Raw genomic sequence first — 57671 nt, forward strand, 5'->3', positions numbered from 1 at the left:
AGGCTGCAGCACCTGCCTACCGCGGCCGGTCAGGCACCGCGCGAGATCCTGCACAGGACGGATTGCTGGATCGACAGCGGCGAGGACCTCACCCCGACAGAGGCCTCTCATCAGGCGGCCCGGCCGAACGTGGAGCTGTGCCCGCTGTGCCGCCCCAACCCACCGACGGGGCCGTTACTGTACCGACCTGCGCATCGGCTGGCACGGCCGCGTGCGGCCACCCCCGGGCGCTGGCGGCCGCACCCACGCAGGTGCCGCTCAGAAGCAGGTATTCGGTTTCGATGTATCTGAATTCTGGGAGTTCCGCTGGATTCGCGAATCGGCGCATGTTCCCGGGCGTCGATGCAGGGCTGTTTCAAAGTCGGGTTGCGGTGTGATCGTGCAGGTCAGGCGATGCCGAGCAGGTCCAGTGGCCTGGTGAAGGGGTTGTAGGAGGTGTGGCGGAGGCCGGCGGCGATGTTGGTGTGGCCGCCCTGTCGGAGCACCTCGATCGCGAGGTTGCGCAGAGTGGCCATGTTTTCTGGCCCTCGGCCGGTGCGGATTTTGGAGGCGTCCTCGCGGAAGGCGGTGTCACGCACGAAGTGCAGCCGGTTCTCGATGGTCCACTGTGATCGTGCGAGTTGCCCGATGACCTGGGGTGACGCCTGTCGTGCGGTCAGGTCGGTGAGGGCGTAGACGGTCTGGCGGGTGCGTTTGCCGGTCTGACGGGTGATGCGAGCGGCCTGGACCGCGTGCGGGAAGTCCAGCGCCAGGCCGATGACGGTCAGGACCCGGGTCACGCGGGTCTCCTTGCGGCCGTGGCCGCGCTCGCGGTCGTAGCGCCGGGCGGTGACGTCCTTCCAGGGCAGGCGACGTAACTGCTGGTGCAGTCCGGGCTGGTTCGCCTTGACGATCAACAGGTAGTGGGCCTGCATGTCCTCGACAAGGAACCGCGCGTGCTCACGCTGGGTGTGCAGCGCGTCGGCTGTGACAGTGACACCGGTCAGGTCGAACGGATCCAGCAACACGGCGAAGCAGGTGATCTCGTTCTTCTTGTGCGGCACCCGCAGCTGGGTGACGGTCCGGCCGTCTGCGGTCATCGCCGCCAGCAGATGGGCTGCCGGAACCTCGCCGCTGCGTGATCCCCGGGCGCTCTTGCCGTCCACGGCGAGCGTGGTGGTGCCGGCCGGATCGGCACCGGTCAGGTCCGCGAGTCCGCCCGGGCAGGTCAGGGCGATGATCCGGCGGATTGTGGCCGTACTCGGTGGGACACGGACCTGGAGTACGCCGGCAAAGCGGGCACCGAGGCGGGCCAGCGCGTCCTGCGGCGCACTGCGTGCCCACTGCCCGATCGCCGCGTAGGAGCGGGCACCGGCCAGGACGGCAGATGCGGCAACCAGCAGCACACTCACCAACGAGTGACGCCGGCCACGGCGACGACGCGGATCAGCCAGGCCCGCCAGGCGCCCCGCCAGCGTCCCGGCGGATACGTACTCGCGCAGCGGCGACTTGACCAGACAAACAGTGGCAGACTGACGGCACATCGAAGCTCCGGTTGAACAGGGCGACTTGGGAAGGTCACCCCCTCAACGGGAGCTTCGATGCGTTCGTAGCGGCCAACAGCACATCGTCACACCGCTGTGACCAGCACACCTACATGATCAACCCGACTTTGAAACGGCCCTGGGCGTCGATGGGGGCGGGAACGTGGCGTCAGATTGCTGCGACCTCGTTACAGGGGCGCGCGGCGAGGTCCGGTTCGGACCGACAAGTGAGAGACAGCGGCCGTAGTTGGGCGGATGATCGAGGGACAGCGGCGCTCGGACCGCATGCCGCGGAGAGGAGCACGCTTGCTCCGTGCCCATGAGGAACACAGTGGCCGCGACTCCACCTACAGCACATTGAGCTGTTGACGGCAACGGGTCCGTCGCTCTGGGTGACATATCTGCGCTGAGAATTCCCTCAAGCACCGGCTCGGCGTCGGATATGCGTGAAGCCCCGGGTAGGACTGGTCTGCCAAGATCAAGTCCGCGCCGAAGGGCTCCACGTGACCACCAGCATCACCTACACCGCCACGCTCGACATACCCCGCGAGACAGTCCTGCACCTCGCTGCATTCCTCCGCACCGAACGCCGCCGCCTGCGCACTCGACGCTCCACCCGCTCGCTGGGCTGCTTCAAGCAGGCCGTGATGGTCATCCGCGGGTTCTTCGACGGCGCCCGGGTCCGCCAACTCGCCCACGACAACGGCCTGTCGACGCGCACCGCCTACCGCTACCCCCACGAAGGCTCGGCGTACTCGGCGAAGGAAGCGTGGGCCACTCCACACACCCTGTCCGACCAGCGGCCATGTCGGACCTCCCGCCGCACCGCGCCCGACCGGTCCACCGCCCCCGCAGTGCACGCCGGCGAACACGGCCACGTCCCCCGCCGGGGACACCGTCACCAAGCCGAACCCGAGCGGCCACGGCGCGCCGGAATGCGTACCTCCAGCCGACCCTCGTCCAGACCGCGGACCACCACCTCGGTGTCACCCCGCTGCCCCAGCAGCCTGCGCCCAGGCCAGGACAGCACCTGCAGATCCTCCGCCTGACCGGGGTCGAGCGGTGTGGCGACGGCGACCAGGAGACGGGCGGCGATAGACACGGGACGGGCCCCCAGCGGATGGTGCAGATGAGGCGTATGGGATCGTTCCACAGTTCTCGATAAGGTGCTCACTGAGCGGAGTTCACGACATGGCGGAGCAGAACGGCTCGGGCGGGTACACCCCTCACTGGCTGCGTCTTGGCCAGTGGGGCGAAGAGGGCGTACGCAACCTGCCCGCCCTTGACGCCCTCGAGGTGGAAGCCTGGCCCGCCCCGGTACGGGAGGCTCTCGGGGTGGCCCAAACCCACGGGCTGCCGGTCGACGACTCGATGTGCTGGCCGGGGACCGCCGAGCAGCCCTTCTCACGGCTGGGGGACCGCTTCTGGAGGCTCGCGGTCGACGTGGAGTCACACTCCCCCGAATTCGTCCTCGACGAGCACGGGCGCGTGTGGGCGCTCGCGGAGGGTGTCGACCCTGCCGAGCGCTTCGTCAACTCCTCCCTGATCGCCTTCCTCGACGCCCTCGCCGCCTGGGAGTACCGCTGCGAGCACGTAGACGACTTCGACGACCTGGAGCCAGACGACCCCGACTCGGACGACGATCCCGCCGGGGAGGCCCGGGTCGCCTTTGGCCTGGAGATCCGGGACCGCCTGCGCGAGCTCGACCCCCCCGCCTTCGAGATGGACACCTGGTGGGATCGGGTCTACGAAGAGGTGGAGTACGACGCGATCTGACAGGCAGTTCTCGTGAGCGAGGTCGAGTCTCTGGTACGCGAACTTGATCTTGGCTGACTCGTTCCTACCAGAGGCTTCGCTGCTGTCCGCACACGGACTTCCCCGCCCCGCTCACGCGCCGTCGCAGCCCTGTGCTGGCAACGGCTCATTGGACTGCCGCCGACGTTCACCGGGCCGCTAATGAGTTGGCGGTGCACCGCCCCGTACGTCGCGGTACGGGGTTACACCCAAGGGAACGGCACGCTGCCCGTCCGGCCCCCGCAGCATTCCACCTCGTCACCGCCCGGCGACGCGCCGCCCGCCTGAGCCCTACCGCAGCCCGGGAGTGGGGCATCGCCGTCTCCGGCTACCTGATGCGCATCCTGGAAAACCCTGCCGAACACCCCGAAGACGACTTGGGGGAGCTGGACACCGCCCTGGCCGCCCTCCAGGCCATCCGCGAACGTCTGGGTAGCGCCTGACGCCGCGCTCTACCCCGCGCAGTCCAGTCATCACGGGTCAGGCATCAGCCTGACCCCCACTCCCCCCGGCCGCGCCGTCGGCTTGCTCTGCATCGCCGCGGGCACCTTCGACAGCAGGTTGTCCTGAGCGTGCCCGAATCATGTCAGCGCGTGCATAAAGAAGCTGGGCCCACGCCTTGATCACTGTGGCAATCCCCGTCAGCCCGGCACCAGGGTCTTTGATGAGTCTCGAGGTGGGCGGTTCGCCTGCTGAGTACTGAATGTGACGGGTTGTCGGCTTCCGTCGGCAGCGGCCCTGGACGCAGAACAGGCATGGCCGCTGGTGATCATGTGGGTGTCGAGTCCGTATGAGCACCGAGCGAGTCCATGCCTGCGCGTCCATCTTCCCGTATGCCGTCATGCCTGCAGCAACTGGGCACCCCCTCCGGCCCCATCGCGCCGGAAACGGTCGCTGACCTGCGGACCTACCTGGTCGAGGTGCCTGATCCACGGGCCCGTCGCGGCGTCCGCCACTCGTGGACGGCCCTGCTGACCGCGGCGGCGGCCGCCGTTCTGTCCGGCGCCGCCTCGATCACGGCAATCGGCGAGTGGGTTGCCGACGCGCCGCAGCGCGTCCTGGCGCTGCTCGGGTTCCCGCCCGGACCCGCTGACCGGCCTGATCCGGCCGCCGCACTCCACGACCATCCGTCTCGTCCTGGCCGCCGCGGACGGCGACGCCCTGGACCGGGCCGTCGGACGCTTCCTCCAGGAACGTCAGGACCCGGTGTCCGGCCGGCGGGCCATCGCCGTCGACGGCAAGACACTCCGCGGGTCCCGCACCAAGGACCGGCCGGCCACCACGCTGATCGCCGCGATGACCCACAGCGGCCAAGTCCTCGCCCAAAGGCAAGTCGACCGTAAGAGCAACGAGATCCCAGCCTTCGCCCCGCTCCTGGACGGCATCGACCTGACCGGCACGGTGATCACCGCAGACGCCCTGCACACCCAGCACGACCACGCCTCCTACCTGCACGAACGCAGAGCCCACTACCTGGCCGTCGTCAAGAGGAACCACCCCGGGCTGCACGACAAGGTCCGCCGCCTGCCCTGGCACGACATCCGCCTGGACCACTACGAACGTGCACGGGCCCACCACCGCGACGAGATCCGCCGACTGAAGACCACCGCGTTCGCCCACCTCGACTACCCCCACGCCCGCCAAGCCCTCCAAGTCGTGCGCTGGAGACGTGACCTGGCCACCGGCAAGCTGACGATCGAGCGGATCTACCTGGTCACGAGCCTGCCGCCCGGCGCAGCCACCGGCAGCGAACTCGCGGCCTGGATCCGCGGACACTGGCGCATCGAGAACCAACTCCACCACGTCCGGGACCGCACCTTCCGTGAGGACGCCTCGAAGATTCGCACCCGGCACCTGCCCCGCGTCATGGCCGGTCTGCGCAACCTCGCTATCGGCGTCCACCGCCAGGACGGCCACACCAACATGGCCGCCGCACTCCGCCGCACCAGCCGAGACCACCAGCGACCCCTCACCGCCCTCGGACTGACCTGACGAACCCGGACACAAGATCACTTCTCAAAGACCCTGACCACCCAGGCGAGCCATTCTCGCGCGAACCCGGCTACACCGCCCAGGAAGCCGCAGCGGTGGTCGTCGCCCACATGCCAGAGATCTGGGGGCCGGCGGTCGCAGGGACCCAGCACGACCTGCATGACCGTGAGAGGCAGTGACCGCACGTCGTCGCCACGGGACGCTGCAGACTGGGGAATCAGGGCCTTGTGTGGGCCGGGCCCGAGGCCTCTTATCACCCGCAGGGATGATGGCGCTGCAGGTGTTGCACGCGATAACGTCCGTTACACCGGTGCTGAGCTGCACAGATTCGGCACGTCACTCGCCGGAACAGCCCGTACCCCCAGAGAACCAGAATCCGCGGCGTGGACCTGGTGCAGCGTCACACCTTGCTCCTCTACCGAGGAGTGGACGGTGACGCTGATCGACACGAGGCCGAAGGTGATCGCGAGCCTGGCGATGGACGGCATGGATTCATCGCACCCGCCGTGACACTGCCCTGCATTCCGAGCAGACCCACATGGGGGCCGCCGGCCGTAGCGCCAGGGCCGGAAACGTGAAGTGGGGTCGACCTCCACCTGGAGGTCGACCCCACTCGAGACGGTGCAAGCACCCGCCGCCCGACGGATCAGCCGCGGACGATGTTCTCCGCTTGCGGGCCCTTCTGCCCCGGCGTCACGTCGAAGGTGACGTGCTCGCCTTCCTGCAGCTCGCGGTAGCCGTTGCTGGCGATGTTGGAGTAGTGGGCGAAGACGTCCGGGCCGCCCCCGTCCTGCTCGATGAAGCCGAAGCCCTTTTCCGCGTTGAACCACTTCACGACGCCAGATGCCACTGTGTTCGTCCCTCACATACTGCTGATGCGGCGCTCCTGTGGGATGCGCCGGCGGGCCCCGTTCCGGGCCGCGGCTCATGCATACCCGATGGTGCGGCACCTTAGCCAGCGGATACGCCCGCGTCGGTGCAGACGGCCCGTTCGGGTGGTCCGTCCCCGTACCGGTCCCATTCAGGCCGCGGAACGCAGATCAGTGCGCAGGCTTCACCCGGCTCTGGCACGCCGCGATCCGCGGATAGCGCGGGGCCAGACGTCGGGCCCTGCGCAGTGCCCGGACCGCGCCCCGGCCGTCACCGGCCGCAGCCAGGGCCGTCGCCAGGGTGCACAGCGCATCGGCCCGCTTCAGCGGCTGCGACCACTGGTGCGTGACTGCCTGCCGGGCATACCCGAGCGCACGGGCGGCGTCGCCGCGCAGCCCGTGGTACAGACCCTGGTACTCCGCGACCCATGGACCCTCCCAGGGCTTGGTTACGGTGGCGAACTCCTGCTCCGCACGGGCCAGGCCCTCCCCAGGAGCGAGCTGCCCCGCCTCGACTGCTCTGAGTAGCCCCAGGGCCAGCAGCAGTCTCAGATACGCCCGGATCTCCTCGTCGAGCGGAGCCGCCGGCTGGTCCTCCAGTAGATCGACCAATCGCAGGTGCTCCGCCTCAGCCGCGAGCAGCCCGGCCCGCACGAGTGTGGTGAGCTCAGGTGGGCAGCCGTCCCGTTCGGCTTCCGCGAGGACTGCCCGTACCGACACCAGATTGCCACGGGCAGCCGCCTCCATCCCCAACGCGGCTCTGACTTGCCAGAATTGGGCGGCCTCCGGGCGCGGTGCCGGGTGCACCAGCCGCCACAACCGGGCGCGGCCGAATGCGGGGTCCACATACGCCAGCTCGGCGATCCCGTAGCCGAGCGTGGCAGTGATCAGTTCCGGCCACCACTGCCCCGGCAGCACCACAAGCCCGGCCAGCCCGACGGGTATCGGCAAAAGCACGTACTCCAGCAGCACCCGTCGTGGCCGTGAGGTGAGATCCCCGGACTCAGGCAACCAGATCTCGGCCTGTACCGATAGCGGATACGCGCAGAAGGCGATGGTGGTCCACCGCCTGAGCACCGCACCCAGCCGCGGGCCGACTCCGAGCTTGAGCAGCGGAACCCGGTCTCCGCGCAGCACATGCCACAGCGGCACCAGCACCTGCACGGGCAGCGAAACCAGATACCAGACCCCCACCCCGGCCAGGCCGTTCACCCACCCCGACCGGAACGTCCCCCAGTGCACCCCCTCCACGGCCAGTACCACCGTCACCCCCGACACCAATCCGTGCACCAGCAGCCCGCCGGGCAACTCGGGTCCGGCTTCCTCGCCATGTACTGCCGCCATACCCACTCCCTCGTCCCACTTGCGGTCGTATGCTGGTCTGCTGCGTTACCGAACCTGTGCGCGAGACAGTCACACGAGGAGGCGTACGGACTGGACCCGACTGGTAGATCCGCGTACAACTGCGACATCAGGGCTTCCTGTGTACCTCGTTGCTTCAACAACTCCGAGATACGCAAGGGGCCCTGTCCGCATGCGCCGACCCGGCCGAGTTCACCCGTCCCAGCCCCCACTTTCGATCAGACCGTACTCACGATCGAAAGAAACACAGCTTCTTAAACGTCAGGCTAAGGCTCTGGTTACTTGGTGTTCCGGCACACCGGGCCGGTCATCTGGGCTGGTAGGTAAAGGGACCGTTCCTGTTCGGTGATGTCTCGGCCAACCGCCCTGCAGATGTTGCGGATGATGCGGGCTGGGCCAGGCAGCGCTGCCTTCCAGAGCCGTACGGTGCCGTCGCCGCTGCCGCTGGCCAGTGTGCGGCCGTTGGGACTGAATGCCAGGGATCGCACGTACCCGGTGTGGCCGATGAACGTGGTTCGCGCATACCCGGTGACGGCGTCCCAGAGCTGTACGGTGCCGTCGTCGTTGCCGGTGGCGAGGGTGGTGCCGTCTGGGCTGAAGGCCACGGTACTCCCTGCCTTCGTGAGGGTTTCCTTGAGTTGCCCGGTGGCTGGGTCCCATAGCCGTACGGTGTCGTCGTTGCTGCCGGTGGCGAGGATGGTGTTGTCGGGGCTGAAAGCGACCGATTCCACGGTGTGTTTTGGCCATCGAGCGGTGGTACCGCTTTTCGGCATGTTCAAGATTGCTGTGGTTCGTCCGGTGGTTGCGTCCAACAGTCGCACCCGTTTGAAATCGGTGGCGGCGAGAGTTGTGCCCCTGGGGCTGAAGACCAACGACATTTCCCCCTTGCGGTTGTTTGGGAAGACCTTCTTCTTCCGTCCGGTGGCGGCATCCCGCAGGATCACGGTGCCGTCGTTGCGGCCGGTGGCGAGAGTGTTGCCGTCCGGGCTGAAAGCCACTACTTGCCCTGCCTTGGCCAACGTCTCCTTCTTCTGCCCGGTGGCCGTATCCCACAGCCGTAGGGTTCCTGCGAAGTCGCTGGTCGCCAGGATGCCGCCGTCAGGGCTGAAGGCCATCGATGCCGGACCAATCTTGTGGCCCGGAAGCACGAAATCGATTTCCCCGGTCACCACATTCCACAGCCGTACAGTGCCGTCACTGCGTGGGTCAGACATGGCGCCGGCGGCGAGGGTGGTGCCGTCGGGGCTGAAAGCCACCAGTTGCTGCTGCATGCCATCCCTGGGCCCGGTGCGGGCGATCTTGGACTGGCGGCTGGCGGCGTCCCAGAGCCGTACGGTGCCGTCGCCGCTGCCAGAGGCGAGGATGCTGCCGTCCGGGCTGAACGCGACCGACGCCACGGCATGGGTGTGGCTGGTGAGGGTGATCTCGGGCTGGCGGCTGGCGGTGTCCCAGAGCCGTACGGTGCCGTCGTCGCTGCCAGAGACCAGAGTGCTGCCGTCCGGGCTGAAGGCCACGGCCCGTACAGGGCGGCTGTGGCCGTTGAGGCTTGCCTCAGCGCGCCCGGTGGCCGCATCCCACAGGCGCACGGCCCCTGAATTGCTGCCTGTTGCAACTATGCGCCCGTCGGGGCTGAACGCCACTGACTGCAGGGAGTCCGTGGAGTCGGTGGTGAGCGTGGTCCGGACTCGGCCGGTGACCAGGTTCGACAGGAAGATCTTGTGGTTGTGCTGGCCAGTGGCCACGGTACGGCCGTCCGGGCTGAAAGCCACCAGCATTTCGTTGCTTGAGGGAGCAGCAAGAGTGGTCGTGACGCGACTGGTAGCTACGTCCCACACATGTCCTGTGCTGCTGACAGCCATGGCCCGCCCGTGAACGAAGCCCACGGCCTCCAAGCGGCCGTCTGATATGGAGGGTCTCCCCTCAGCACGGCTGGCTGCGACGTCCCATACCCGTACACCTTTATGCCCTGCGGTTACCAGACGATTTCCGTTGCGGCTGAAAGCCATCGACCACACCGCATTGTTGACGCTGGTCAAGGTGGCCTGCTTCCGGCCAGTAGTGGTGTCCCACAGCCGTACGGTGTCCTTGCCGAAGGAGTCATCGCTGCCGGCGGTGGCGATGGTTTTGCCGTCGGGACTGAAGACAACCGAGTGACCTGTCTCGGAGTGGGCGGCGATGCGCTGCTTGAGCGGCACACCAGCGGCGGCGTAGAGGCTGATGGCTGCCTCGCGAGTGGGGCTGGTGCGGTAGGCCTGCACGGCCAGCAGCGAGGCGAGATCTGAGTCGCTGCCGAGCAGGGCGGTGGACTGCGCGGCAAGTTGGCGGGAGAGCCCCTCGCGCTGGGCCGTGACGGCCGACTGTCGCTGGTCGTACGCGAGCCCGGCAGCGGTGAGGGCCATGACCAGCAGGCCGGCCAGGGAAACGACCAGGGTGCGTAGACGGCGGGTTCTGCGGGTGGCAACGGCGCGCTCTTCGTCCCGGGCGTTGATGCTGGCGGTGAGGAACGCGTGCTCCAGTGGGGTGAGGTGGTCCTGCTGTTCGCCGGCGAAGGCGTCTTCGGCGGTGGCGAGGCGGGTGCCTCGGTAGAGGGCTCCGGGGTCGCGATCGAGTTCGTCCCAGCCCCTGGCGGCTTCGGATAAGCGGCGGTGACTGCGCAGGAGTTCGCGGCTGGCGTCGATCCAGTCGCGCAGGCGTGGCCAGGCGGTGATGAGGGCTTCATGGGCGAGGTCGACCGTGTCGTTGTCGAGGGTGATCAGGCGGGCGCGGGCCAGTTGCTCGAGGACGAGATCGGTGTCTTCGATACCAGTGGGGTTGAGTTCGGTGTGCGGTGCGGGGCGGCGGGTGTCCTGGGCTCCTTCACCGGGGGTGATCAGCCGAAGCAGCAGGCGGCGGGCCTGGGCGGCCTGCTCGGGGCCGAGGCGGGTGTAGACCTGCTCGGCGGTGCCGGCGATGGCGCCGTGGATGCCGCCGACGGCTTCGTAGCCTTTGAGGGTCAAGGTCTTGCCGCGGCGGCGGCGCCAGGTCTCCAGCAGAGCGTGGGACATCAACGGCAGACCGCCGGGCTCGTCCGCCACCTCGTCGATGATCCTCGAGGTGAGCGTCCGCTCGAGGATCAGGCCCTGGGCGGCGGCCGGTTTGACGATCGCCTCACGCAGCTCTTCCCGGCTCATCGGCGTGACAAGCAAGTTGGCGTCCTGCAGCGCATGGGCGAGGCCGCGGTGTTCACCGCAGCGGCCGTAGAAATCCGCCCGGACCGCGACCACTACCCGCAAACGGCTGTTGCTGCCCAGTGCGGTGAGCAACTGGTCGATGAACCTGACGCGCTCCCCGGCGTTGTGGCAGAGAGTGAAGACTTCTTCGAACTGATCGACCAGTACCCAGGTCTCCCTGTCTCCCTCCGCGGGAGCGAGAGCGAGGGCGTGGGTGGTGGCGGGCCGTTCACCGGGGGTGAGGATCCGGATGGTCGCCGGACGCGCCGTCGTTGAAGCCTCCTGCTGCAGTGCGGGGATGAGCCCGGCCCGCAGCAGGGAGGACTTCCCGCTGCCGGACGTGCCGACCAAGCCTGTGAAACGGTGCGCCCCGGCTAACTGGGCCAGGTCGGCGATCAGGCGGTCCCGGCCGAAGAATTGGTCGCGGTCACCGGGCTCGAAGCGAGCCAGACCCAGATACGGGGCCCGCGACCCGTCATCAACGGGTGGCTGCTCCTGCTCTTCCTGCGCTGCCAGGCGCCAGCGCCGCTCCCACTCCTCAGCGTCCCCGCCGCAGGCGACCACATACGCCAGTACCACGGGCAGCGAGGGCAGCCGCTCGCCGGCGGCGGCCTCGGACAAGGTGGGGGCCGTGTATCCGGCCCGCTTGGCCATGGCCCGGTAGGTCGGCCTGCCGGCCTCCTGGCGCAGCACGCGCAGCTGATGGGCGAAACGCTGGATGGGTCCGCCCCCGGGATCCAGCGGACTCTCAGGACGGCCCACTTGTCTCACCTCTCCTGTACCGATGATGACGTCGCCTTGATGGCGGACGAAAATGCCGACACACTCCCGGCACCGGTCAGCCGATGTGTCCGCAGCCCCCGCCGTTCACCCGCTGCGCCTCCCTGCTCCCATCGCTGTGACCGTTCCGCTTGCCTCCCCTGTGAAGGGGACCACCGTGCAGTATCCCGGCGCGCTGCACTAGACAACGGCCAGCCGAACCAGATCTCACTCCAGCCATGGTGCGGGTGCCTCACGTTCCCTCCCCCGTGGGGAATGTGAGGCACCCGCCCTCGGACGGCAACAACATGCCGCTGGCGCCCACCGAGCCGCGCTGCTGGCCCGGCCGACTGGGTGTGTGCCACCGATTCCACCGTGCCCAAAGTTGATTGGCAGCCACTTTCAACGCGTCCATCAATGGCGAACCCGCGGGTGGGACGGCCCATGTTGCTCTGGACGAGATCTGACGGGCTGGATCGACGGTCGGCAACGAGGGAGAGGAGGCCCGTCTTCCCAGGTCACCGGCGAATCGGTTGATGGTCGTGGAAGAGCGGGCTGTCAATCAATCGCGCAGCCCTTGGAATTGTCGGCAGGCACCCAACAGTCACGGATTGAGATCGCGCCGTAGGCATCGGGTGGCCTGGCCGTGTGTTCCCCGTCCATGGCTACGGCAAGACCGTGGCTAACCCATGACAGCAACAAATTTAGAAAAGGTTGGTGAGAATGAGTGTCAAGCGTGTACTTCAGTGCATGGCTGGTGTGCTAGTCGGCTTGCTGTTCGCCGTCTGCGCTACGACGTCCGCCCAAGCTGCTGCACTGGCTCCCAAGGCAGGTGCTGGCCACACGGCGGAGGCGGGCTCCATCCTGAGGGCGCCGGCCGCCCCCAGCTTTGCGTCGCGCATGGCCGCCGCCACAACCGCCGTTTCTCCAACGATCGAGCCGGCCGTCGGATATGCTCATGTGCAGCCGGGTGGTCTCTTCCGCTGCTCCTCTGGAGACTTCTGCCCTCTCGTCTGGGATCCCACGACGTCCAGCTGGAAACTCTTCTATATGTACCAGTGCCTCTGGTATGACGTGCACAACTGGCTCGGCGGGGGCAATTACGTCAACAACCAGACCGGTGGCTCCAAAACGGTCACGACGTTCTATGGCTCCTTGGGCTTCGTCCAAAAGCAGTTTACGGCCGAAAATGCCGGTAACACTCTGTACTACCAGGACTGGGACCCGGTCTACAGCATCACGCCCTGCTAGCCTCGATCTTGCATGAGGGTCCGTCAGCGATGTGCTTGAGAGCTGCGCCCTGAGCTCGGTCGTAGTGCAAGGGGAAGACGGAGGGGGCTGACCGGCGAGCGCCGGTCAGCCCCCTCCGTGCTGTTGCGGTCAGTCCTGGGTCTTCCAGCCCCGGATCTCCAGGTGAGTCAGCTGGGAGCCGGGCTTGAGGCGACCGGTCTCCACCAGCCAGCCGACGATGGCGGCCGTGACGTCACCGCCGGCGCGGTCGACTCGGCTCTTGAACTCCTGGGCGTCGAATCCTCCTGGGCCCTGGCCGGCGCCCAGGCTTTTGCCGTAGGCGCGTTCCTCGCTGCCGTCGCGGCGTTGGACGACATTGCGGCGCAGGCCGGGTGAGTCGTCGCGGCGGCCGGCGTCCATGGTGAAGGCGCCCTTGCGGGCCCGGACGGTGAAGGCGAGGTTCCCTCCGACGGCTGCGGTGTGGGCGATCACCTTGGCCAGGCGGGATCCGCCGGAAGCCAGGTGCTGCTTTCCGGCCCGGGCCATGGCGGAGTGTCCCGGGGTCTCGGTGATGTCCTTGGTTCGCACGCGCGCTTTGCCGCCGACGCGTTCGCCGGGCAGCGGGCGGGCGGTACGACGGGTGATGTCGCGACCGGCAATCGCCTTGAGCTGCTGGACGTCCGTGACGCCGTCGGCCTGCACGGACTGGACGACGTGCCGCAACGCGGTCTCGAAGGAGGCGCCCTTGCCCTTGGTGAAGAACTGACTCACCAGCGAGCTATCCCGGCCGATGATGTCGGCAACGTCCTTTTTGCTGAGGCCCGGCGTCCATCAGCTCCTGGGTGAGGCGTGCGGCCTCGTTCTGCTGGGGCGCGCCCCGGCGACCGCCACCGCGGCCGCCGGTTCCCCTGCGCCTGCGAGGTGTCACCGGGTCCCCTCAGCCTGCGCCTTGACCAGGTACTCACGGCCGGTGTCCCTCAGCGACATCAGCTCGGTGAGGTTGGTCGGCGCCGCAACTGGGCCGGGCAGGTGGCCCTTGAGGAGGTAGTCGCCGGGCTGCTCGTGGTACGGCCAGTCGACCTCGGCGGTGGTGTAGATGGCGTCGGTCCGGAAGGCCACGATGCTGCCGGGCGGCAGGTGCAGGGCACCGACCGAGACGTTGTCCTCACGCATCTTCGTGGACAGCAACGCCGCGCGCGCACCGGACCACACCCCGGCCGCCCACTCCGGGTGGGCGTAGGGGTCGGAGGAGTACGTCGCACGTCGCCAGGTGATGGTCTCCCCGTCAGTGGCGATGATCTCCGCGCCGGTCGGAACCTTCTGCGGTTCATGGACCGAGACGGTGCCGGTGGTGGTGCGAGGGCGCTGAGCGAACGCGCCGACACCGTAAAGCAGGATCGCCCGCACGCCGCGCGAGGCGAGATGGCAGGCCAGGCGCTGGTGGTCGTCTCCGTGAAGCGAAGCAATGGCGCGCAGCCGCTGCCAGGCCGTCTTGAGCTTGTCGGCCCAGTCCCGCAGCGGGGACCCGGACTCCCACACCAGGCCGTCGAGGATCTCGATCCGCCACGGCGCAAGGTGGTTGCGCAACGCGAGGTTCACCTCCGCTCCCCCGGCCCAGGTCACGAAACTCCTTCCGGGCTCGTTCGGGTAGGCCCATGCCGCGTCGCCGGTAACGGGCGCCGGCACCAGACCGATATGGCGCCAGCCTTCGGGCACGGTCACCCGGATCTGCCAGTGCGACGGCTTGTACAGGGCGCTGATCTGTTCCTTCTCCGACCACGAGCGGAAGGTGGCGGCGCTGACCCGCTGCGGGGCGCCCACTCCCCCGGTCCAGGTGTGCTTCGCGTAGGCGAAGGTGCGGTCCAGCTCCACCAGGCGGGGCAGCTGCTCTGGTACGCGGGGCGGGGTGATGAGTTCGGTGCGGCCCTGCCCGGCGGTGGCGTGGAGCAGTGCACGGATTTCGGTCGACATCACCGGATAGCCGTCAGCCCACCTGGCGCCGGTCTTCGTGGGGATGGTCCGCGACCACAGGTCACGTCCGGTACGGGCCGGGTTTCCGAGCAGCACCACGTCCGGCCACTGCTCGTGCAGGGCTTTCCACAGCTGCACGAACGCGTCGCGGACGACGGCCGGATCGGCGCCTTCGGCATCGAACCAGGTCCCGATCGGGCAGATCTCCAGATGCCGCCCGCCCTGCTGCCACCGGCCGACCGGCAGCCGCTCGTGCACGTAGTGACCGGCGAGCTTGTCTTTCGCCTTCGCCTGTCCCCCACCGGACGCCTCGCTCCATCCGGGCGTGGGCGCGGTCAGCCAGGCCACGACCGCGTCCGTCAGGTGCGGGTAGCGGTCCGCGTCCCGGTGCCACGGGTCGCCCGCGGTGATGTAGACCCGTTCCACCGACTCCGGCAGCACCGAAGAGAGCGCGGCCAGGAGGTCAGCGGCGCTCCGTGAGCCGAGGTCGATCCGAGTGGAGTTGGACTTGTGGACCAGCATGCCGCTCTTGGCGTCCAAGAAGGCGGTGTCCCAGGAGTTCTGGGTGAACTTCGGGCGCTGCGAGACCACGCGCGGCTGGACGGCTGCCCAGGCGTCGCCTCGCTCGCCGGGCGGGATGGACGGCAGTTCCCGGTCCGTACCCGGCGCTTGAGCTGGGAACGTGCCCTGTTCGGCAGGCGCGGGCTCCGGTGCGGGCGCCGACGCTGCCGGCACGTCCTCGGCCACTGCGGGTGCGGCCGCTGCGAGGGCATCGCCTTCCTCGGCAGGCTGGAGGGCAGGGGCGACCGCGCCAGGCGACTGCTCGGCGGGCTGTACCGGCGCGGGCTGCTCAGCCGGTGCGGCCGGTGAGCCGGCCGGAGCGAGGGCGGGCACCAGGAACACGATGTCGCTGATCGTCAAGCCTGCTGCCGGGGCCATCCGATCGGCCTTGGCCTTGTCGTGGCCGCCCAGCGCGACGATCTGCGCGTCCCGCTTCTTCTGCAGCTTCTCCAGCTCACGCAGGAGCGGTGCGAGCTCCCGCTCCACATCGCGGAGCTCGTCGCGTGTCGCGCGCAGCTCCAGTGAGGCCCCTCTTGTAGGCCTCGCCACCCATCTTTACGCTCACTCTCGCCCCTCCCCCGCATGCGTGGACTCCCACGGGCTTTCCGCGTCCGGCAAATGCTGGCTGATGTACTTCCGGACGGCCGGTCCGGGAGTACCCAGCACCCGGCTGATCGCGTCGGGGAGGCGTCCGGGGCGGGCGGGGCGACCTGCCGGGTCGCCGTCGGAACGGCCGGCGGGGCGACCGCGGCCTGCGGCGCGCGGGAGTGCGGGAGCGCAGCCACGACGGTGTCGTCGGGCGGCGGTGCGACGTCGCACGCGGCTGCACCCAAAGCAGCCAGGAGGAGGAACAGGAGAGCGGGGATGCCCCGGGCATGTGTCACCGCTCGCACGATAGGCAGCCGATCGTCTCCGCACGAGGCCCCGGGGAATCCGGTCGGGCGTTCTTCATCGGGCGTTCGCCGCTCCCGGGACCAGGCCTATTGCCCCGTCGGGGCGGTCTCGGCCGAGCGCCGGCTCGCGGATCATCGCGTGCCGAAGAAGTCCAGATACGCGTCCGCCAGGCGCGCGGGTTGCTCCAAGGCGATGTTGTGGCCGGTGTCGCTGATCACCACGCTGCGCACGTCCGTCGCGACCTGACCCATATGCCGTCCAACTTCGTCGCCGAAATAGGCCTGCGCGCCGACGGCGAGCACCGGGCAGGTGATCGGGTCGTCGTAGTGGGGCTGGTTCTGCTGCGCGTCGAGCTGCGTGGACCGGTACAGCGCGAGGATCGCGTGGGTGGCGCCCGGCTGCGTGACCCAGCCGATCAGCTCTTCCAGGCAGGCATCGGACAAGGCCGCGGGGTTCCACATCGTGTGCTTCATGAAGTAGGTCCAGAAGACGCGTTCTTTCCCCGCGAGCAGGAACTCCGGGTAGTGCGGCAGACCGAAGAAGGCCCGGTGCCAGTTGTTCCGGGGGTCGTCGGGTTGTTCCGGCAGGTCGGACGCCGCGACCGGGCGGCCCGGGAGGCGGGTCTCCTGGAAGACCAGCTGCCTGACCCGTGCGCGGTGGAACGCGGCCGTCGCGTAGGCGATGTTGGCTCCCCAGTCCTCGCCCACCACGCGGAACGAGTCGAAGCCGAGGTCGATCGCGAGCTCGGCGACGTCGGCGGCCATCGTCCGGGTGTCGTATCCCCCGACGGGCCGGTCGGAATCGCCGAAGCCGCGGATGTCGACGGCCACCACCGTGTGATGGGGTGTCAGGAACGGGATGAGGCTGCGCCAGTAGAACATCGTCTTGGGGACGCCGTGCAGGAGGATCACCGGTTCACCAGCCCCGCCGATCGCATGGTGCAGGGTGACGCCGTTGACCGACGTGCGGCCGTGTATCAGCGCTTCACCTCGGTGGTCCGTCAGGGCGGAGCCGGTGGGCAGCATGGTCTGGTCTCCTCATCGGGGTGGGGCGGGACTTGGTCCGGTTGCCGGTCGCGTGATGGCGGGCACGAAGGGTCGGCTGCCGGCTTGCCCGTTCCGCGCGAAGCCGCAGTCCGGCGGGCGGCGGATGGCCGGCGCCGGGTGCCGCGCACGGGGCATCGCCCTCTCCTCGCTCCGGGCACGCCCGGAGGGGACTTCACCACGAAGCAACCCGGCTTCGCACCGGGGCCGATCCCCAGCCGTGCCGATCGACCGGGCCGTTCCGGGACAGGGGTCTTTCCCCGATGCGAACGGACCGGGCCCGGTGGTGTCCTGCAGGTCGTGCCCGTGATCGCGGGGAAGTCCGCTGATATCGATGTCCATGACCGCGCCCCAGGCCCGGCCGGAGAGACGCCCGCCGCGATCGCCCGATCTTGAAAGGCCGGTCATGAAGAGCACATTCTGGGATGCCGCCGCGAACCGCCGGTCCCTGCTGCGCACGGCCGCCGCGCTGCCCGCAGCCGCCGCCCTGGCCGGCGGGGCCTTGGGCGGCACGGCGGCCGCCGCGGCCGAAGCACCCGGGCTTCCTGATTTCGCGCCCGTCCCGCCCGCCGCGACCGGGCCGAAACTCAACGACGCGGGTTACTTCGTGGGCCGGATCGACGGCCACCTCTACTGGGTGACCGACGGCTTCTACCAGGCGATGTTCCTCAGTACCCGGGAAGGCGTCGTCCTGGTCGACGCCCCGCCGACCATCGGCCACAACCTGCTGCGGGCGATCGCGGAGGTGACGCGGGCCAACGGCCGTCCAGCAACGGTGACCCACCTCGTCCACTCGCACTCGCACGCCGACCACGTGGGTGCCTCGTCGATCTTCGGCAAGGACGTCGTGCGCATCGGACACGCCGAGTGCCGGCGCCTGCTGCTGCGCGCCGCCGACCCGAACCGCCCGGCGCCGACCGTCACCTTCGAGGACCGCTACACGCTGCACGTCGGCGGTGAGCGTCTGGAATTGGCCTACCACGGCCCCAACCACTCCCCGGACAACATCTTCATCCACGCGCCTGAGCACGGGACGCTGATGGTCGTCGACATCCTGTACCCGGGCTGGGTGCCGTTCAAGAACCTGGCGGTCTCCCAGGACATCCCGGCCTGGCTGCGGGCGCAGGACATCGCCATGGGGTACCCGTGGCGGACCCTGGTCGGCGGCCACCTCGGCCGGCTCGGTGTGCGCGCGGACGGCGACCTCCAGCGCGCCTACATGGCCGACCTCGAAGCCTCCACCCGGGCTGCCATGAACCTGGACCCCACGCCCTACTTCGACAAGTACGGTCCGCAGGGCAACTCGTGGGCGATCTTCAAGACCTATCTCGACGCGGTGGCGGCGCAGGCCGCCGCACCGGTCACCGCGAAGTACACCGGGCTCCTCGCGGCCGCGGACGTGTTCACGCTCGACAACGCGGCGGCCCTGGTCGAGTCCTTCCGCATCGACGCCGGGACGCTGGGCCCGTTCGGCACCCGCCCCTGACGCCAGCTCCTGACCTCCTCTCCTGATCCTCCGCCCGGTCCCCACCGGACCCGCTCACCCATCGATTCCGCTCGCGAGAAAGGCCCGACGGCCATGACCAGCCCGACACCCGTCCTCTTCATCCACGGCCTGTGGCTGCACAGCACGTCCTGGCAGCCGTGGATCGGCCTGTTCGGCGACGAGGGCTACGCCCCGTCCGCGCCCGGCTGGCCCGGCGACCCCGACACCGTGGAGGAGGCGCGGCAGAACCCCGAGAGCATTGCCGACCACGGCATCGACGACGTCGTCGAGCACTACGCGTCGATCATCCGCGGTATGGACACGCTGCCCATCCTCATCGGCCACTCCTTCGGCGGCATGATCGCGCAGAAGCTGCTCGGCCAGGACCTGGCCGCGGCCGCGGTGGCGATCGACGCGGCGCAGATCAAGGGGGTCCTACCGCTGCCGCTGTCGGCGCTGCGGTCGACGCTGCCGGTGTTCAAGAACCCTGCGAACAAGCACCGCGCGGTGTCCCTGACCGCGGAGCAGTTCCGCTTCGCGTTCGGCAACGCCGTGAGCGAGGAGGAGTCGGACGCCCTGTTCACGCAGTGGACCATTCCCGCGCCGGGCAAGCCGCTGTTCGAGGCCGCCGCGGCGAACTTCAACCCGCATTCGCCGGCCAAGGTCGACACCGAGAACTCCGGGCGCGGCCCGCTGCTGCTGATGTCCGGCGGCAAGGACCACACCGTCCCGGAGGCCGTCACCCGCGCGACGCTCAAGCAGTACCGGCACTCCGAGGCGGTCACCGACTTCATGACCTTCCCCGACCGCGGGCACTCGTTGACCATCGACAGCGGCTGGCGCGAGGTCGCGGACGAGGCGCTGGCCTGGCTGCGGCGGCAGGGCTTGGCGGCGTCGCGGTGACCGCTGCTTCGCACGACCTCGGCCTCGAGGGGCAGCGCGCGGTGGTCACGGGCGCCGGCCGGGGCATCGGCCTGGCGATCACGCAGGGCCTGCTCCGGGCCGGGGCCCGGGTCGTCGCCGGGACCAGGAAACGCACGGAGGAACTCGACGACCTGATCGAGCAGGGGGCGGAGCTCACCGTCTTCGAGGTCGACCTCGCCACTGCCGACGGCCCGGGAGCGCTGGTGGCCGCCGCCGTGGAACGGCACGACGGACTCGATGTCCTGGTGAACAACGTCGGCGCGGTGCGGCCGCGGGTCGAGGGCTTCCTGGCCATGACCGACGCCGACTGGGACTGGACGTTCACGGTCAACCTCATGGCCGCGGTGCGCACCACCCGCAGCGCGCTGCCGCATCTCCTCGACACCGGGGACGGCCGGATCGTCACCGTCTCCTCGGTCAACGCCCGGCTTCCCGATCCGCTGGTCATCGACTACAGCGCCGCCAAGGCCGCCCTGTCCAACTTCTGCAAGGCGCTGTCGAAGCAGGTGGGTCCGCAGGGCGTGCGGGTCAACTCGGTGAGCCCGGGGCCAGTCGAGACCGCGCTGTGGCGGGGCGCGGACGGGGTGGCCGCGACCGTCGGCGCGAGCCTGGGCCTGGATCCGCACGCCGTCGCCGACACCGCCGCGGCCGCGGCGGTCACCGGCCGGTTCACCCTGCCCTCCGAAGTGGCCGACCTGGTCGTGTTCCTGGCCGGCCGGCGGTCGGGCAACGTCACCGGCGCCGACTTCCTCATCGACGGCGGCATGACCGACACCCTCTGATCACGGAGGGAACGATTACTGATCCTGGAGCCCGAGTGAGATTCCACCTGCCCGGAAACCCGCGCCGAAACCGCCGCCTGCTCGGCACGGCCCTCGCCGTGGCCGTCGCCCTGGGGGTGACCACGTTCACCACGAACGCGGCCCCCGCGTCGGCCTCGTCCGCCGGCGAGCGGTTGCCCGCGGGGTTCAGCGAGCACAAGACCCGCGTCGCCGGTATCGGCCTGCACTACGTCATCGGCGGCCACGGGCCGACGTTGCTGCTCCTGCACGGCTACCCGCAGACCTGGTACGAGTGGCACGGCATCATGCCCGACCTCGCCGCGCACTACACGGTGATCGCCCCCGATCTGCCCGGCGCCGGGCAGAGCGACGCCCCGCCCTCCGGCTACGACAAGAAGACGATGGCCGCCGAGCTGCATGCGCTCCTGGTGTCGCTCGGCAGGGGCGGTGACGTGCGGATCGTCGGCCACGACATCGGCACGATGGTCGCCTACTCCTACGCCGCGCAGTACCCGGCGACGGTGAAGAAGCTGGTCCTCAGCGAGGCGCCGATCCCGGACGAGAGCATCTACTCGATCCCCTCGCTGACCAAACAGGGGCCCGGAGTCTGGAACTTCGGGTTCTTCAACCTGACCAACGGCCTGCCGGAGAACATGATCAGGGGCCGGGAGGTCGCCTGGACCGCCGGCTTCATCGGCGGGTTCGAGGGCGTCCAGGGAGCGGTGAGCCCGGCCGACATCCGGGTGTTCGCGCACTACCTGCGCGACACCGCCCACCTCAAGGCGAGCCTCGCCTGGTTCCGGGTGTTCCCCCAGGACATCCGCGACAACGTGGAGTTCGCGAAGACCCCGCTGCGGATGCCCGTGCTCGCCATCGGCGCCTCCGGCAGCCTCGGCGACGCCGAGGGCGAACAGGCCGCGAAGTACGCCTCCGACGTCACCGGAGTGACCATCGCGAACTCCGGCCACTGGATCTACGAAGAACACCCCGAGGAACTGACCGCCATGCTGCTCGGCTTCCTCGGCCGTCCCGCCACGCCTCTGGAGAAGCGATCGTGATCAAGAATTTCCCCGGCTTCGAAGCCACCTCCGACACCGAGCCATTCTGGTTCCTCGGCGGGCAGGCCAGGATCCTGCTCCCGGGCCGGGCGACCGGCGACGCGATGAGCGTGATGGAGTTTTCCGACCCGATAGGCCAGGCGCCGCCGCACCACGTGCACGAGAACGAGGAAGAGCTCTGGTTCGTGCTGGACGGCGAGGTGTCCTTCTTTGTCGGTGACAAGCGCCACGACCTGACCCCCGGACAGGTCGCCTTCGGCCCACGCGGCGTGCCGCACAGCTACCTGGTCCGTTCCGAGGGCGCACGGCTCGCCGTCGTCTTCAGCCCGGCCGGCATCGAGGAGTGGTTCAGGGCCAACGGTGTCCCGGTGACCGACGCCAGGGATATTCCGCCTGCCTTCGACCTGGCGTCGATCGTGGGCTCAGCCGAGGCCTTCAAGCTGCGGGTCACCGGGCCGCCGCCCACGCTGTGATGCGCCATCAATTGCCGACATAAATAGGGAAGGTTGACATGCAGAACACCTTGCCGGTGCTGTCCGGCCGAACCCTGCTGCGACGCAGGAGCGTGCTGATCCCCGCGCTGGTGGCCGCCGCCCTGCTCGCCGTCCCGGCGAGTTCCGAGGCCATGCCGCACTTCTCCGCCCCGGCGCCCGCCGCCGCGCACACGGCCAAGCCGACGGTCGTCCTGGTGCACGGCGCCTTCGCCGACTCCTCCAGCTGGAACAGCGTCGTGACCCGGTTGGAGCGCGAGGGCTATACCGTCCTCGGCGTGGCGAACCCGCTGCGCGACTTGGCCGGTGACGCGGCCTACGTCTCCAGCGTCCTCGACAGCATTTCCGGGCCAGTCGTCCTGGTCGGGCACTCCTACGGCGGTGCGGTCATCACCGATGCCGCCGCGGGCCACGCCAACGTCAAGGCCCTGGTTTACATCGCCGCCTTCGCGCCCGAGCAGGGCGAGAGCGCCCTGGGGATCACCAGTGAGTACCCGGGCAGCCGGCTGCCGTCGTCCCTGGTGGTGCGGCCGTTCCCCGGAGGCGGCCAGGACGCCTACATCGACCCCGCCGCCTTCCAGCAGGTCTTCGCGGCGGACGTGCCGGCCCGCGAGACCCGCCTGATGGCTGCCGCGCAGCGCCCGGTGGCCGTGGGCGCGCTGGCCGCGCCCAGCAGCGCACCGGCCTGGCGGACCATCCCGTCGTGGTACCTGGTCGCCGGGGCCGACCAGGCCATCCCGCCGGCCGCCGAGCGGGCCATGGCCCAGCGTGCCCACTCCCACACCGTGACGGTACGGGGCGCCTCGCACGCCGTGTCGGTCTCTCACCCGGGAGCCGTCGCGGACCTCGTCGAGGCGGCCGCCCGGGCCACCACCTGACCGACCGGCACCGGTGGGCAGCGATCGGCGGGACCGTGCGGCACCGCGCGGTCCCGCCGCCGGGCGGCGGGCGTCAACCCGCCGAGGGCGGCCGAGGCGAGGGCTGATCGCCGTGGTGGGTCAGGACGGCGGCCAGCTGGCCCCGGGAGGCGACGCCGAGCTTGGGGAAGATGCGGTACAGGTGCGAGCTGACCGTACGGTGCGACAGGAACAGCCGCTGTCCTATCTCACGGTTGGACAACCCCTGCGCGGCCAGCTCGGCGATGTGGGTCTCCTGCGGCGACAGCAGTTCGCGGGGGTTCGACGTGGGCTGCCACCCGCGCTCGCCCGTCGCCCGCAGCTCCTGGTCGGCGAGGTTCGCCCAGGTGCGGGCACCGACGGCGTCGAACGCCGACCGTGCCGCCCGCAGCGGTCCGCGGGACTCCAGGACACGTCGCTGCCGGCGCAGCCACGAGCCGTATGCCAGGTCGATACGGGCGCGGTGCCAGGGCAGTTGGGAAGCCGCCCCGTCCATGGCGGCCCGGAACAGCGGCTCGGCCGACGCGCGGTCGGCCAGCACCGCTCTCGCGTACTCCAGGGCGATGGCCGCCCCCGTGGGAGGGGAGTCCCCCACGAGCTGTTCGATGGAGGCCAGCGCGGTTCTCGCCTCGGCCCGCCGATCGGTGCGGACGGCGGCGTCGGCCAGGTAGCCGAGCGCCCACACCTGCTGCATCCGCTGGAACGCGGGGTCGGCGGGGTCGAACACGCGGTGAAGCTCGCCGTACGCCTGCTCGTGCCGGTTTGCGCCCAACTCGGCGGTGCCGCGGGCCAGCTGCACGCCGGCCAGCAGGGACGACGCGGCGATCGGGGTCCGCAGCGCCACGTGCTCGGCCTCGGAGAGCAGGGCGTGGCGGGTGTCCCAGCCCTCGCGCACCGCGTCGATCAGCGCCACGGCGATGCGCGCGGTCGCGGCCCACAGCGACTGACCCGTCTCGTCGGCGAGCCGCACGGCCTCGTCGGCCGAGCGCGCCGGGTCGAAGACCCCCAGGTAGACCTCGGCCCAGGCCCGTATCGCGAGCGCCTCGGCGAGCAGACTCATGCGGCCCTGGGCGCGGAGTTCCTGGACGGGGGTGGACAGGAAGCCGACGGCATGGCGGAAATCGCCCGTGCAGAACGCGGCGATGCCCAGCAGGCCGGCGAGTTCCGGTTGCCCGTCGGCGTCCGCCGGCCACCGGGCGAGCTGCTCGATCACCATCGGCGTCCGCTCGTGGAATCCGCACAGCGCGTGCAGGGCCAGCAGCCGCGGGTCGTGGGCCGGCAGGTTCACCTGCCCCGCGGCCCGGACAATCTCGTGCCGCACCGTCGGCCCGGGATCGCGCCACCACACTCTGCGGGCCGCACCCACCAGCAGCTGCATCGCGAGGTCGACGTCCTGTTCGCCGGTGGCGTGCTCGGCCAGGCCCACCAGGTGGCGCACTTCAGCGGGTTCACCCGTGGAGCCGTCGTGGAAGACACCTTCGAGCCACGCCAGCCGCGACCGGTCGCGGTGCCGGAGCGTCATCCCCGCGACCTGGGCCTTGATCTGCTCAACGTGGCTGAACCGGCCCAGTTGGAAGCCGAGTTCGGCGGCGCCGAGCAGGCGTGCGGCCTGCGACTGCGGGTCCGGGCTCAGGGCGGCCGCCCGTTCCAGCCACGCGGCGGCCGAGACGACCGCGCCGCGGCGCTGGGCGTTCCCGGCGGCCTGTTCCAGCTCGGCCGCGATCCGTTCGTCACGGCCCGACACCGAGGAGGCCCGGTGCCACACCGCGCGGTCCGGATGGCCGGTCAGGACGCGCGCGAGCGCCGCGTGCGCCTCCCGGCGTGCGGCCGCCGTCATGCCCTGCCGGAGGGCCGAACCGACCAGCGGGTGGGCGATGCGGTACCGCTCGCCGGTCACGGTCAGGAGCCCGTGCTCGAAGGCCGGTTGTGCAGTGTCGAGGTCGACCGGCGAACCGTGGAGGATGCCCGCGGCGGCGAGGACGTCGTCGAGGTCGTCGCCGTCGTCCACCGCGGCGACGGTCAGGACGGCGCGGACGGCCGGGTCGAGGTGCTCGGCCCGCGTGGCGAACGCCCGCTCCAGGCGGGTGGTCATGGGCAGGTCCTCGTCGAACTCGGTCCACGCGTACCGTCCCGGCTCCAGCGCGCCGGCGAACTCGACCAGGGCGAGCGGGTTGCCGCGGGCCTGCCGCAGCACGCGCTCACGCACGGCCGCCGGCAGATGCGGCGCCCGTGCGTCCAGCAATTCGGCCGACGCGGCGTCGTCGATGCCGTCCAGTGCCGTCCACTCGATCGTGTGGGGGTCCGCGAACGGCAGGGCCTCGGGTCGCGACGTGCACAGCACGACCACCCGCTCACCGGCAATCCGGCGGCAGACGAAGCCCAGCACGTCGGTCGACGGCTGGTCCATCCAGTGCAGGTCGTCGAGGCAGACCAGGACCGGGCTGTCTCCCGCCGCGTCGACGAGCAGTTCCAGGACCGCCAAGGCGGTGAAGAACGGCTGCACGTCGATGGAGTCGCTCATGGCGAAGCTGACGAGGAGGGCGTTGCGCTGCGGGGCGGGCAGCCGGTCGACGCGGGAGAGCAGGGGCCGCAGCAGTTGATGGAGGCTGGCGAAGGGGAGGTGCGTCTCGGACTGGCTGCCCCGCGCGGTGAGCACGGTGAACCCGGCGGATCGCGCATGCTCCACGACCTCCGCCTGCAGCGCGCTCTTGCCCACCCCGGGCTCCCCGAACAGCCCGACCGCCCGGCCTCCGGAATCTACCGCGTCCAGGTGCCTGAACAGGGATCGCAGTTCGTCGTCGCGCCCGACGAGACGCCGGTCGTTGGTAGTGCTCACGAGAATCGATCATGCGGTCGGCGGCGCCGCGTGTCCACCTGCGTCCGGATTGCGGCACGGCCGCTCGGCGGGCCGGGGCCGCGTGGGGATCAGCCGGTCGTCGGCCCGCCAAGTGCGGCGGCGATCCGCCGGCGCGAGGTGATGCCGAGCTTGCGGAACACCTTGTTCAGATGGAACTCGACCGTCGAGGTCGTGATGAACAGCCGGGAGGCGATCTCGGCGTTGGTCTGTCCCGAGGCGGCCAGCAGCGCCACGTGCCGTTCCTGGGGCGTGAGATCGGACCTGGTCTCCGGAACGCGCCGCCGCGCCTTCTCCCCGGTCGCGAGCAGCTCGATCCGGGCGCGTTCGGCGAACAGGGTCGCGCCCCAGGCGTCGAAGGACTCGTACGCGGCCCGCAGGTGCTCCCTGGCCTCGGCCCGGCGCTTGCGCCGCCGGAGCCACTCGCCGAACAGCAGCCGCGACCGGGCGTGTTCCGCGGCCAGCGGGAGGCTGCCCAGGAGGTCGATCGACTCCTGGTACCACGTCTCGGCGTCGGCGCCCTCCTCGGTCAGGGCCCGGCAGCGGGCCAGGAGCCCCAGTGCCCACGGCGTTCCGGCCAGCCGCGCGCGGGGTTCGAGCCGCTGGAGCGCCAGGGCCGCCGTGCGCCGGTCGCCCGCGCGGACGGCGGCCTCGACGAGGAGCGGCAGCATGAGATTGCCCTCCGACGGGAAGTCCTCCTCGTAGGCGGGCAGTGCGTGGCGCAGCGCCTCGTCGTAGCGCCCCGCGCCCAGGTCGAGGATGCACCGGGCGTGGAGCGCCAGCTGGCGCAGCATGCCGAGGCCGTACGTCGCGGCGACGGCGTCCATCGCCGCGGTGACGGCGCGCACCTCGCTCTCCTTGCCCATCCACGCGTACAGCAGGGCCTTGTTGAGGTCGCCCTGAGTCGCCAGGCCGATGGCCGCGGCGTAGTCGTCGGCCTCGGCGAGGAGTGCGTCGGCCGTGGTCAGCCGCCCGTTCCAGATCTCGGTGTAGGCCTGGACCGTCAAGGACAGGCTGAGGCTGTACAGCGCTCCCTGGGTGCGGTTCTCGGTGGCGAGCCGGCCGGTGATCCCGGCGTACGCCTCGATGTCCCACACGTCGCCCGCCACGAGGCTCACGATGATGCTGAGCGGGCTGGCCATGTCGTGGAGTTCGGCCGACGCGCGGAGTTTCGCCAGGGCCTCCTGGATCACCGGGACGCTGCTCTCGTAGCCGTAGGCGGTACGGAGGGCCAGGCCCTCGATCAGCCGGTCGGGGCTCCAGGCCGGGGCGTCCTGGTCGTTGGGGGCGCCGATCACGGCCTTGGCCACCTCGGCCAAGGTCGTGCGGTGCATGGTGTGCTGGGCGATGACGGCGGCGTGCATGGCCTCGTAGAGCAGCTCCCGGGTCATGCGGGGATCCGCGTCGCCGAGTTCGGCCACGGCGTCGAGCATCATGGCGGGGACGCGGTCGTTGTGGGTCTCGAAGAGTTCTGCCGAGGCCCGTATCCGCAGCGCACGGGCGCGGGCGGCGGGCCGGTCGAGGGCCGGGAGGGCGAGGTCGAGCAGGGGGTGCACGGCGGCGTGGTCGCCGGAGGCCAGGTAGGCCTGGGCCGCGCCGAGGTAGCGCTCGGCGCGGATGGCCGGCTCGGTGGTGAGTTCGGCCGCCCTGGACAGGAACAGCGCCTGGGCGGAATAGCCGCCCCTGGCCCGGGCCCGGTCCGACGCGACCTCCAGGTCCGCGGCCGCCGCGTCGTCGGTGCCGAGGACCGCCTCGGCACGGTGCCAGGCCCGCCGGTCGGGGACGCGGGCCGGGTCGCTGGCCGCTTCGAGAGCGGCGTGGATCCGCCGCCGGTCGTCCGCGGAGGCCGCCGCGTAGACCGAGGACCGGATCAGCGGATGCCGGAACCCGGCGCCGGGCCCGTGCTCCAGCACGCCGGCCCCGACGGCGGCGGTCGCGGCACTGGCCGGCAGGCCCAGCGCGCCCGCCGCGTGCCGGACCACCGCCATGTCGTCGGTCGGCGCCGCCGCCATGAGGAGGAGAAGCGTCCGGGTGTCCGGCGGCAGCGCGGCCACGGACTGCTGGAAGTGCTCCTCCAGGAGCCTGCTCACCGGCAGCGGCTCGGGCAGTGGTGCGACACCGGCCAACTGCTCGGCGCCCAGGTGCGCGGCCAGTTCGACGAGGGCCAGCGGATTGCCCCCGGTGCGGGTCGCGATCCGGTCCGCGACGGCCGGGTCCAGGTGCCCGGCGACAGCACGGACCAGCACCTCCCGGGCGTCGGTGTCAGGCAGCCCGCCGACCCGCAGCGAGGGCAGGGCGTCGAACAGCCGCCGGTCGTCGAGGCCGTCCCTGGCCGCAAAGATCAGGCCCAGGGAGTCGGCGTGGAGGCGCCGGGCGACAAAGGCCAGTGTCGCGGACGACTCGGGGTCGAGCCAGTGGACGTCGTCGATCAGGCACAGCATCGGCAGCTCCGACGCCGCGTCGGACAGCAGGGTCAAGGTCGCCAGTCCGACAAGGTGCCGGTCCGGGTGAGCTGCGTCGGTCAGGCCGAACGCGCCGTTCAGGGCGGCCTGTTGCCGGGTGGGAAGCCGGTCGGTGCGGTGGAGGTGCGGCCGCAGGAGCCGGTGCAGCGCGCCGTAGCCGAGGGGCCTTTCGGCCTCGACGCCCACCAGCCGGGTGACCGCGACGCCGGTGGCCTCGGCCGCCGCGTGGTCCAGCAGCCGCGTCTTGCCGATCCCGGCCTCGCCCAGCAGCACCAAGACGCCGCTGAGTCCCTCCCGTACCGCTTCGAGCAGCCGTCCGATCGCCTCGCGTTCGGCGGGGCGGCCGACCATCGCCCGCCCTGTCGCCGAACGAGCACCGTGCCACGCCATGGGAATCCCCTGTTCATCGAGCTCCTGACCTGAGAAAACGCTAGGAGCGCAAGGCGACGCAATCGACCGTCACATGACGGTGGTTGTGCGCACGTCCCGCGGCGGGACGCGGCAGGGCCCGGCGGGTGGCCGGCCGGGAAGGCCGGCCGCCGTGCGCCAGCGCGAGCAAAGCGCCCCAAGATCAGCGGGCTTGTCTTCGACCGGTCTGCGTCGACGCTACGTCGGTTGCTCTGTGTGCACGGGCCGGTGACGTCCGCAATGCGATCCGTGGGACGCGCGGTGGGAGTGTCGATCATCGGGATTCAGCGTGGCGTGGGTGTAAGCGGTGCGCGGCAGTTGGCGCGGCCGTAGGAGCCCTGGGCGGTGGCCCGTTGCACGGGTTTGCCGTGCACGGAGACGGCGCAGGTGGCAGTGCCCCCGTCCCCGCCGAGGACGATGGAGACACCGGCAGAACCGTCGCCGATCTCCGCCTCGGCCGTTTCGTGCCAGGGAAGTCGGGCAGTGACGGTGCGGGCGTGGCCGTCGGGGCCCGCATAGGTGATCTGCGCAGTGCCGTCGCCGGTGACCTGGTAACCGACGGGCACAGTGTCGGTCTTCTTGTCACCTGACGTGGCAGAGGGGTCATCACCGCCGGCTCGGATGGTGATGACGGTGATTGCGAGGGCGAGGGCGAGGCAGGTGGCGATGGCACCGCCGACGATCACCGTCCAGGCGCGGCGGCGGGCAACCCCGTCGCACGCTGTCGCGGCGACGCCCTCTTTCCCGGGGGGCTCCGTGCTGTCGGCAGTCTTCGTCTCCATGCCGGGCTCTCCTTGTGTGCTGAATGGCGCTGAAAGGCGTAGTGCTCTGCGTGCAGTACGCGCCGGTGCCGATTAGAGCTAATGCCGCCCAGTGGCGCAAGTGCCGTTGGAATAAGTCCTATTGATCCCGCAGAAGGTCTGATCCCGATGTTTATCGGGCATGCGAAAAATCTTCATTGAGTGGACCGTCGGGACCGAGGTCAAGATCGCGCCATTGTTGATTCTGCGTGGCTGAAGAATGCTCGTTTGATCCGTCGGACCGCCGTTACGGCCATCAATTGGCCGTGCAAATGGACGAGTTGACCCCATTTCGCGGTTTACGTCAGCCGGCTTGACCCGCGCGCTCGCATGGTGTGACAGTCCGCCCGCTGATCACGAGTCACTCGTGGTCGAGGCAGCATGACGGTCGGTCACGGCCAATTCCGTGGCCTGTTTTGTGCTGCCATTTTCCAGTCATCGACAGGAGTTTTGATGGGAAGACGGCTACGAATAGCGGCGACCTTGACGGTCGGCGCATTGCTGGGGTCTGTGGTACAGACTCCAGCCTTCGCCGTGACGACTTCGCCCGGCCCGCACGGTCCGGGGATCGTGGACTCGGTGAAGAGCTGGTTCGGTGCTGATCGCAAGCTACCGGCGCCGCCGGTGGGCCCGAAGGAAGCGATCGCCGACCGGCAGAAGCTGGCCCCCGGCAAGAAGCTGCCGGGAGCGCACCGCGTGAAGGAGCTGACGGCCAAGCGGACGCCGTCAGTGCGCTACTGGAAGATGTCAGACGGGCGGACACAGGCCGAATACAGTGCGGTTCCGCTGAGTTACCGCGTGGCCGACGGCTGGAAGACCATCGACACCGAGGTCTCCGGCAGCAGCCGTTCCGGGTTCGCGTTCGCGAACACGGCGAACCTGGCTCGTTCCTACTTCGGTTCGCGCAGTAGTGAGCTGCTGCGGTTCGAGGTGGACGCCAAGCGCACGGTCACGCTGGGGCTTGACGGTGCCGCCAAGTCCGTCGATCCGGTGGCCAAGGGTGACACGGTCACCTACCGGGACGTGGCTTCCGGCGCGGACTTCGTTTACCGGGTGGGGCGGGGTGAGGTCAAGGAGGACATCGTCCTGGACAAGGCCCCCAGTGGCCCGGTGTCTTTCACGTTCACCCTGAAGACCGACGGTTTGACGCCCCGCCAGAACAGGGATGGTTCGATTTCCCTGTTCGGCGGGGACGAGTCAGGTCGTGCGGTGGCGGTGATCCCGGCCGCGGTGATGTTCCAGGCGCCGAAGAACACCGACAACGCTGTCATCGATCTCGCCCATGGCGCGGTTTCGCAGAAGCTGACGCGGGACGGCTCAGCCTGGCGGATCACGCTGACGCCGGACGCGACGTGGCTGGCGGCGCCGGGGCGGCGGTTCCCGGTGACGGTGGACCCGACGATCGTGCTCGCGCCAACGCCGTCGACATCGCAGGACGTGATGATCGACTCCTCACAGCCGACGACGAACCTCAACGGTGTCGGCGGGGCCAGCACGGGCAACTGGCAGCTGGGTGTCGGTACGACGGACACAGGCAAGCTGCGGTCGCTGCTGAAGTTCCCGCTGACCGGAATCCCCGCCGGTTCGAAGATCGATTCGGCGCGGCTGGGCGTCTATTACAACCAGGCGCACACCACGAACTCCAACAGTGTGCCGGTGGAGGCGCACCGGGTCACCGGGGCGTGGACCGCGACGGGTGCCACGTGGAACAGCACGAACGCGTTGTCGGGTGAGCTGTCGGGGACGACGGTGCAGCTGGACGACGGGGACGCTGGCACGGCGGCGAGCGGCTCGTGGCCGTACTCGACGAACAGCGCGTTCACCCAGTACGCGATCAACACTGATTACGCGTTCAACAAGGACACGGTTGCGGGTGCCACCTACACCTGGCAGCCGACGGTGCCGGAGACCGACTCCTACCGGGTGGACGTGCACTCCATCCCGGCGACGGACCGGGCCACCAACGCGCCGTACACGGTGACCTACAACGGCGGTACCTACAACACCACCGTGGACCAGTCCGCGGGCACCGGTGGGGTGTGGGCCTCGCTGAACAACGGCGGTGAGCTGTCGTTCTCCAAGGGCACGGCCGGCAAGGTTGTCCTGGGCGACGGTCCGGCCTCCGCGACCACCGCGGTCATCGCGGACGCGGTACGGCTGGTCAACCCCGCCGTGGTGTCGAAGGCGGCGGGCACGTACGACAAGTGGCACAGCATCCCGGTCACCGACACGGTCCAGAAGTGGATCGACGGTACCGCCACCAACTACGGGTTCATGCTGCAGACCACGAACGAGGCCACCCTCGGTCAGGGCGGTCCGCTGTATGAGGCGGGTGAGTTCGGCTACGGCGGCGAGACGGCCACCTATCCGAAGCTGACGGTGACCTTCGGCCGGGTCGGTGTCGCGGTGAACCCGCCGACGAAGATCCACGCGGACGGTGCGGAGCTGTCCTGGCCGGCGTATGTCGACCCGACTCCGGGTGGTCCCACGGGTGACGACCTGGCCGAGTACCAGGTGCACCGCAGTGTCTTCCAGGGCTTCACCCCGACGGCGGCGACGCTGGTCGCACCGGTCGCGGCGGGCACGACGAGCTTCACCGACACCACGGCGGTGCCTACCCCGGCGGACTCCGCCGACGACTTCCACGCGGTGTACTACGAGGTCGCGGTCAAGACGAAGGACGGGACGGTCATCGGCGGTCCGGTCCAGCTCGCGGACCTGCCGAAGGCCGGCCAGACCCGGCAGATCATCCAGTCCGGGACGGGCTACGCCGACACCACGCTGTCCTCGGCCCAGGCCACCACCGGCCACGACACCATCCTCAGTGACAGCCTGAACCAGAACTGGCTGACGGTCGGCAACAACTCCGGCACCTACGGCAAGACCCGTGCCGTGCTGAAGTTCCCCACGACCTCACTGCCCGCCACCGCCCGGGTGCTGTCGTCGCAGGTACAGGCCTTCTCGACGATCACCACCAACACCGGCGGCGGCTCGGCCATCTACGAACTCCACGGCTTGACCAAGGACTTCGACGAGGCCACCGCGAGCTGGAACAACTACACCGGCACCACACCATGGACCACGGCCGGCGGCGACTATTCCGCTACCGTCTCCGACACCGTCGCCGGCGTATCCAGCGATCCGGTCCGTCACTGGTGGGACGCCACCTCACTGACCCAGAGCTGGGTCACCACCCCCACCTCGAACCACGGCGTGCTGCTCAAGGTCAAGGACGAGACCACCGGCGGCCCGCAGGAACGCTCGGTCTTCCTGTCCTCCGAGACCGGTGAACCGCAGTTGCGGCCGCAACTCGTGGTCACCTACGTGGATGCGACGACGGACTCGACGTACTATGCGCCGCAGGTCCCGTCCCGGATGACGCCGGGCACCGCCTACACCGTCGATGTCGACCTGACCAACACCACCAGCACCACCTGGACCGCGGCCGCCCAGCAGCTCTCCTACCGCTGGACCCTCGCCGACGGCACGGACGTCACCAACGGCGGCAACCAGATCAAGACCGCCCTGCCCCAGGACATCCTCCCGGGCCAGACGGTGACGGTCCACGCGCAGGTGAAGGCCCCGAGCAACGCCGACTCCGGCCAGCCCACCAACAAGCGCACCGCCTACACCCTGACCTGGGACACCTGGAACAAGACCAACTCCACCTGGAACTCCGCCACCGGCGGCGTCGCGGGCCTCGCGCAAGCGGTCAGAATCGAGGATCCGACCTCCGACCAGATCGGTCTGGAGAAATTTTACTCCTACACAGGCAAGAACACGGGCGCCGGCTCGTCGGTCATGAACAACCTGGCCTCCGGCAACACGGTCTGGCAGTACAACGCGTTCAGCAACCCGGGCCGCGGCCTGAGCACCTTCGCCCGGTTCGCCTACAACTCCCTCGACACCTCCGACACGGTGATGGGGCCGGGCTGGTCCGCACAGGCCGCCGCGCCGATCCGGCTGGGCGCCGCACTGGACTTCCACCCCAACCCCAATCCGACCGAGGTCACCCTCACCGACGGTGACGGCACGGCCTCGGTGTTCACCAGGCAGGCCGACGGCAGCTTCAAGGCCCCGGCGGGTGTGCACTACAAGCTGGCGATGAAGGGCGGGGTGGACTGCACCCCGGACAAGGACGACACCGCCGACGCCTGGTCGATGACCCGGCCCGACGGGACGCGGTTCTTCTACGACTGCGCCGGCTACGTCACCTCCGTCGTCGACAAGAACGGCAACACCCAGCTCTTCACCTACGAGCACCGCAAGTCCAACAACAAGCCGGTCGAGTTCCTGCAGTACGTCACCGACCCGGCCGCCCGGCAGACGCTGACCGTCACCTACTACAACAAGGGCGACGCCTACCAGTACGTCGACGCCGCGGGTACGGTCCAGTCGGGCACGAACCTGACCAACCCGAAGATCATCGACCACATCAAGTCGATGACCGACATCTCCGGCCGCCAGCTGACCTTCCTCTACACCACGCAGGGTCTGATGGCCCAGCTCACCGACGGCTCCGGCTCCGCACAGCCGAAGGTGTTCAAGTTCACCTACGACGCCACCCAGGGCACCAAGAACGTCAAGCTGGTCAAGATCACCGACCCGCGAGGGCACAACACCCAGCTCGCGTACTACGCCCCGCAGACCGGCGACGACCCGAAGTACCACTGGTGGACCAAGACGATCACCGACCGTCTGAACGGCACCACCGGCTTCACCTACGCCGCCGACGGCACCACCCCGTCGTTCACCGACACTTCCGTCAAGGACGCCGAGAACCACACCACGGCCTACGTCGCAGACGACTTCGGCCGCCCGGTGCAGACGACGAACGCCAAGTCCCAGACCACCAGAATGAGCTGGGACGCGGACAACAACGTCACCTACCTGGAAGAGGCCAACGGCGCCAAGACCGCTTACTGCTACGACCAGAAGACGGGCTACCCGCTCTGGCAGCGCGATCCGGAGAACAACAAGGCCGGTGTCCCCCCGCCTTCGGACTGCGCACCGGGCGTTTACCCTGCGAACGCGTCAAAGTACGAGTACCAGACCCGGCTGGACGGCTACTCGGCCGACCTGTTCCGCAAGACCTCACCCGAAGGCCGTATCTGGCAGTTCGGCTACGACACCTTCGGCAACCTCAAGACGGTCACCGACCCCAAGGGCGTCTCCACCCAGACCGCCGGCGACTACACCACCTCCTACGAGTACGACGCCTACGGCCAGCTGACCAAGGCCACCGACGCCAACAACCACGCCACGGTCAACAGCGCCTTCGATCCGACCGGCTACCCGAAGACGATCACGGACGCGCTGCAGAAGTCGACGAACTTCGTCTACGACGAGCGGGGCCAGGTCACGTCGGTCACCGACGCACTGGGCAAGACGACCACGCAGACCTACGACACGTTCGGGCGTCCGAAGGTCAGCACGGTGCCCAAGGACCAGGCGGCGGGTGTGCTGATCACCACGCCCGAGCCGGTGTACGACGCCAACGACAACGTCACCACATCCACCGCACCCAACGGCGCGATCTCCACGGCGGTCTACGACGACGCGGACGAAGTCATCTCGGCCACCGCCCCGAAGGACACCCCGACATCGCAGGTGCCCACCTCGGCATACACGTATGACAAGGTCGGCAACCTGAAGACGTCGACCGAGCCCAAGGGCACGCTCACGACGACGGACCCTGCCGACTACGTCACCACCAGCACCTACGACGAGATCTACCAGATCACCGACGTGGTGAACGCGGCGGGCAACAAAATCTCCTACACCTACGACAACGTCGGCAACGTCACCAAGGTGGTGGACCCGAAGAAGAACGCCACCCCGGACAACACCGACTACACCACCAAGACCGACTACGACCTCGATCACCGGGTCATCCAGGTCACCGACGCGGCCGGCAAGTTCACCAAGCAGTCCTACGACAAGGACTCGCTGGTCGTCTCCACGACGGACGCCGAGAACAACACCACCACCGTCACCTACGACGAACGGGGCAAGCAGACCGAGGTCAAGGTCCCGCACGACGGCACCTCGACGATCACCTACCGCTCGACGAAGTACGAGTACGACCAGGTCGGCAACACCACCAAGGTGATCACCCCACGCGGCACGGCGACCACAGCGACCGACGACTTCACCTCCCGCACCGAGTACGACGCGCTGAACCGCCCGGTCAAGCAGTACCAGCCCTACGACCCGGCGGACACCCGCTACAACAAGCCGGACGTCTACACCCAGACCACCTACGACGCCGTCGGGCGGGTCATCAAGACCTCGCTCCCGCCCTCGGACGGCGAGACGGTCCGCAACGACACCACCGTCACCTACTTCGACAACGGCTGGACGAAGAAGTCCACCGACCCGTGGTCCATCTCGACCAGCTACGACTACAACGAGCTCGGCCAGCAGCTCACGCGGACACAGTCCTCTGCCGGCGGTTCCTCGGACCGCACCATGGCGTGGACGTACTACCCCGACGGCAAGCTCAAGTCCAAGACGGACGACGGCGTCCCGGCCGGCAAGAGCGTGGTCCTGGCCGACAACTCCGACACCCAGAACACCACGGTCACCGGTACCTGGGCCACGGGCGACATCACCGGACAGGAGGGCTACAACCACCGCACCCACGCGGCGGGCACCGGCACGGACAGCTTCACGTGGACGCTGAACGTCCCCAAGGACGGCACCTACACCGCGTACGTCAAGTACCCGCAGGTGACCGGCGCAGCGACCACGGCGAAGTACACCCTCACCCACGGCACCACCACCGAACCGGCAGTAACCAAAGACCAGAACGCCAGCCCCGGAACCTGGGTGCAGCTCGGCTCCTACCCGCTCAAGCAGGGGGAGGACACCAAGCTGAAGCTCGACCAGAACACCGCGGGCATCGTCGTCGCCGACGGCGTCAAACTGGTCCGGGACACCACCGCTGACCCGACCGACACGGAGAAGAAGAACTTCGCGTACACCTACGACGTCAACGGCAACATGACGTTGATCGACGACACCTCCTCCGGCGCGAGGGTCGACAACTACGCGATCACCTACACCGGCCTCAACCAGGCGCAGAAGGTCACCGAGAACCTCGCCGGCCAGGAAAAGAAGGCCACCACCTACACCTACGACGCGAACAGCCAGCCCGACACGGTCAGCCACCCTGACCAGTTCTCGAAGTACACCTACGACCTGCGCGAACTGGTCCAGACGGTGTCCGTCGGCAAGACGTCCACCGACCCGTCGCCGAAGGTCACCTCGTACACCTACACCGACCGCAGCCAGAAGCTGAAGGAGACCAAGGCCAACGGCAACACCGTCGACTACACCTACTTCCTCGACGGCGCACTGAAGACCACGGCGGAGAAGAAGCCGAACGGCACGCTCGTCTCCTCTCACACCTACGCCTACGACCCCAACGGGAACAAGGCGCAGGACGTGGCCCGGAAGATGAACGCCGACAACCACGCGGCGTACCTCGACTCCACCACCAACTACACCTACGACCCCGCAAACCGCATCGCCACCTCGGTCAAAACCGGCAACGGCGCGGGCACCGAGACCTATGTTCACGACGACAACGCCAACGTCATCAACCAGACCGTCAAGAACGTCACGACCACGTTCAACTACGACCGTAACCGGCTGCTGACCGCCACCACCGCAGGCGCCACGGCCAACTACACCTACGACCCCTACGGCCGCCAGGAGACCGTCACTGCCGCAGGCAAGGTCATCGAGCGGAATGTGTACGACGGCTTCGACCACGTCGTGGAATCCCAGAAGACGGACTCCTCGGGCTCGTTGAAGTCGACCACGTACACCTTCGACCCGCTCGACCGCACCGCCTCCAAAACAGCGGACGGCAAGACCACCGACTTCGCATACCTGGGACTGTCCGGTGAGGTCCTGGACGAGAAGGTCGCCGGCGCGCTCACGAAGTCGTACCAGTACAGCCCGTTCGGTGAGCGCCTGTCGCAGATCAAGCACAACACCGGCGGCACGACGGAGGACGGCTACTACGGCTACAACGGCCACACCGACGTCGAAACCCTCACCGACAGCAGCGGCGACACCAAGGCAACCTACGGCTACACCGCCTACGGCAAGGACGACGACTCGGAGTTCACCGGTATCGACAAGCCCGACCCCGCCGACCCCACCAAGGAGTCGTACAACCCCTACCGCTTCAACGCCAAGCGGTGGGACGCACAGTCCGGCACCTACGACATGGGATTCCGCGACTACAACCCAGGCCTCAACCGCTTCACCACCCGGGACATGTACAACGGCGCCCTCGCCGACATGAACCTCGGCAACGACCCCTACACCAACAACCGCTACGCCTTCACCGGCGGCAACCCCACCAGCAGAGTCGAGTACGACGGACACACCAGCTGCGACATCACGGGGATGTGCGGGGGTGTCTACCGCGAAACCCCGATGATCAAGGCAGAGGAAGCCGCAACACCCGCCCCCGACTCAAGCTTGGTCACCATAGGCGCCGGCTGTCCTCCGGCCTGCAGCGTCCCCACCAAGGAGCTGACTGTCGAGCACCTACAGCTCATGGGTGATGCGGATCATTATGGTTCGCAGAACGACCTCGATGTCTGGAGCAACTGGGACGCGCTGGCTCAGAGCTGGAACTTCCTCTTCGGCGGGGTTGATGAGGACCGGGCCCAGTACAAGGGGGACTTCGTCGCCGCATACGCGGACACCATCAAGGCTGCCTCGGCCAAGTACGACATCCCGGCCACGCTGCTGGCTGGCGTGGCCTACAACGAGGTCTCGGGAGATCCGCCGGCCTTTGACACAGCGGGCGGGATTCTGAGCGGCGACAAGGCATCCTACGGAAATATCAGCATGCAGATCAGCCTCGCTGCCGATTTGCTGGGATATGATCCGGGAAATCTCAGCGGATATCAGAGAAGCGAGATCAAGAGTTCGCTTCAGGACAACGTTCAGAACATCTTCTTGAGCGCCAGGTATCTGTCACAGGGCAGGGACGCGATCGCCCCTGGGCGGGGTGCCGGGAGTTTCACAACGACTGACATGAAGAACGTAGGCGCCTGGTACAAGGGAGGAGCCGGCTACTGGGCCACCGATCCTGGGGCCCGGTCGTACGGAGGAAACATCGTGAAGAACCAGGGCATGCTGTCGGGACTACTCGGATAGAGTTCCAGATTCGCGGGGCGTGCCAGGAATCGCTTCCTGGCGCGCCCCGCACGTCAGTCGGATGCGCAGGATGGAAAGAAAAATGATAGTTGCGAACGAGAAGTTGGCCCTGTGGCTGCGGGGCATTCTGGCAGCAGGACTGTATGCGGTCGCCGTCGGTATGCTGGCACTGTGCCTCCCGGCCGTGGGTGCGGAAACGACACCGACAAGCGATCCCGACACCGCGGCAGGCGCATTTTTCTGCCTTGTTCTGTCGACCGTTTTCCTGGCCGTCACGGCGGGAATTTCGCGGCGATGGAGGAGCGCGCGCCTCGTATGCCTACTGCACCTCGTGCTCATCGTGATCGTCTGGACGCAGGTGCCGAGCCCGTTCTGAGGCGGGGCCGCGACGGCGCTGCCGCTGCTGCGACATGAAACGGTGGTGCAGTCGCATTGTGGGGATCCGTGCTGCCACGCTCGTGCTGACTGTGACTGCACGCGGAGAACAGGACAGGCATTCAATAACAGCCAGGATTCCGGGGATAAGTAATTCCAGGGCAGTTCGGTCTACTGGACCGCCAGGTAGTGAAAACCCACTTGTTGAACTGAGCCTCGGACAGAGCTCCGGAATCGCGGGGTGTGCCGGGAAACGGTTCCCGGCACACCCCGAACGTCGGTCGCGGTACAGAGGACGGAAAGAAGAGTCCTCAAACGGTGGGACGTCGAGTTCGGCACGTACGGCATGGGCTTCCGCGACTACAACTCCCCGGCCTCAACCGCTTCACCACCCGGGACATGTACAACGGCGCCCTCGCCGACATGAACCTCGGCACCGACCCCTTCACCAGCACGCCACGTCGGTGCCGAGGGCACGTCGAACCACGCCTTGATGCTCTTCGGCGCGACGTGCCTTCACGCCCTGTACGAGCGGGCTACACGCCGCTGCCCCGTGGCACTCGCCGGCCATCCGCCGCCGCTGCTCATCGATCCGCAGGGACGGGTCACCTTCCCGGACCTGCCGACAGGAACCCCGCTCGGCATAAGACTGGGCAGCCTGTTCCGGTCCGCCGAACTGGAGCTCCCCAGGGGAGCGTGCTCGGCCTCTACACCGGCGGCCTGGTCGAGGCCCGCGACCACGACATCGAGGAGGGGATGAACCGCCCGGGCGGTGCCATGACCCAGCCGGGACTGCCCCTGGAGGACCTGTGTGCCCGCGCACTGGAAACCGTCCCCGGCAGCCGGGCCGCGTCCGACGACGTCACCCTGCTCCTGGTCCGGACGCGGCTGCCGGGGGCGGCCCCGAGAGGCATGTGACGAGCCTTGGCGCACGCCAAGGCTTAGCCTCGCGCTTTCACGAGGTGGGCTGTCAAAGGCTTGATCGCAAAAGCGGAAAGTGCTCCTGACCGGCAACGATGGGACTTGCTGAGGGTCCTGTTGGTTGCGAGGAAAGAAGCACTTCCCAGGTGAAGAAGCGTATCGGGTCCTACCCCCGTGTACGTGTCGAGGGCGGCGGTCGTGGGGTGGTCTCGCAGGCCGAGGCCGTGTTGCTGGTCGAGACGGCCCGCAAGGCAGGCCTGGATCGGGCGATATCGCAAGCACTGGAGCCGTGGAGGCGGCAGCGGGCGGTGCACGATCCGGGCAAGATTCTGCTCGATGTGGCACTCGCGGTCGTGCTGGGCGGGGACTGCCTGTCCGATGTCGGGATGCTGCGAGCCGAACCCATTGCGCATCGAGAGTCGACCGCACGATACGGGCCGATCCGACAAGGATGATGCGGACTCATGGCGGCCCAGTTGCCGACGCCAGCCGATCAGGCGGGCGTCATGGCTGGTCCGTCGTCATCCGAAGAACGGCATGCAGCTGGCGGCGTAGGCGCCTGACCTCATCGACGAGCCGAGGGACGCTCTCGCGGGCCGCGGCGTTGTAGAGGTCCTGCAATGCCTGGCGGCGGGCTGCGCCGACTTCGGTAGCGCGTCCATGACATTGGCCGTTTTGTGCACCGAGACCCGGGGGCCCGGTAGAGCGGCTCCCCGCCGGTAGAGGCGCACAGGTCCACGCGGACGACGCCGCGTCGCGCAACCAGTCGAGCAGTCCCAGCCTGACGGCCTGGCAATGGCCGCGTCACCGGTGAGCGGGACCGGGCATCATGCCGATGACGTGGCCGACGGATCGGTTCACCAAAGGGGGGTCGCGTCGTCCGCTCGGTGGGCAGACGTTGGATGGCCCGCGATGCGCCGAGAGCCCGACGCCGGGCTGTCGTGTGGCTCCTGGGCTTCCTGGGGCCGACCTTGGTCCGCCACGGTCCGGCAACATTGATGCCACGTGCTGATGTCGGCTTGAACGCCGTCATGGAGCTCCTGAAGGCCGCTGACGCTCTACTCGGCGGCTACGTGCTTGCCCCGCCTGCCGTCCGTGAGCCCTGGCAGGACTCCGACTTGGTGCCTGCACGGTTCGTCACGACCAGTCGATGCTTTCTGGCCGACGGGGATCCCCATCCCGAGTTCTACGACTGGTACATCGATCGGGCGAAAGCCGAACGTGCCCGTACCCGATTTGCGCCCGCCGCGGAACTGCTGGCTGTTGGCCTCAGCAGGGAAGACGCTCAGCTCTTCAAGCGTGATCACACCGCGTCGACGACGTGGGCGGAGCCGGAGGAACGGGAGTCGGCTGAGCCTCCTCCTTGACACTGCTCTCTGCCGGTCAGCCCCTACCCCCCGACGCCAGGATCCTGGGGTTCGACGTGGTGGGCGTCGAGTACGGTGTCTCCTCGTTCCATTCCTGGCTCTGCCACAGCTACGAAGCGGAGATCTGGGAGGAGCTGCGGATCCGTCCCAACGGCGATGGACTTCTGCCCAGTTACAGGAGTGCGGCAGAGGTCTTGGTATGGATGGAGTCTCGGGCCGGCCGAAGAAGCTCCCGAACCAGCGCCCTGGACAGTCGTGATCATCGCAAGGTGTCACCTTCAGGGCTGACGCCTGCATCCGACGCGGTGGCCCCATCGCGCAGCACACTTCGGGAGGAGTGGCGCAGTACACCCTGCCTGAACCGCATCGCTCGTCAGCAGCGGCAGTGGGCCGCGCCGATCCGCCTGGACAACACGGATGTGGCACGCACTATTGTTCGCTCATGCATCGCGTGCTCTGGACAGTCCTGGCCTTCGCTCTCACCGTTCTTGCGGTCAGTGGCCTCGCCGGTGTCATTTACGGCGCTGTGGGTGGCGGCGACGTGCCGAGCATGCTCTTCAACCTCGCCATGAGCTCCGCTCTGTTCATCACTGCGCGTGGCGCGCGGCGCCGGGTGATCGAGAACCAGTAGATGCGTCCGACGAGCCGACAGGAGCAATGCTCAAGACCTGTGGATCAGCCCCGGAAGGGACGCAGAGGGCGTACCTTCCCGAATGATCCTTTGATGGTCACCGAGTAGGCCCGCGTTGCAGCGCGGGTCGGGAGGGTACGCCCGTGCTCACCGTAGTGAATGAGGACGGCTCCACGCGAGACGGCTCCCTGATCGGCGAGATCGTGCGCGAGGGGGCACGACGCATGCTTGCCGCCGCCTTGGAAGCCGAAGTCGACGCCTATAGTGCCGAGTTGGCGAGCGAGCGTGACGAGCGGGGTCGTCGTTTGGTCGTCCGCAACGGCTACCACCAGGCGCGGAAGGTCACCACGTCGGCCGGCGTCGTGGAGGTTCGGGCCCCGCGCGTGCACGACAAGCGCGTGGACGAGGCCACCGGCGAGCGCAAGCGGTTCTCCTCGGCGATCCTGCCGCCGTGGTGCCGCAAGTCCCCCAAGGTCGCCGAGCTGCTGCCATTGCTCTATCTGCACGGCCTGTCGTCGGGCGACTTCGTGCCCGCGTTGGAGCAGTTCCTCGGCTCCTCGGCGGGTCTGTCCCCGGCTACGGTGACGAGGCTGACCGCGCAGTGGCAGGCCGACCACGCCGCGTTCCAGCAGCGGGACCTGTCCGGCACCGATTACGTCTACCTCTGGGTCGACGGCATCCACCTGCGCATACGCCTTGAGGAGGCCAAGGCCGCCGTCCTGGTGATGATCGGGGTCCGTGCGGACGGCACCAAGGACCTCGTCCCCTTGGTCCGCGCCGGAGCACGCTTCGAACGCGGACTCCTGGTCGAACGCNAGGAGCTGGCAGCCTGATGAGCACACCCGAACCGCTGAGCGACCAAGAGCTCGACGACCTTGAGGAGCTCGCGCATGCCGCGACTCCGGGCCCCTGGTTCGTCCGCTTCCTCGACGATGACCACGCCATGAACCTTGTCGCCGTGAGTACCGTGCCCGACACCGGGGCCAGCGAACGGTGGCCGCGCTTTGACCACCAGGAGATCGTGGCGGCAACGCTCGTCCAGCAACCCCGCTACGTCGACATCGCCGACGAACGCTGGGACGAGAATGCTCGGTTCATCGCCGCGGCCCGCGAGAGCGTCCCTCGGCTCGTCGATGAGATCAGGCGCCTACGCCACCAGCTGAACGCCACTCGTCGGAGCACACCGGAGCGGGAGTGAAACCCAATCCACAGGTATTGACAATTACTCGCCGACAGTCGACGAGCCGGTCAGTGCCTCGGGAAGTGATGAGCTGAGCCTCCTGTCTGGGTCAGGGGCAGGGCGGGCGCATGGTCCCTGATCCGGGCCGAGTTCGCGGTCCGTTGGCATCATCGGTCAACGTCGGCCGGCCTCGGCGGACCACCGACGGCCCGGCCCGCGCCTACGAGGACTCTGCAGGTCGCTCAGCGCTGCACGTTGCACCCATTCGTGGACCGGCCCCGCACGCACCAAGAGCCGACAGGGCAACGGCTGACCACACGGCGCAACCGCACCTATCCCAGCGAGAAGGAGGCCCGGTGCCGCCACCTCGTCCCGTCATGGACCAGCAGGTCGACCGCCGAGACCTGCGCGACGACGGGGAGACCGGTGAGCAGGTCGGCCTCGGCCTTCTCCATGACGGCTTCGTCCTGGCCCTGGGCGGCCGTCAGATGTGGGACCACATCGTCGAACTGCCTGCCGAACGGCGGGTTTTCCGGCCATCGCTCCACAATCGCCTCCGTGAGCCGCCTGAAGCTGGTGTCCACTGCGGGGGCGAGATACAGCACACCGGGGAACCGGCCGCAGTGGTCGAACCGGGCCTCGAAGGACTCGCGCCGGCCTAGTACCTCACCGATCGCGGCGCAGACACCCTCATCGATGCGGCTCGCGTCGAGAAACGGGAAGAGCACCGTGACATGCGCAGGAACACCGGCACGGGCCGAGGGATCAAGCCGTTCACGCCACGCTCGCACCAGAGGCTCCGCCTCCGGAACTCTCACAATCTGACCCGACTGCCCTGCCCGGAATCCCTGCACGTCGTCATCCGCCATCGCATCTGTCTACCAGCGGGCCCCGATCAGCGGCGACCCGATAATCACCGCCATGCCATGCAGGACGGAGCACCGGCCAAGCAGAAAGGCAGCACTCTATGACCCGGCGGCAACGACCAGCACGACAACAGTGCCCAGCAGGAGTACCCACCCGCCGACCCAGCCGGCAATGAGCCCTCGCTTGAAGCCCCGGTTGCCGTGCTTGGACAGGACGAAGACGGAACCGGCGGTCAGCAAGGTCGCGTGCATGAGGACGTACGTGCACAGCATGGCGAAAAGTACGGCGCCCCGGCCGCCGGCGTCCAGGTCCTGGTTGGGGCTGGTGGCCCCGTATTTCCGACCAGGGATTGTCATGGCGAGAATGGCCAGCGCATGGCCAAGCGCGGCCAGGCCGATCCCACCGGTCAGCGACCACCTACCAGGGCTTGTCGTTGTCCCCGAAGCGTTGTCCAACTCCGACATGCACACCCTTTCGACGTCGCCTTCCGGAGCCACCGGCGCGGCCGACTGCGACGAAGTTACAGCTTGCGCATGATTGACGGGTCCGGGCCCAGTAGGCGCTCAACCCGATCCGGTGAGGGCTTCGCGAAGGCCGGCGGGCAGATCGCAAGGAGCTCAGCGCCGTGCCTCGCCGTGCGCTCCTTCCAACTGGGCCCCGGATCAGGTGGGGACCGGCACGGGGCCAGATGCACATGGCCGCGGTCTGCCCGCCCACCGCTGTCAGAGGCCTCGTCTAGTCTCCGGCCATGAGCATGATCGGTGAGTACCTGCGCGTGACGGCCGCTGAGCTCGACCGGGCGCTGCAGGACCCTGACTGGGCGCTGGATCTCGCCGGAAAGGTCCAGGACGCCGAGGATGAGTCAGAACCTGCGCCGGCCGAAGCGCGGCATTTCAGGACGTACAAGACCCGGGACATGCTGGGTTTCCTCTTGACACGTGCCGACTTCCCGGTGGACGTCATCCATGGTGAGAAGTCGTTTGCCGAGGACGAGGACTGGGGCTACGGGCCGCCTAGGTACCTGCGCGCGGAGCGGGTGCGTCTTGCTGCGCGGGCGCTGAGTGCCACCACGTATGACCAACTCGTGAGCGGCGTGAATCCGGCCGACCTGGCCAAGGCTGATGTGTATCCGCTGGCTGGGGCGTACCCGCTCGGGTGGGACGAACCTGGAGCGCTTGCGTGGGGGCGTCACTGGTACGACGGCCTCACGCGATTCTTCGAGGCCGACGCGGCGGCGGACGACGCCGTGCTCGTGTGGCTCGACTGACTGATCGCCTCGGCCTGTCGGCGGCCGAGGGGCAGCAAGGACCGATTCGAACGGCTACGCCGGCGGAAACTCGGATGGCCTCAGAGCACGATCTGGGTAGAGTCAGGCAATGCTCGAGCTAAAGCAGCTGCATGCCGGCCACGCCTCGGCGGTCCTGGCCTTCGAACTGGCGAACCGCACCTACTTCGCTGCCGCGATCTCCGACCGCGGCGACGACTTCTTCGACCAGTTCACCGACGGGTACAGCGCCTTGCTGGCCGAGCAGGCGGCCGGCAGCTGCGCCTTCTACGTGCTCGTCGCCGGAGACGGCTCGGTACTCGGCAGGTTCAACCTGTACGACTTGGAGGACGGCGCTGCCAGACTCGGCTACCGGGTCGCGGAGCAGGTCGCCGGCCGCGGCGTGGCGACCGCGGCCGTCCGGGAGCTGTGCCGGACGGCGAACGCGCGGCACAGCCTGCGCACACTGCGGGCGGCCACCTCCCACGACAACGCCGCGTCGCAGCGAGTGCTGACCAAGGCGGGGTTCGTCCCGGTTGGCCCTGCCGCGCCGACCGATCTCGGCGGCAAGTCAGGCACCTGGTACCGGCGCGGCCTCCAGCCAGTGGCCGGCTGAGGGAAGGCTGCGGCCACCGCTGCTCATCGGTGTGCGAAGAGCAACGGTCCTCCCCGCAGGTCACGGGGTCGGTCCTGCCCGCCGGCGGGAAGCGTTCGAGGTCCTGATGAGCCGGACAGCCGACCGGTTCGCCCGGGCCGAACACCTGCGCGGGGTACGGGACGGACGACCCCGTCCCGGTGTACCTCTGCGCCCACGCGTCGGCTTCCACCCCGACGGCCGCCCATTGTCGCGGCGCCGTGACCGGAGGCCGTGAGCGTTCCGGCGGCCGGCTTGCGTGCGCCTGATGCCGCGCCCCATGCTGCCGGCGCTCGCCGGCAGGCGTGGTTCCGGTGGGACGCGGCCGCCGAGGTCTGGGCATCAGGCGCGCGCGTGGTGGACGCCACGTCCTCCGGCTTGACGTTCACACTACGTCTTTGAGGTACCGGGTGGCGGCGTCGATGGCAGCTTCGTCCCAGATGATCGTCCAGCTCAAGAAGCCCGCTCCAGGCCGAGCCGGGCACGGACCCGGTCATTCGGCACACCGGTGGTCTCGCCGGCTGCCTGCCGGGCCCGGTATTGGGCCAGGGCCAGGGCGTCCTCGATATCGGCGAGCTCCTGCGGGTTGATCAGCACGGCGGCGGGTTGTCCGTGGTCGGTGATCGTGATCCGTTCCCGGGCGTGGGAAGCCCGCCGGACCAGCGACCCGAACCGGGCTCGCGCCTCGGTGATCGGCAACGTCTCACTCATGCACTGAAGTGTGCACTTTGCGCGGCAAGTGGAGGACACCCGCCGCAATGACCTCCGGGCACCCATCACCGCGGGCCGGTACAGGGTCCAGTTGAAGACCTCCTGAACGAGCGGCGGCAGCACCCCGCCCCAGGTCTGGTCGGCTGGGAGCACTATGCCGAGTTCGAGCATGGCGGGCGAGGCTGGCCCGCCCTCCGAGCGCTCGGTCTTTTACCCCTTCACGCGAGGGGCAATGGTGCGGGGATCGACGGCTTCGGAGGGTGCGCCGGTGGAGTACAGGCCGTCGGGCTGCTGATCGCGGTCATGCGGCAGGAGCCAGAATCGCTCGCCTGCCCGCGTGGCAGCGTGACCGTGAAGCAGGCCCCGCCCTCGGGTGCCTGGCCGCGGACGGTGATGGTGCCGCCCAGCCGTGTGGTGAGGCGGTGGGCGATGGCCAGGCCGAGGCCGCTGCCTACCGGCCGGATATCGCGGTAGCGGTCACGCAGCGCGCCGCGCTCGAAGGCGACCTCGGCGTCCTGTTCGGTCAGGCCGGGGCCGCCGTCGCGGACTTGGATGACGGCGTTGCCGTCGTCGGTACGCAGCACCAGGACGAGCGGTTGGCCATCCGGGGTGACACGCAGGGCATTCTCCAGGAGGCCGTCGGCGATCTGCCGTACGCGGAAGCCGTCGGTGTCGGCGAGGACGGGCGACTGCGGTCGCTCGAGGCGGAATGCGACGTGGTGCCGGGCACACAGCGGCGACCAGGTCTTCGCGGCCTCGTCGATCAGCGCGCCCAGGTCGGTGGGTTGGATGTCGAGGTGGAAGTCGTCCGCCTCCAGGCGGGCCAGGCGCAGCAGGTCGCCGACGAACCCCTCGAGCCGGCGGGTCTCGGTCACCAGGGTGCGGCCGACGGCGGGCAGGTCCGCCGCTGGTATCACGCCGTCGTCGAGCGCCTCTGCGTAGCCTTTCACGACGGTCAGCGGGGTGCGGATCTCATGGGAGACGGAGAGCAGGAACTCGCGCTGCCGGTTCTCGCTGCGCGTCAGAGCCTGGTCGAGCGCGGTCAGTGAGCCGCTCAGTTCGACCGCTTCCGTGGGCCCTGCCGGCGGCAGGTGCAGCCCGCGCTCCCCGTCCGCCAGCCGGTGCGCGACGGCCGCCGCCGAGGTCAGCGGCCGGGCGATGCGGCGCGCCAGCAGCGCGCCGGCGACGGCCGCGCCCACCAGCCCCGTGCCCATCGGCAGTAGCATGCTGCCCCGGATGCGGGAAGCGGCCTGCTGCACGTCGGTCATGGGCTGTGTGAGGACGACCGCGCCGCCGTTGCGCGCCGGGCGCCCTTCAACCAGCACCGTCTCACCGTCCAGGGTGGCGGTCGCGGACAGCGCATGGCCGGACAGCAGCCGGTCGCGGCCGGCATTGGTGACGACCGGGGTGGAGGGTCCGGTGACGCTGCCGCCCGCGGCGACGACGGCGAGCTGGACACCGTTGGATCCGGCGAGGCGCTGCTCGCCTTCGAGGAGGAGTGAGGACAGCGCCGGGAGGCGGCTGAGGACCTGGGCCTGGCGGCCGAGCTGGTCACGCTCCTGGGCTTCCGCGTTCGTACGGGCCATGGACCCGGCCACTAGCCCCGTCAGCAGGACCGCCAGCGCCGCCACCACGGTGGCCAGCAGGATGATGTCGCCGGCCAGCGAGCCGCGCAGTGGCCGCCGGAACCCGAGCCTGTGCCACGTCGCCGCTCGCATGCCGGGCTCGCTCACGTCGGGTCCGCGCTGTAGCCGACCCCGCGGACCGTACGGATGGGACTGGCGCCGCGGAGTTTGCCGCGCAGCTGGGAGACGTAGACGTCGACGACCCGGCCGTCCCGGTAGTCGGCGTACCCCCAGACGTGGGCCTGCAGTTGCGCGCGGCTGAAGACCTGGCCGGGGTGGCGCATCAGATACGCGAGCAGGTTGAACTCGGTCGTGGTCAGCTCGATGGGCCGGCCGTCAAGGTGGACGCTCCGGCGGGACGGATCGAGGGTCAGGTCGTCGATCGTCAGCACCGGCTCCCCCGGCGGCCCGGCGGCCCGACGCAGCACCGTCCTCACCCGGGCGGCGAGCTCGCGCGGCGAGAACGGCTTGGTCAGGTAGTCGTCCGCGCCGAGCTCCAGGCCGATGATCCGGTCCGCTTCCTCGTCGCGCGCGGTGACCATCAGGACCGGCGTCCAGTCGCCGCCGTCCCGTAGCCGACGGCAGAACTCCACGCCGTCGAGGCCGGGCAGCCCGAGGTCGAGCACGATGGCGACCGGGCGCAGCTGCCGGACCGCCGCCAGACCGGCGCGACCGTCGCTCTCCACGTGCACACCGAAGCCGTCCCGGGTCAGATACAGCCGCTCCAGATCGGCGATGTGCGCCTCGTCCTCCACGATCAGTACGAGGCCCTTGTCCTGTGGCATGTCCGCCCTTCTCGTCCACCGGGCTCACCCCGCGCCGCCAGCCGGACACCGGCTGATCGCTGATCGAGCCTAACCGTCAGAGCCCCCGCACCCGGGGCCCGCGAGGGCCAGTGGGCCGATCCTCACACTGCCCGAACATTCCGCGAACACCCGTCTTGCAGGCAGTGCCCATCATCGGTGGTTGCCAGGGCCCGCCTGGCCCCAGGACACCGAAGGTGAGGGAGTCATCGCACGAGGCCCAGGCCGGCTGCCGCCCAGTCGCCCGCCCTCCGGCTGGGCGGGCTGTTCCTCGTGGGCCTGCTGGCGGTGGCCGCAGGGCTGCTGCTGGCCCGCACCCGCGCCAGGCCCCGCCGCACCAAGACCGACCGGACGTCACTCGCCCGCCCGTCTGTACCCATCCCCGTAAGGATCCGCACATGGCCGTCAGCGCTGGCACCCGCACCGTGCCGCCCGCACCGAACGAACCGAGGCCCGCAGGCCTGCTGCACCGCACCGGGCGGTGGAGCGCCCGCCACCCGTGGCTGGTCATCGCCTGCTGGCTACTCATCCTCGTCGCGGCTGTCGCCGGCAACCGCGCGTTCGGCGGCGTGTACGAGGACGACTTCTCGCTGCCGGGCACCTCGGCCCAGACAGGCTCCGACCTCCTCGACCAGCACGGCTCGACTGCCTCCCAGGGCGCCATCTCCCAGATCGCGCTGAAGCCCGACAGCGGCTCGCTAGCCTCCCACCGGGACGCCGTCGACACCGCGGTGGACCGGCTCGGGGACCTTCCCGAGGTGTCCTCGGTCGCGAACCCGCTGGACACCCCGGGCGCCGTCTCCAAGGACGGCGTCACCGGCTACATCACCGTCCGGTTCGACGACAACCCGGCGACCTTCGACACGTCGTACCTCGACAAGGTCGACGACGCGGTGCAGGATCTGCGCGCCGCCCAGGTCGAGGTCGATTACGCCGCCCCCCTGGGCAAGCTGGAGAACGACAAAGGCACCGACCGCGAATCGGAGGTGATCGGCCTCGCCACCGCCGTCGTCGTCCTGCTCATCGGCTTCGGTAGCGTCGCCGCGGCTGGCCTGCCGCTACTGACCGCCGTCATCGGACTGCTCGCCGGCCTTTCCGGCCTCGGCATGCTGGCCGGCCTGTTCACGTTCGGAGCGGCCTCACCGACGCTGGCCTCGATGATGGGTCTCGGGGTGGGCCTGGACTACTCGCTGATCCTCGTCACCCGGCACCGCAAGGTGCTGCATACCGCGTCCGACCCGTCCGAGTCCGTTGGCCGCACGGTGGCGACGAGCGGCCGGGCGGTCCTGGTGGCCGCCATCACCGTGGCCATGGCGCTGGCCGGCCTGTACGCCTCCAACGTCCTGTTCATCGGCACGCTCGGCGTGGCCGCGGGCATCACCGTGATCGTCGGCGCGTTCGCCGCGCTCACCCTCACCCCGGCGCTGCTCGGGCTCGCCGGCCGCCGCATCGACCGCTGGCATGTCCGCAAGCCGGTCGACGAGCCAGACGCGGCTGGCGACATCTGGCACCGCTGGGCCGCGCTGGTCGGCCGCCGGTCCTGGACGTTCCTGGCGCTCGGCCTGATGGTGCTCGGGGTGCTCAGCATCCCGCTCGGCTCCATGCGCCTCGGCCACGTCGATCCGGGGGCTTCCCCGGCCGGCTCCACCCAGCGCCGTGCGTACGACGTGCTCGCGGACGGCTTCGGCCCCGGCACCAACGGCCAGTTCACCGTGGTCACCACCCTCGACAAGGACAAGCAGGCCACCGACACCGATCGCACCGAGGTGGCGGACTGGCTGCACTCTGCGCTCTCCGGCACCCCCGGCGTGCAGAGCGTCAGCACTGCGAGGCCGAGCCCGGACGGCGCCATCCTGGTCACCACCGTCACCCCGGACAGCGGCCCGCAGGACGCGGCCACCTCCGACCTGCTGCACCGCCTCAACGACGACGTACTACCGAAAGCCGGCTCGGCGCAGGACACCACCAGCTACGTCACCGGTAACACGGCCGCACAGCTCGAATTCCGCGACATGGTGTCCGAGCGCCTGCCCGTGATCATCGCGGTCGTCGCGGGCGCGGCCTTCCTGCTCCTGCTGACCGTCTTCCGCGGCGTGCTGATCGCCGTCAAGGCCGCCGTGCTCAACCTGCTGTCCATCAGCTCCGCGTACGGGGTCGTGGTCGCCGTCTTCCAGTGGGGCTGGGGCTCCTCGTGGCTCGGCGTCGACGAGACGGTGCCGATCGAGGCCTACGTGCCCATGATGATGTTCGCCATCGTCTTCGGCCTGTCCATGGACTACGAGGTGTTCCTGCTCTCTCGCATCAGGGAGAGTTGGCTGGAGACGAAGGACAACCACCTCAGCGTCGCCACCGGACTGTCCGCCACCGCCCGCGTCATCGCCTGCGCCGCAATGATCATGACGAGCGTCTTCCTCGCCTTCCTGCTGTCGTCCAACACCGTGATCAAGATGATGGCGCTGGGGCTCGGCGTCAGCGTGATCCTGGACGCCACCGTCGTCCGGCTCATCCTGGTGCCCGCCACCATGAACCTCCTCGGCCAGGCCAACTGGTGGCTCCCCCGATGGCTGGACCGGATTTTGCCCCACTTCGACCCCGAGGGCCACGCTCCCCCCGTCGATACCGGCGTCGGCAGCTCGCTCCCGGACTCCGCCACGTACCAGGGAGCCCACCGATGACCAAACGCACCGGAACGACGCCGGCCCCCGCATCGCAGCCCTCCGTCTCCCGCCTGGCCCAGCGATCGCGGCTGTCCCGGCTGCTGCGTACCCGCATGCGCAGCCGGCCCACAATTCTGATCAGCGCGCTCGTCGCCACACCCCTGCTCCTGACCGGCACGGCGGAACTGACCGCCCGCTCACTGATCCATCACCGCATCGAGAACTCCGCGGCGAAGTACCTGGGCTCGGACGTGGACATCGACACCAGCGGACTGGCACTGGTCGACCTGATGACCAAGCACCTGGAGCGGGTCGAGATCAGCAGCGACAACCTCAAGCTCGGCAAAGTGTCGGGCGCTTCCATGGAGGCACAACTCAACAACGTGCGTTTCGGCGGCGGATCGGCCGGCGGCAGTGTGACCAGCACCCACGCGGAGATCCAGATGTCCTCGGACGCCATCCTGAACATGGTCAAGTCCTCGGCCCAGCAACTGCCCGTGACCTCGGTGACACCCGACCAGGCGTCAGGCACCCTCGAACTCGGCGTCGGCGGCGGCATGGCCCAGATCGACATCCGCCCCGACATCCAGAAGGGCCGTGTCGAGTTCACCGTTACAGGCGCGGAGATCATGGGACGCCCGGCCCCCGACGCCAGAGTCGACAAGCTCAAGGACAAACTCGGCAACGCGGGCGGTGCAGGCTCGAAGCAGGCCTATCCGCTCGCCCTCAAGGCCACCTCCGCAACCGTCACCAACACCGGCGTCCGCATCACACTTGACGGCGGGCCCACAGATCTGAAGGCGAGGTAAGCCAGGCCGGGTCCGTCCAGTCGACGGCCCTGTCTCATGGTGGTGCCGGAGAGTTGCGCGGGTCGTTGATTTTCGCGTGATGGAGGTCAACGAGCTTGTCCAGCTCGTCTTTTCGGGCCCGTCTCCGCTGGTCATGGAGGATGTGGCCGGCGAGGGTGAGCGGATTGTAGTGCGGGCCCGGACGCCGCTGGACACCGCGGTCTGTCCGGTGGGCGGGGCCTCGTCGGGACGGGTGCACGGCTATCACCGGCGGACGGTGGCCGACGTTCCGATCGACGGGCGGCGAGTGGTGCTCCGTGTGCGGGTGCGGCGTCTGGTGTGCCCCACGCGAGGTCCTTGCTGCGGTTCTTGCGCTTGCGCTGCGGCTTGGCTTCCTGGCTTTCCAGAGCCAGGGCTTGTCCTGCCCAGTGGCGGGCGTCGCGCACGTCGCCGCGCTTGAGGTGCAGCAGGTACAGGCAGGCGGCCGAGGCGGTCTTGCCGGCGCCGGCGGAGAACTGCCAGAGGAACTCGGCGTCGTCCTCGCGGTCGGCCAGGTGCAGCAGGCAGGCGAAGGTGAGGGCTCCGTCGGGGTTGATCTGCCGTGAGGAGGCGAGCTGGGCGATGTGGTCCACCGCGTGGGCGCCGGTGATCACCAGCGCCCACAGTTCTCGCAGGTCACGGGCCGCCTGTTCGTGGGGGGGGGCCGCGCCCCGGCGGGCGCGGCGGTCCAGGAAGGCGGCCAGGGATGCCTGGGCCGGGCGGGGTGGCGGCGCGCCGCCTGCGAGGCCTGCGGTGTGTCGGGAGGCGGCGAACTCTGCCTCGATACGGCGGCGGGAGGCGGCGAGTTCCTCGTCGCCGGCGCGGTCGATGAGGATTTCGGGTTCGGCCAGCAGGTCGTCGAGGCGGCGCGGCTCGCGCATGAGGGTTACTCCTGTTCGTCCGGAGGGGGGTTTCGAGGTCCCGGGCAATCCGCTGGCGGGCCCGGTCGCGGTGGGAGCGAACCATGGCGGCGCTGACCCCCATGGTCTGCGCCTTCTTCTTCAGGTCGTAGCCCGGCACGGGGCGGTGACCTGTGCGTCCAGCGTCGTGGTGGATTCCTTCGCCGGGAGGGAAGGCGCCCCCTGAGTACCGGCTCGATGCGTGGTGCGGGAGACACTCAGTACGCGGCGCTGTCGCCGCGCAGGAGGGCTTCTCCGAGGGGACTGAGCGCATGCAGGACGGCACTGCCGGTACGGGTGGTGGTGAGCAGGCCGGCATTGCGCAAAACGGTGGCGTGCTGGCTCGCTGACGGCAGGGAGACACATGCGCGTTCAGCAATGGTCGTGGTGTTGGCGGGCTGACGTACGGCGGCAAGTACCGCCGCGCGGGTACGGCCCAGGAGGGGACCTAGCGTGTCCGCGCTCCGGGTAGCTGCTTCTCCGGCATGCATGGGGTAGATCAGCACGGTGGGATCCTCGGGCCGGTACATCAGCGCCGGACCTCCGAAGTACGAGGGCACCAGTATCAGGCCCCGTCCGCACAGGGGCACCTCGACGTCGGTCAGGCCGGACCAGGGGATATGCAGGAACGGCGGCTCCCAGCGCCAGCGATCCCCGAGGGTGGCGAGCAGGCCGTCGATGCCGCCGCGTAGGAGAGTCTCTGCCCGCAGCGCCCGGTCGGCGGCGGCATGGGCCTGGATCTGCGGCCACACGTCGACCAGGCAGGAGTCGAAGTAGCGCCTTAGATCCCTGGCCAGACCCTGACGCGCATGGGATGTGCCCTCCGCCAGATCCCGCAGCCGGCGTTGCGTACGCACGGCAGCGGGCAGTTGCTCGATGTCCGCTGCCAGTTGCTCAGCGGGCGTCTGCGCAGCCAGGTCAACACCTGTAGTGAGGTCGTCGGCCAGCGGCAGCAGGAAGTCGGGCAGAAACCCTTCGCGCGGGACCAGGTCGAGAAGGATCCCAGCCTGCGCTGCGGCACGGGTGCGATGACGTCGATGCCACTGGGCCAGACCCGGCCGAATGCGTTGGACTCCGACTGGTCCGATCCGCAGACGCCGGATGCTGAGCGCGGTCTCCTCCAGCGCCCGGGGAGCGGTGACGGTGAGGTTGCGCAGGTCTGCCGCGGTGAACTCTAAGCGCATCATGCCGACCGATCCTGGCCTGGACCTCGGTCTTTTGACCAGACCTGAAAGGCATGGCTCCTTGATCCGTCGCACAACAGACTCTCTGTCGGCAGCCGGCACGGAGCCGGTCGCCCTCGGGGCCCAGTCCCCGGGCCTCGTTTTGGAGGAACCTCGCGCGCCCGCCACCCAGAGGTGGGGCAGACAAGGATGGGACATGCGAACGATACGACGGGCAAAGCTGGCAGCACTGGCAGTCGGCGTGCTCGCCCTGCCGGCCGCGCTGGTGGCCGGAACCGCGGGAACCGCGTCCGCGAACGCCTCCTGCGGCAAGACCGGTCCGAACCTCGACACCACCATCGTCAGCATGACGGCCGGCGTCTCCGCGAACATGCGCAGCGGCTCCAGCACCGGCTGCGGCGTCAAGGGCTGGGCCGACAACAGGGACAGCCTGGACTACTACTGCTACACCTGGGACCCGAACTGGGAGAGCTGGACCTACCTGTACAACCGGCACGACGGGACCTACGGATGGGTGAAGGACTCCCTCCTGCCGAACAACGGCTCCACCAAGGGCTGCGGCTTCTGACCTCAGCCACCCGTCGACTCTCCCCCTAGAAAGCAAGGGGAGCAAGCGGGGTACACAGGCACGCCATGCGCCGTGGCAGTTCTCCTGATGCCTGGCAACCACCGCCCGAGGGGCCCTGCATCTGCACGTTGTGCAGGGCACCACATCCGCCTGTACCAGCCCAGGCCGCCTGGAGGGCCACTTCGGTTGGGGCCACCCTGGCCCTAAGCACTACGTAGCGTGTCGAGCAGCGCCGGCGGGACGCTCGCCGGCGCTGTCTCCGTGACCCGCGGTTCCGCAGGGGAACGAAGCTCATCGCGGATGGCATCTGCATATCCGGACCCGTAACCACGCTGTCGCCTCGCCCTCGGTGGGCCTGACGTGGATCGATAGCCCTCCGACGGAGCATTCCAGCGGTCATTCCCCTGGCCGACCGATGATCTAACTACCGGTCCAAACGCTCCCCGAAGCTGATGCTGCGGAAGGTGACGGGCCTTGACCCCTGATCCTGGCTGGCGTCGAGCACAACCGCAAGACCCTCAAGGATCCCGACGAACTCCTCGGCCGGGACCTCCGCCACAAAGACCCGGCCTGCATGGTGGGGATGCCTGACCAGGTGTTCCTCGCGCCAGAACTGAACAGTGAGCACCAAGCGATCCGCGTCACGAAAGAGATAAGCGGTCACGTTGTCGGTGGTGGGTCCCCAGCTCAAGACCCGGAACCGGCTGCGGAACACGTACTCCTCTTCGGTCTCGTCGTCAGCGCCGGAACGCTGCATGAGACGCCGGTGGGTGGCTTCCGGGGACAGGTCATCGAACGGCATCGGAAAGCCGCCTCCGGAGCGCAGCCACGCCACCGTGTCCACCACGTCGGAGCGGAACTGTCCGACGAACGCCATGTTGTCGTCGCAGGTCAGCCATTGCCCCCGAGGGGTCGGGCCACGTCGCTTCACCGGCCGGCACATGACGTCGAGGCGGCGCCTCCGGGCGTCGTACGCCTCTACGGCACATGGGGCGCCCTCGGCGTCGGCCCCGCACTGGGCCGCCGCCGCGGACGCAAGGTAAAGCTGCAATGCGCAACCTCGACCTGCGCAGGACAGTCGAGTGGAGAGAAGTCCGCAGGTGGCCCGGAGCAGTGTCGACGATCAACACGAGCCGCGCCCGAGAATGGCGAGGAAGACGACGGCTGCCGAGAGAACGAGGTGGCGGCCGCGGGGAGCCGGTCAGAGGGCGTGGCCGCCGTCGAATTTCCAGCTCGCGCCGGTGACGAACCAGACCTCGGGACCGGCGAGGTAGGCCACCACACTTGCGAGGTCCGAGGGCTGCGCGTACTTCCCGACCGGAATCATGCCCGTCACGATCTCCGCGAAGGGGCCGGACTCGGAGTTGGCGTCAGTGTTGGTCGGGCCGGGCTGGATGTTGTTCACGGTGATGCCCCGCGGGGCGAGTTCGAAGGCGGCCGCACGCGTGAGTCCCGTCACCGCTGACTTGACCATGGCGTAGGGAGCGAGCCCGGTCATCTGGGTGCGGTACCGGTGATGCTGCCGATGTTGATGATCCGCCCGCCCCGGCCGAGGTGGGGGGTGGCTGCCTGGATGGCGGTGAAGACAGCGGTGACGTTGACCGCCAGCATCCAGTCGTACTCCTGCTGCGGGGAGTCGTCCAGCGGCGCTACGTAAGCGCCTCCGGCGTTGTTGACGAGGATGTCGAGACCTCCCAATGAGGCGACGGTGTTCTCCACAGAGGCGGACCGCCGACCGGTCGGCGCTGTCGGCTTGGAGCGCCAGAGCGCGGCCACCGGACGCCTCGATCTCCGCGACGAGGGCCTGCGCCTTGTCCTTCGACTGGTGGTAGGTGAAGGCCACGTGCGCGCCCTCGCTCGCCAGCCGGCGCACGATTCCCGCTCCGAGTCCGCGCGAAGCTCCGGTGACCAGAGCGTTCCTGCCTGCCAACCGCTGCACCATAGATGCTCTCCTCCTCGGCGGGACCACGAGAACCGCCTACATCTAGTTGCTACGTCAAACAATAAATCCAGGCTGGTGTGAACCGTGCGTGAGGGTCGCTCGATGGCGCGGTTCATGCGATCCGGGCGGTCTCCGGCGGCTTGTGGTGTCCGGTGTCGCCAGTCGCCACGACGCGCGTGTCTCAGTGTTCCTGAGCTGAAGTTCTCCGTCCGGGGCCGCGGGCGCGTCGGCCAGCCGCCCCGGAGACCCCTCACCATGACTGCCTCAACCGACACCGCCGCCGCCTTCGGCTCGCCAACTGGCGCTGGGGTTCTTCTTGTGCGCCGCGTTCGTGCTGCCGGATCCCGGGTTCGCCGGGATCTGGCCGCTCATGGCCACGGCGCCGTTCAGCATCCTCGCGGTGGCGGTGTCGTCGCCCGTTGAGTACTACTCCTCGATCGGCTGGCTGAGCCCGTTGATCTTCTTCATCGGGGTGGTACTGTCCGGGCTGGTCAACGCCGTGCTGCTCGGCCTGCTCGCACGCAGGCTGCGGGCGCGGGCGCGGTCTACCACCAGATGACGACGTATCCGTTGCCACCGGCTTGGCCGGGGGTGATGCCAAAGCCACCCGGAGCGCTGTCTCCGCCGGTGCCCGCGTTCGGCGGCGCGGGCTGGACTACGCC

At 68.9% G+C, this 57671-nt stretch carries 40 protein-coding genes and 8 pseudogenes (2 of these 48 running past the window's edge); 27 read left to right on the plus strand and 21 right to left on the minus strand.

Annotated elements, in window-relative coordinates:
• Positions 1–291, plus strand: the 3' portion of a protein-coding gene (locus B085_RS0120745) for a DUF6233 domain-containing protein (protein ID WP_018560500.1). The gene continues 249 nt to the left of window position 1, outside the view; the window shows 291 of its 540 coding nt (coding positions 250–540); the start codon falls outside the window, past its left edge; its stop codon occupies positions 289–291.
• A gap of 95 nt (positions 292–386) precedes the next feature.
• Here the strand turns inward: B085_RS0120745 and B085_RS0120750 are convergent, their stop codons facing one another.
• A complete protein-coding gene (locus tag B085_RS0120750) occupies positions 387–1523 on the minus strand; it encodes an ISAs1 family transposase (protein WP_234018625.1) in 1137 nt (378 codons plus the stop codon).
• A 503-nt stretch (positions 1524–2026) separates the two neighbouring features.
• Between B085_RS0120750 and B085_RS51985 the strand changes: the two genes are divergently transcribed.
• From B085_RS51985 to B085_RS43180, 4 genes and pseudogenes are all read left to right on the plus strand, one after another.
• Positions 2027–2572 (plus strand): hypothetical protein, encoded by a 546-nt coding sequence (locus tag B085_RS51985; RefSeq protein WP_018560502.1) that lies wholly within the window; start codon positions 2027–2029, stop codon positions 2570–2572.
• 142 nt (positions 2573–2714) lie between these two features.
• Positions 2715–3299, plus strand: a complete 585-nt coding sequence (locus B085_RS0120760) for an SUKH-4 family immunity protein (protein ID WP_018560503.1) — start codon at positions 2715–2717, stop codon at positions 3297–3299.
• Between the two features lie 851 nt (positions 3300–4150).
• Positions 4151–4342: pseudogene (locus tag B085_RS50920) on the plus strand (transposase family protein); the annotation flags it as partial.
• Positions 4343–4352: 10 nt separating this feature from the next.
• Positions 4353–5309 carry an ISAs1 family transposase gene (locus B085_RS43180; RefSeq protein ID WP_234018626.1) on the plus strand — a complete coding sequence of 319 codons (957 nt, stop codon included), beginning with the start codon at positions 4353–4355 and terminating at the stop codon, positions 5307–5309.
• Positions 5310–5955: 646 nt separating this feature from the next.
• On the opposite strand, the gene B085_RS0120785 is transcribed toward B085_RS43180, so the two are convergent.
• The 3 genes from B085_RS0120785 to B085_RS0120795 form a co-directional block, all read right to left on the minus strand.
• Positions 5956–6159, minus strand: a complete 204-nt coding sequence (locus B085_RS0120785) for a cold-shock protein (RefSeq protein ID WP_018560506.1) — start codon at positions 6157–6159, stop codon at positions 5956–5958.
• Between the two features lie 190 nt (positions 6160–6349).
• Complete coding sequence (locus tag B085_RS0120790; protein ID WP_018560507.1) at positions 6350–7522, minus strand: hypothetical protein; 1173 nt, start codon at positions 7520–7522, stop codon at positions 6350–6352.
• Positions 7523–7818: 296 nt separating this feature from the next.
• The gene (locus tag B085_RS0120795) at positions 7819–11520 is read right to left on the minus strand and encodes a helix-turn-helix domain-containing protein (RefSeq protein WP_324603875.1); all 3702 of its coding nucleotides are present in this window, start codon (positions 11518–11520) and stop codon (positions 7819–7821) included.
• A 711-nt stretch (positions 11521–12231) separates the two neighbouring features.
• Here B085_RS0120795 and B085_RS45750 point away from each other — a divergent pair.
• Positions 12232–12759: a hypothetical protein gene (locus B085_RS45750; RefSeq protein ID WP_158689788.1), complete on the plus strand. Its 528-nt coding sequence runs from the start codon at positions 12232–12234 to the stop codon at positions 12757–12759.
• Between the two features lie 129 nt (positions 12760–12888).
• On the opposite strand, the gene B085_RS0120805 is transcribed toward B085_RS45750, so the two are convergent.
• From B085_RS0120805 to B085_RS0120815, 3 genes are all read right to left on the minus strand, one after another.
• Positions 12889–13509 carry a hypothetical protein gene (locus B085_RS0120805; protein WP_018560510.1) on the minus strand — a complete coding sequence of 207 codons (621 nt, stop codon included), beginning with the start codon at positions 13507–13509 and terminating at the stop codon, positions 12889–12891.
• A 153-nt stretch (positions 13510–13662) separates the two neighbouring features.
• Positions 13663–15756 carry a hypothetical protein gene (locus tag B085_RS0120810; protein WP_018560511.1) on the minus strand — a complete coding sequence of 698 codons (2094 nt, stop codon included), beginning with the start codon at positions 15754–15756 and terminating at the stop codon, positions 13663–13665.
• A gap of 539 nt (positions 15757–16295) precedes the next feature.
• Positions 16296–17189 (minus strand): alpha/beta fold hydrolase, encoded by an 894-nt coding sequence (locus tag B085_RS0120815; protein ID WP_018560512.1) that lies wholly within the window; start codon positions 17187–17189, stop codon positions 16296–16298.
• 424 nt (positions 17190–17613) lie between these two features.
• Between B085_RS0120815 and B085_RS0120820 the strand changes: the two genes are divergently transcribed.
• The 6 genes from B085_RS0120820 (at position 17614) to B085_RS0120845 (ending at position 22826) form a co-directional block, all read left to right on the plus strand.
• Entirely contained in the window at positions 17614–18693 is a 1080-nt protein-coding gene (locus tag B085_RS0120820) for an MBL fold metallo-hydrolase (RefSeq protein ID WP_018560513.1), read from the plus strand.
• A gap of 93 nt (positions 18694–18786) precedes the next feature.
• Positions 18787–19596 carry an alpha/beta hydrolase gene (locus B085_RS0120825; protein ID WP_018560514.1) on the plus strand — a complete coding sequence of 270 codons (810 nt, stop codon included), beginning with the start codon at positions 18787–18789 and terminating at the stop codon, positions 19594–19596.
• Positions 19593–20399, plus strand: a complete 807-nt coding sequence (locus B085_RS0120830; protein ID WP_018560515.1) for an SDR family NAD(P)-dependent oxidoreductase — start codon at positions 19593–19595, stop codon at positions 20397–20399. The genes B085_RS0120825 and B085_RS0120830 overlap by 4 nt, the downstream gene beginning before the upstream one ends.
• A 35-nt stretch (positions 20400–20434) precedes the next feature.
• On the plus strand, positions 20435–21457 hold the full coding sequence (locus B085_RS0120835) for an alpha/beta fold hydrolase (RefSeq protein WP_018560516.1): 1023 nt from the start codon (positions 20435–20437) through the stop codon (positions 21455–21457).
• Positions 21454–21930 carry a cupin domain-containing protein gene (locus B085_RS0120840; RefSeq protein ID WP_018560517.1) on the plus strand — a complete coding sequence of 159 codons (477 nt, stop codon included), beginning with the start codon at positions 21454–21456 and terminating at the stop codon, positions 21928–21930. The genes B085_RS0120835 and B085_RS0120840 overlap by 4 nt, the downstream gene beginning before the upstream one ends.
• A gap of 38 nt (positions 21931–21968) precedes the next feature.
• Positions 21969–22826 (plus strand): alpha/beta fold hydrolase, encoded by an 858-nt coding sequence (locus B085_RS0120845; RefSeq protein ID WP_018560518.1) that lies wholly within the window; start codon positions 21969–21971, stop codon positions 22824–22826.
• A 73-nt stretch (positions 22827–22899) separates the two neighbouring features.
• Here B085_RS0120845 and B085_RS43190 read toward each other — a convergent pair whose 3' ends face one another.
• The 3 genes from B085_RS43190 to B085_RS45755 form a co-directional block, all read right to left on the minus strand.
• Positions 22900–25680 (minus strand): ATP-binding protein, encoded by a 2781-nt coding sequence (locus B085_RS43190; RefSeq protein WP_018560519.1) that lies wholly within the window; start codon positions 25678–25680, stop codon positions 22900–22902.
• Between the two features lie 89 nt (positions 25681–25769).
• Positions 25770–28550: a helix-turn-helix transcriptional regulator gene (locus B085_RS0120855; RefSeq protein ID WP_078619993.1), complete on the minus strand. Its 2781-nt coding sequence runs from the start codon at positions 28548–28550 to the stop codon at positions 25770–25772.
• Between the two features lie 302 nt (positions 28551–28852).
• Positions 28853–29350, minus strand: a complete 498-nt coding sequence (locus tag B085_RS45755; RefSeq protein WP_018560521.1) for a hypothetical protein — start codon at positions 29348–29350, stop codon at positions 28853–28855.
• 471 nt (positions 29351–29821) lie between these two features.
• On the opposite strand from B085_RS45755, the gene B085_RS43200 reads away from it, so the two are divergent.
• The 8 genes and pseudogenes from B085_RS43200 (at position 29822) to B085_RS0120895 (ending at position 43046) form a co-directional block, all read left to right on the plus strand.
• A complete protein-coding gene (locus B085_RS43200) occupies positions 29822–38554 on the plus strand; it encodes a DNRLRE domain-containing protein (RefSeq protein WP_106434996.1) in 8733 nt (2910 codons plus the stop codon).
• Between the two features lie 82 nt (positions 38555–38636).
• A complete protein-coding gene (locus tag B085_RS0120870) occupies positions 38637–38930 on the plus strand; it encodes a hypothetical protein (RefSeq protein ID WP_018560523.1) in 294 nt (97 codons plus the stop codon).
• A gap of 492 nt (positions 38931–39422) precedes the next feature.
• Positions 39423–39847 (plus strand): annotated as a pseudogene (locus B085_RS47210) (PP2C family protein-serine/threonine phosphatase).
• Between the two features lie 149 nt (positions 39848–39996).
• Positions 39997–40293, plus strand: a pseudogene (locus B085_RS47215) (transposase); the annotation flags it as partial.
• Between the two features lie 588 nt (positions 40294–40881).
• Positions 40882–41217: a hypothetical protein gene (locus tag B085_RS0120880; RefSeq protein ID WP_018560526.1), complete on the plus strand. Its 336-nt coding sequence runs from the start codon at positions 40882–40884 to the stop codon at positions 41215–41217.
• A 442-nt stretch (positions 41218–41659) separates the two neighbouring features.
• A complete protein-coding gene (locus tag B085_RS0120885) occupies positions 41660–41848 on the plus strand; it encodes a hypothetical protein (protein ID WP_018560527.1) in 189 nt (62 codons plus the stop codon).
• A 143-nt stretch (positions 41849–41991) separates the two neighbouring features.
• Positions 41992–42618 (plus strand): annotated as a pseudogene (locus B085_RS43205) (transposase); the annotation flags it as partial.
• A 62-nt stretch (positions 42619–42680) separates the two neighbouring features.
• Positions 42681–43046, plus strand: coding sequence for a hypothetical protein (locus B085_RS0120895; protein WP_018560529.1), 366 nt, complete (start codon positions 42681–42683; stop codon positions 43044–43046).
• Positions 43047–43360: 314 nt separating this feature from the next.
• On the opposite strand, the gene B085_RS0120900 is transcribed toward B085_RS0120895, so the two are convergent.
• Complete coding sequence (locus B085_RS0120900; protein WP_026251278.1) at positions 43361–43897, minus strand: 2'-5' RNA ligase family protein; 537 nt, start codon at positions 43895–43897, stop codon at positions 43361–43363.
• A 96-nt stretch (positions 43898–43993) separates the two neighbouring features.
• Positions 43994–44251 carry a hypothetical protein gene (locus tag B085_RS0120905; protein ID WP_158689789.1) on the minus strand — a complete coding sequence of 86 codons (258 nt, stop codon included), beginning with the start codon at positions 44249–44251 and terminating at the stop codon, positions 43994–43996.
• Positions 44252–44643: 392 nt separating this feature from the next.
• Here B085_RS0120905 and B085_RS0120910 point away from each other — a divergent pair, with 392 nt between their 5' ends.
• Both B085_RS0120910 and B085_RS0120915 read left to right on the plus strand, forming a co-directional pair.
• The gene (locus B085_RS0120910) at positions 44644–45162 is read left to right on the plus strand and encodes a YfbM family protein (protein WP_037732101.1); all 519 of its coding nucleotides are present in this window, start codon (positions 44644–44646) and stop codon (positions 45160–45162) included.
• A gap of 109 nt (positions 45163–45271) precedes the next feature.
• Positions 45272–45775 carry a GNAT family N-acetyltransferase gene (locus tag B085_RS0120915; protein ID WP_018560533.1) on the plus strand — a complete coding sequence of 168 codons (504 nt, stop codon included), beginning with the start codon at positions 45272–45274 and terminating at the stop codon, positions 45773–45775.
• 471 nt (positions 45776–46246) lie between these two features.
• Here B085_RS0120915 and B085_RS0120920 read toward each other — a convergent pair whose 3' ends face one another.
• The 4 genes and pseudogenes from B085_RS0120920 to B085_RS0120930 all read right to left on the minus strand — a co-directional run bounded on the left by B085_RS0120920 (position 46247) and on the right by B085_RS0120930 (position 48914).
• Complete coding sequence (locus B085_RS0120920; protein ID WP_026251279.1) at positions 46247–46504, minus strand: type II toxin-antitoxin system Phd/YefM family antitoxin; 258 nt, start codon at positions 46502–46504, stop codon at positions 46247–46249.
• Between the two features lie 144 nt (positions 46505–46648).
• A pseudogene (locus B085_RS50925) lies at positions 46649–46828 on the minus strand (DUF6009 family protein); the annotation flags it as partial.
• A gap of 23 nt (positions 46829–46851) precedes the next feature.
• Positions 46852–48222 (minus strand): annotated as a pseudogene (locus B085_RS51690) (sensor histidine kinase); the annotation flags it as partial.
• An 11-nt stretch (positions 48223–48233) separates the two neighbouring features.
• Entirely contained in the window at positions 48234–48914 is a 681-nt protein-coding gene (locus tag B085_RS0120930) for a response regulator transcription factor (protein ID WP_018560536.1), read from the minus strand.
• A 416-nt stretch (positions 48915–49330) separates the two neighbouring features.
• On the opposite strand from B085_RS0120930, the gene B085_RS0120935 reads away from it, so the two are divergent.
• The 3 genes and pseudogenes from B085_RS0120935 to B085_RS47220 all read left to right on the plus strand — a co-directional run.
• Positions 49331–51607, plus strand: a complete 2277-nt coding sequence (locus B085_RS0120935) for an MMPL family transporter (RefSeq protein WP_018560537.1) — start codon at positions 49331–49333, stop codon at positions 51605–51607.
• A complete protein-coding gene (locus B085_RS0120940) occupies positions 51604–52398 on the plus strand; it encodes an LmeA family phospholipid-binding protein (protein WP_018560538.1) in 795 nt (264 codons plus the stop codon). The genes B085_RS0120935 and B085_RS0120940 overlap by 4 nt, the downstream gene beginning before the upstream one ends.
• A 79-nt stretch (positions 52399–52477) precedes the next feature.
• Positions 52478–52732, plus strand: a pseudogene (locus tag B085_RS47220) (transposase family protein); the annotation flags it as partial.
• 801 nt (positions 52733–53533) lie between these two features.
• Here the strand turns inward: B085_RS47220 and B085_RS0120950 are convergent.
• Positions 53534–54502, minus strand: coding sequence for an ArsR/SmtB family transcription factor (locus tag B085_RS0120950; protein WP_018560540.1), 969 nt, complete (start codon positions 54500–54502; stop codon positions 53534–53536).
• Positions 54503–54695: 193 nt separating this feature from the next.
• Here B085_RS0120950 and B085_RS0120955 point away from each other — a divergent pair, with 193 nt between their 5' ends.
• Positions 54696–55067 carry a hypothetical protein gene (locus B085_RS0120955; protein ID WP_026251280.1) on the plus strand — a complete coding sequence of 124 codons (372 nt, stop codon included), beginning with the start codon at positions 54696–54698 and terminating at the stop codon, positions 55065–55067.
• A gap of 424 nt (positions 55068–55491) precedes the next feature.
• Here B085_RS0120955 and B085_RS47230 read toward each other — a convergent pair whose 3' ends face one another.
• From B085_RS47230 to B085_RS51700, 3 genes and pseudogenes are all read right to left on the minus strand, one after another.
• Entirely contained in the window at positions 55492–55944 is a 453-nt protein-coding gene (locus B085_RS47230) for a hypothetical protein (RefSeq protein ID WP_199789224.1), read from the minus strand.
• Between the two features lie 324 nt (positions 55945–56268).
• Positions 56269–56565, minus strand: a complete 297-nt coding sequence (locus B085_RS51695) for an SDR family oxidoreductase (RefSeq protein ID WP_018560543.1) — start codon at positions 56563–56565, stop codon at positions 56269–56271.
• A pseudogene (locus tag B085_RS51700) lies at positions 56562–57009 on the minus strand (SDR family NAD(P)-dependent oxidoreductase). The gene B085_RS51695 and the pseudogene B085_RS51700 overlap by 4 nt, the downstream one beginning before the upstream one ends.
• Positions 57010–57313: 304 nt before the next feature.
• Between B085_RS51700 and B085_RS0120970 the strand changes: the two are divergent.
• A complete protein-coding gene (locus tag B085_RS0120970; RefSeq protein WP_420706617.1) occupies positions 57314–57568 on the plus strand; it encodes an SCO4225 family membrane protein in 255 nt (84 codons plus the stop codon).
• Here B085_RS0120970 and B085_RS51485 read toward each other — a convergent pair.
• Positions 57555–57671, minus strand: the 3' portion of a protein-coding gene (locus B085_RS51485) for a glycine-rich domain-containing protein (protein WP_267881093.1). 450 nt of this gene lie beyond the right edge of the window; 117 of the gene's 567 nt are visible here — the last part of the coding sequence; its start codon lies off the right edge, out of view; its stop codon occupies positions 57555–57557. The two genes, B085_RS0120970 and B085_RS51485, sit on opposite strands and share 14 nt — an antisense overlap.

The sequence above is a fragment of the Streptomyces sp. BoleA5 genome, assembly GCF_000373665.1.
GTDB lineage: Bacteria > Actinomycetota > Actinomycetes > Streptomycetales > Streptomycetaceae > Actinacidiphila.

Coding starts and splice junctions, on each gene's coding strand:
- B085_RS0120750 (WP_234018625.1), bottom strand. CDS start 1,523: ATGTGCCGTCAGTCTGCCACTGTTTGTCTGGTCAAGTCGCCGCTGCGC.
- B085_RS0120760 (WP_018560503.1), top strand. CDS start 2,715: ATGGCGGAGCAGAACGGCTCGGGCGGGTACACCCCTCACTGGCTGCGT.
- B085_RS0120790 (WP_018560507.1), bottom strand. CDS start 7,522: ATGGCGGCAGTACATGGCGAGGAAGCCGGACCCGAGTTGCCCGGCGGG.
- B085_RS45750 (WP_158689788.1), top strand. CDS start 12,232: ATGAGTGTCAAGCGTGTACTTCAGTGCATGGCTGGTGTGCTAGTCGGC.
- B085_RS0120815 (WP_018560512.1), bottom strand. CDS start 17,189: ATGCTGCCCACCGGCTCCGCCCTGACGGACCACCGAGGTGAAGCGCTG.
- B085_RS0120820 (WP_018560513.1), top strand. CDS start 17,614: ATGAAGAGCACATTCTGGGATGCCGCCGCGAACCGCCGGTCCCTGCTG.
- B085_RS0120825 (WP_018560514.1), top strand. CDS start 18,787: ATGACCAGCCCGACACCCGTCCTCTTCATCCACGGCCTGTGGCTGCAC.
- B085_RS0120845 (WP_018560518.1), top strand. CDS start 21,969: ATGCAGAACACCTTGCCGGTGCTGTCCGGCCGAACCCTGCTGCGACGC.
- B085_RS0120855 (WP_078619993.1), bottom strand. CDS start 28,550: ATGGCGTGGCACGGTGCTCGTTCGGCGACAGGGCGGGCGATGGTCGGC.
- B085_RS45755 (WP_018560521.1), bottom strand. CDS start 29,350: ATGGAGACGAAGACTGCCGACAGCACGGAGCCCCCCGGGAAAGAGGGC.
- B085_RS43200 (WP_106434996.1), top strand. CDS start 29,822: ATGGGAAGACGGCTACGAATAGCGGCGACCTTGACGGTCGGCGCATTG.
- B085_RS0120870 (WP_018560523.1), top strand. CDS start 38,637: ATGATAGTTGCGAACGAGAAGTTGGCCCTGTGGCTGCGGGGCATTCTG.
- B085_RS0120880 (WP_018560526.1), top strand. CDS start 40,882: ATGGAGCTCCTGAAGGCCGCTGACGCTCTACTCGGCGGCTACGTGCTT.
- B085_RS0120885 (WP_018560527.1), top strand. CDS start 41,660: ATGCATCGCGTGCTCTGGACAGTCCTGGCCTTCGCTCTCACCGTTCTT.
- B085_RS0120895 (WP_018560529.1), top strand. CDS start 42,681: ATGAGCACACCCGAACCGCTGAGCGACCAAGAGCTCGACGACCTTGAG.
- B085_RS0120900 (WP_026251278.1), bottom strand. CDS start 43,897: ATGGCGGATGACGACGTGCAGGGATTCCGGGCAGGGCAGTCGGGTCAG.
- B085_RS0120905 (WP_158689789.1), bottom strand. CDS start 44,251: ATGACAATCCCTGGTCGGAAATACGGGGCCACCAGCCCCAACCAGGAC.
- B085_RS0120910 (WP_037732101.1), top strand. CDS start 44,644: ATGAGCATGATCGGTGAGTACCTGCGCGTGACGGCCGCTGAGCTCGAC.
- B085_RS0120915 (WP_018560533.1), top strand. CDS start 45,272: ATGCTCGAGCTAAAGCAGCTGCATGCCGGCCACGCCTCGGCGGTCCTG.
- B085_RS0120920 (WP_026251279.1), bottom strand. CDS start 46,504: ATGAGTGAGACGTTGCCGATCACCGAGGCGCGAGCCCGGTTCGGGTCG.
- B085_RS0120930 (WP_018560536.1), bottom strand. CDS start 48,914: ATGCCACAGGACAAGGGCCTCGTACTGATCGTGGAGGACGAGGCGCAC.
- B085_RS0120935 (WP_018560537.1), top strand. CDS start 49,331: ATGGCCGTCAGCGCTGGCACCCGCACCGTGCCGCCCGCACCGAACGAA.
- B085_RS0120940 (WP_018560538.1), top strand. CDS start 51,604: ATGACCAAACGCACCGGAACGACGCCGGCCCCCGCATCGCAGCCCTCC.
- B085_RS0120950 (WP_018560540.1), bottom strand. CDS start 54,502: ATGATGCGCTTAGAGTTCACCGCGGCAGACCTGCGCAACCTCACCGTC.
- B085_RS0120955 (WP_026251280.1), top strand. CDS start 54,696: ATGCGAACGATACGACGGGCAAAGCTGGCAGCACTGGCAGTCGGCGTG.
- B085_RS47230 (WP_199789224.1), bottom strand. CDS start 55,944: ATGGCGTTCGTCGGACAGTTCCGCTCCGACGTGGTGGACACGGTGGCG.
- B085_RS51695 (WP_018560543.1), bottom strand. CDS start 56,565: ATGACCGGGCTCGCTCCCTACGCCATGGTCAAGTCAGCGGTGACGGGA.